Origin of the sequence: uncultured Bifidobacterium sp., assembly GCF_963540075.1 — a bacterium.
GTDB lineage: Bacteria > Actinomycetota > Actinomycetes > Actinomycetales > Bifidobacteriaceae > Bifidobacterium.
The window spans coordinates 1-47,563 of sequence record NZ_CAUTOG010000007.1 but is presented as its reverse complement, the minus strand read 5'-3'; the positions used below and the strand labels follow the sequence as shown (position 1 = coordinate 47,563).

33 protein-coding genes, 1 tRNA gene and 1 pseudogene are annotated in these 47,563 nt (G+C 67.6%); 25 read left to right on the top strand and 10 right to left on the bottom strand.

Going from position 1 to position 47,563, the window contains the following annotated elements:
- Positions 1-1,877 (top strand): LTA synthase family protein (locus tag RWX87_RS02040; protein ID WP_314686359.1); only part of this gene is annotated, 1,877 nt, incomplete at its 5' end.
- A 79-nt stretch (positions 1,878-1,956) separates the two neighbouring features.
- Here RWX87_RS02040 and purD read toward each other — a convergent pair.
- The 3 genes from purD to purF all read right to left on the bottom strand — a co-directional run bounded on the left by purD (position 1,957) and on the right by purF (position 5,938).
- Positions 1,957-3,228 carry a phosphoribosylamine--glycine ligase gene (gene purD, locus RWX87_RS02035; RefSeq protein ID WP_314686356.1) on the bottom strand — a complete coding sequence of 424 codons (1,272 nt, stop codon included), beginning with the start codon at positions 3,226-3,228 and terminating at the stop codon, positions 1,957-1,959.
- Between the two features lie 71 nt (positions 3,229-3,299).
- On the bottom strand, positions 3,300-4,334 hold the full coding sequence (gene purM, locus RWX87_RS02030; RefSeq protein ID WP_314686354.1) for a phosphoribosylformylglycinamidine cyclo-ligase: 1,035 nt from the start codon (positions 4,332-4,334) through the stop codon (positions 3,300-3,302).
- A gap of 80 nt (positions 4,335-4,414) precedes the next feature.
- On the bottom strand, positions 4,415-5,938 hold the full coding sequence (purF, locus tag RWX87_RS02025; protein WP_314686352.1) for an amidophosphoribosyltransferase: 1,524 nt from the start codon (positions 5,936-5,938) through the stop codon (positions 4,415-4,417).
- Positions 5,939-6,364: 426 nt separating this feature from the next.
- On the opposite strand from purF, the gene RWX87_RS02020 reads away from it, so the two are divergent.
- Entirely contained in the window at positions 6,365-9,112 is a 2,748-nt protein-coding gene (locus tag RWX87_RS02020; RefSeq protein WP_314686349.1) for an HAD-IC family P-type ATPase, read from the top strand.
- Here the strand turns inward: RWX87_RS02020 and RWX87_RS02015 are convergent.
- The 3 genes from RWX87_RS02015 to purT form a co-directional block, all read right to left on the bottom strand.
- Positions 9,109-12,831 carry a phosphoribosylformylglycinamidine synthase gene (locus RWX87_RS02015; RefSeq protein ID WP_314686347.1) on the bottom strand — a complete coding sequence of 1,241 codons (3,723 nt, stop codon included), beginning with the start codon at positions 12,829-12,831 and terminating at the stop codon, positions 9,109-9,111. The two genes, RWX87_RS02020 and RWX87_RS02015, sit on opposite strands and share 4 nt — an antisense overlap.
- Positions 12,832-12,975: 144 nt before the next feature.
- Positions 12,976-13,743, bottom strand: coding sequence for a phosphoribosylaminoimidazolesuccinocarboxamide synthase (gene purC / locus RWX87_RS02010; RefSeq protein ID WP_314686345.1), 768 nt, complete (start codon positions 13,741-13,743; stop codon positions 12,976-12,978).
- A gap of 144 nt (positions 13,744-13,887) precedes the next feature.
- Positions 13,888-15,204, bottom strand: coding sequence for a formate-dependent phosphoribosylglycinamide formyltransferase (purT, locus tag RWX87_RS02005; RefSeq protein ID WP_314686363.1), 1,317 nt, complete (start codon positions 15,202-15,204; stop codon positions 13,888-13,890).
- 76 nt (positions 15,205-15,280) lie between these two features.
- Here purT and RWX87_RS02000 point away from each other — a divergent pair, with 76 nt between their 5' ends.
- Positions 15,281-16,507, top strand: coding sequence for a glycosyltransferase (locus tag RWX87_RS02000; RefSeq protein WP_399552270.1), 1,227 nt, complete (start codon positions 15,281-15,283; stop codon positions 16,505-16,507).
- Positions 16,508-16,576: 69 nt separating this feature from the next.
- Here the strand turns inward: RWX87_RS02000 and RWX87_RS01995 are convergent, their stop codons facing one another.
- Both RWX87_RS01995 and RWX87_RS01990 read right to left on the bottom strand, forming a co-directional pair.
- Positions 16,577-17,602 (bottom strand): aminotransferase class I/II-fold pyridoxal phosphate-dependent enzyme, encoded by a 1,026-nt coding sequence (locus tag RWX87_RS01995; protein ID WP_314686340.1) that lies wholly within the window; start codon positions 17,600-17,602, stop codon positions 16,577-16,579.
- 125 nt (positions 17,603-17,727) lie between these two features.
- Positions 17,728-17,800, bottom strand: a tRNA-His gene (locus tag RWX87_RS01990).
- Positions 17,801-18,152: 352 nt separating this feature from the next.
- Between RWX87_RS01990 and rpsL the strand changes: the two genes are divergently transcribed.
- The 10 genes and pseudogenes from rpsL to gmk all read left to right on the top strand — a co-directional run bounded on the left by rpsL (position 18,153) and on the right by gmk (position 30,440).
- On the top strand, positions 18,153-18,524 hold the full coding sequence (gene rpsL, locus RWX87_RS01985) for a 30S ribosomal protein S12 (RefSeq protein WP_314686338.1): 372 nt from the start codon (positions 18,153-18,155) through the stop codon (positions 18,522-18,524).
- Between the two features lie 3 nt (positions 18,525-18,527).
- The gene (gene rpsG, locus RWX87_RS01980; RefSeq protein ID WP_314686336.1) at positions 18,528-18,998 is read left to right on the top strand and encodes a 30S ribosomal protein S7; all 471 of its coding nucleotides are present in this window, start codon (positions 18,528-18,530) and stop codon (positions 18,996-18,998) included.
- Between the two features lie 24 nt (positions 18,999-19,022).
- Positions 19,023-21,152: an elongation factor G gene (fusA, locus tag RWX87_RS01975; RefSeq protein ID WP_314686334.1), complete on the top strand. Its 2,130-nt coding sequence runs from the start codon at positions 19,023-19,025 to the stop codon at positions 21,150-21,152.
- 169 nt (positions 21,153-21,321) lie between these two features.
- Positions 21,322-22,521, top strand: coding sequence for an elongation factor Tu (gene tuf, locus RWX87_RS01970; protein ID WP_314686333.1), 1,200 nt, complete (start codon positions 21,322-21,324; stop codon positions 22,519-22,521).
- Between the two features lie 264 nt (positions 22,522-22,785).
- On the top strand, positions 22,786-23,349 hold the full coding sequence (gene efp / locus RWX87_RS01965) for an elongation factor P (RefSeq protein ID WP_314686330.1): 564 nt from the start codon (positions 22,786-22,788) through the stop codon (positions 23,347-23,349).
- A gap of 12 nt (positions 23,350-23,361) precedes the next feature.
- Positions 23,362-23,769 (top strand): annotated as a pseudogene (gene nusB, locus RWX87_RS06795) (transcription antitermination factor NusB); the annotation flags it as partial.
- Between the two features lie 445 nt (positions 23,770-24,214).
- The gene (gene carA, locus RWX87_RS01955; protein WP_314686326.1) at positions 24,215-25,441 is read left to right on the top strand and encodes a glutamine-hydrolyzing carbamoyl-phosphate synthase small subunit; all 1,227 of its coding nucleotides are present in this window, start codon (positions 24,215-24,217) and stop codon (positions 25,439-25,441) included.
- Complete coding sequence (gene carB, locus RWX87_RS01950) at positions 25,434-28,808, top strand: carbamoyl-phosphate synthase large subunit (RefSeq protein ID WP_314686325.1); 3,375 nt, start codon at positions 25,434-25,436, stop codon at positions 28,806-28,808. Before carA ends, carB begins: the two co-directional genes overlap by 8 nt.
- A gap of 7 nt (positions 28,809-28,815) precedes the next feature.
- On the top strand, positions 28,816-29,712 hold the full coding sequence (gene pyrF, locus RWX87_RS01945; RefSeq protein WP_314686323.1) for an orotidine-5'-phosphate decarboxylase: 897 nt from the start codon (positions 28,816-28,818) through the stop codon (positions 29,710-29,712).
- A 161-nt stretch (positions 29,713-29,873) separates the two neighbouring features.
- Complete coding sequence (gene gmk / locus RWX87_RS01940) at positions 29,874-30,440, top strand: guanylate kinase (RefSeq protein WP_314686320.1); 567 nt, start codon at positions 29,874-29,876, stop codon at positions 30,438-30,440.
- 186 nt (positions 30,441-30,626) lie between these two features.
- On the opposite strand, the gene ilvD is transcribed toward gmk, so the two are convergent.
- Complete coding sequence (ilvD, locus tag RWX87_RS01935; protein WP_314686318.1) at positions 30,627-32,486, bottom strand: dihydroxy-acid dehydratase; 1,860 nt, start codon at positions 32,484-32,486, stop codon at positions 30,627-30,629.
- Positions 32,487-32,759: 273 nt separating this feature from the next.
- Between ilvD and rpoZ the strand changes: the two genes are divergently transcribed.
- The 6 genes from rpoZ to fmt all read left to right on the top strand — a co-directional run bounded on the left by rpoZ (position 32,760) and on the right by fmt (position 39,821).
- A complete protein-coding gene (gene rpoZ / locus RWX87_RS01930; protein WP_314686316.1) occupies positions 32,760-33,047 on the top strand; it encodes a DNA-directed RNA polymerase subunit omega in 288 nt (95 codons plus the stop codon).
- Positions 33,048-33,131: 84 nt separating this feature from the next.
- Complete coding sequence (gene metK / locus RWX87_RS01925; RefSeq protein WP_314686315.1) at positions 33,132-34,346, top strand: methionine adenosyltransferase; 1,215 nt, start codon at positions 33,132-33,134, stop codon at positions 34,344-34,346.
- A gap of 47 nt (positions 34,347-34,393) precedes the next feature.
- Complete coding sequence (locus RWX87_RS01920) at positions 34,394-35,677, top strand: cyclopropane-fatty-acyl-phospholipid synthase family protein (RefSeq protein ID WP_314686313.1); 1,284 nt, start codon at positions 34,394-34,396, stop codon at positions 35,675-35,677.
- Positions 35,659-38,088, top strand: a complete 2,430-nt coding sequence (locus RWX87_RS01915) for a primosomal protein N' (RefSeq protein WP_314686311.1) — start codon at positions 35,659-35,661, stop codon at positions 38,086-38,088. Before RWX87_RS01920 ends, RWX87_RS01915 begins: the two co-directional genes overlap by 19 nt.
- Positions 38,089-38,135: 47 nt before the next feature.
- Positions 38,136-38,840, top strand: coding sequence for an HAD-IA family hydrolase (locus RWX87_RS01910; protein ID WP_314686309.1), 705 nt, complete (start codon positions 38,136-38,138; stop codon positions 38,838-38,840).
- A gap of 15 nt (positions 38,841-38,855) precedes the next feature.
- Positions 38,856-39,821 carry a methionyl-tRNA formyltransferase gene (fmt, locus tag RWX87_RS01905; RefSeq protein WP_314686306.1) on the top strand — a complete coding sequence of 322 codons (966 nt, stop codon included), beginning with the start codon at positions 38,856-38,858 and terminating at the stop codon, positions 39,819-39,821.
- Positions 39,822-39,930: 109 nt separating this feature from the next.
- On the opposite strand, the gene serB is transcribed toward fmt, so the two are convergent.
- A complete protein-coding gene (gene serB, locus RWX87_RS01900; protein ID WP_399552269.1) occupies positions 39,931-40,665 on the bottom strand; it encodes a phosphoserine phosphatase SerB in 735 nt (244 codons plus the stop codon).
- A gap of 29 nt (positions 40,666-40,694) precedes the next feature.
- On the opposite strand from serB, the gene RWX87_RS01895 reads away from it, so the two are divergent.
- The 6 genes from RWX87_RS01895 to RWX87_RS01870 all read left to right on the top strand — a co-directional run.
- Positions 40,695-41,396 carry a DedA family protein gene (locus RWX87_RS01895; RefSeq protein ID WP_314686304.1) on the top strand — a complete coding sequence of 234 codons (702 nt, stop codon included), beginning with the start codon at positions 40,695-40,697 and terminating at the stop codon, positions 41,394-41,396.
- Positions 41,397-41,400: 4 nt separating this feature from the next.
- Positions 41,401-43,044, top strand: a complete 1,644-nt coding sequence (arc, locus tag RWX87_RS01890; protein WP_399552271.1) for a proteasome ATPase — start codon at positions 41,401-41,403, stop codon at positions 43,042-43,044.
- Positions 43,041-44,654, top strand: coding sequence for a depupylase/deamidase Dop (dop, locus tag RWX87_RS01885; protein WP_314686300.1), 1,614 nt, complete (start codon positions 43,041-43,043; stop codon positions 44,652-44,654). The genes arc and dop overlap by 4 nt, the downstream gene beginning before the upstream one ends.
- 115 nt (positions 44,655-44,769) lie before the next feature.
- Positions 44,770-45,600 carry an inositol monophosphatase family protein gene (locus RWX87_RS01880; RefSeq protein WP_314686297.1) on the top strand — a complete coding sequence of 277 codons (831 nt, stop codon included), beginning with the start codon at positions 44,770-44,772 and terminating at the stop codon, positions 45,598-45,600.
- 234 nt (positions 45,601-45,834) lie between these two features.
- The gene (locus RWX87_RS01875) at positions 45,835-46,044 is read left to right on the top strand and encodes a ubiquitin-like protein Pup (RefSeq protein ID WP_314686295.1); all 210 of its coding nucleotides are present in this window, start codon (positions 45,835-45,837) and stop codon (positions 46,042-46,044) included.
- On the top strand, positions 46,044-47,563 hold a 1,520-nt coding region (locus tag RWX87_RS01870; protein ID WP_314686293.1), incomplete at its 3' end, for a proteasome accessory factor PafA2 family protein. The genes RWX87_RS01875 and RWX87_RS01870, both read left to right, overlap by 1 nt.

The following is a 47,563-nucleotide window of genomic DNA, read 5'->3' as shown; positions in this document are numbered from 1 at the left end:
AGCTGTCCAGCCCCCTGAACGGCTTCTGGACGCTGGTGTCGAAGACATGGACGGACCTCAACTTCGTCCTCCTTCTCAACATGCTGCTGGTCGGATGCGCCTATCTCGTGCTTCTGATGCTCACCAACCGTCTCTGGATCGCATCCCCGGCGCTGCTTGCCGTCGTCACGGTGATCGCCGTCATCGAGCATTTCAAGGTGGAGCTTCGCTATGAGGCCATCCAGCCGTCCGATCTGGATTTTCTTGGCTCGAACACCGGCAATCTCGTGAGCTTCGTCCCCGACGGGGCCGCGCTCGTGATCGTTCTCGCGCTGCTGGCCTTCTTTCTCGTCGTCGCGGCGTTCGTGCTGATCGGCCGTCTCGACGCCCGTCACGGTCGTCTGGTGCGGGGTCCGACGAAGGCCTTCGCCGCCGTCATCAGGCTGCTTCTCATCCTCGCCCCCTGCCTCTTCCTTGGCCTGTACGGCTCCCAGGCGGGGACCTACGGCTCCTGGGCGAGGTCGTTCTCCTCGGCCATGGGGGACATCCCCTCGATGTGGGACTCCGTCTATGACGCGCAGCGCAACGGCGTGGCCGTGGCGTTCCTCCGTCAGCTCAATCCGACGATCATGGAGGAGCCGGAGGGCTACAGCAAGGCCACGATGAAGGCCGTGGCCAAGCGCTACGCGTCCGAGGCCTCGACCATCAACTCCACTCGTTCGCAGAACCTCAAGGACAGCACCGTCGTGTTCGTCCTGTCCGAGTCCTTCTCGGACCCCTCACGGGTCCCCGGCCTGAGTCTCAACAAGGATGCCATGCCGAAGATCCGGCAGATCAAAAGCGAGACGACGAGCGGTCTTATGCTCTCCTCCGGCTATGGCGGAGGCACGGCCAACCTCGAATACATGGGGCTCACCGGGCTGAGCATGGTCAACTTCGACTCCTCGCTGACGAGCCCGTACCAGCAGCTCGTGCCGGGGGAGTCGTGGACGCCGACCTTCAACAGGCTCTGGGGCTCCACGTCGAACTCCGTCGCCTTCCATCCCTATGAGTCCTCGATGTACTCGAGGTCGACGAACTACGTGAAGTTCGGGTTCTCCCGCTTCTACACCCTGCAGAGCCCCCGGATCGCCTATCAGAAGAAGATCGACGACTCGCCCTACGTGTCCGACGAGTCGACGTACGACAGCGCTCTCAAGGAGATCTCCGGCACCTCGTCGAACCAGTTCGTGCAGATCATCACCATGCAGAACCACATGCCCTACCGTGACTGGTACGACGACAACGACTTCACGGCCACGAGCACGGACTCGTCGAAGCAGCTGGGGGATTCCGAAACCGAATCCATCGAGACCTACGCGAAGGGCGTAAACCTGACGGACGATGCCACCAAGAAGTTCCTCGACAAGCTCGACAAGCTCGACAAGCCCGTCACGGTGGTCTTCTATGGGGATCATCTGCCCGGCATCTATTCGACGGCCAGCGCGGACACCGGCAATGCGCTGGCCCTGCATCTGACCGACTACTTCATCTGGTCGAACAAGGCCTCGGCGAGCAGCGGCACCAAGGACGAGGACGCCTCGTACTCGTCGCCCAACTTCTTCATGGCCCAGGCCGCCGAGCATATGGACGCGAAGGTCTCGCCGTACCTCGCCTTCCTCACCGAACTGCATACCAAGGTCTCCGCCATGGAGCCGCCGCTGGTGAACAAGATCCAGGGGTGGGACCGGATCCCCGCGGGACAGGCCGTGTACCTCGACTCCTCGGGGAATCCCATGTCCGCCAAGGACTTCGACTCGACGACGAAGAGGCTGCTCAGGGACTACAGACTCATCCAGTACGACATCACCGCCGGCAAGGGATATCTCAAGGACCTGGGCTTCATGACGGTGAAGTAGCGGGGAGGGACCTGCGGCGCGTCCCCATGCGGGGAACCGCCGCACGCCGCATGGGGACCCGCCGCAGGCGCGGGACGGTTCAGCGCGGCGAGACGAGCGCCTTGGCGCCGATGTCGTGACGGTAGAACATTCCCGTGGTGTCCACCGAGCCGAGGATCTCATAGGCGCGCCTCTGGGCGGAGGCGATGTCGTCACCATGCGTCTGGACGAGCAGGACGCGGCCCGAGGAGGCGACGAGAGCGCCGTCGTCACCGGTGGCCACTCCCGCGTAGTAGACGTGCTCGTCGCTTCGCACGGGGATGTCGGGGACTCGCGCTCCCTTCACCACGTTCGTGGGATATCCGTCGCTTGCGAGCACCACGCCGAGAGTCGCTCCGGAATCCCTCCAGGTGAAGACGGGGTCGCGACCGTCCAGGATGGCATGGATGGCCGCCCCGAGATCGCTGGTCAGACGGGGCAGGACGACCTCGGTCTCCGGGTCTCCCAGCCGCGCGTTGAACTCGATGACCCTGGGCCCGTCCAGGGTGGCTATGAGTCCTGCGTACAGCACGCCGACGAAGGGATAGCCCTCTTCGGACATCGCCTCCACGGTCGGCCGAACGATGGTGTCGACGGCCGTCCTCACTACGTCCTCGCCAATCTGGGGGACGGGGCTGTAGGCGCCCATCCCACCCGTGTTGGGCCCTCGATCCCCGTCCAGGGCCCTTTTATGGTCCTGCGAGATGGGCATGGTCCAGAATCGCGTGCCATCGACGAAGCTCATGAGGGAGAACTCCTGACCCTCCAGATAGTCCTCGATGACCACCTTGGCCCCCGCGGTCCCGAAGCGACGGCCAAGGAAGATGTCCTCCAGGGCGCCGAGCGCGGCATCCATGTCCATCGCGACGGTGACGCCCTTGCCCGCGGCCAGCCCGTCGGCCTTGACGACGATGGGGGCGCCATGGTCGCGCACATAGCGTTCGGCCTCCTCGAACTCGTCGAAGGTCCGGTAGGAGGCCGTCGGGATGCCATGTCTTTCCATCAGCTGCTTGGCGAAGTCCTTCGACCCCTCGATCTGTGCCGCGGCCTTGGAGGGCCCGAAGGCGCGGATTCCGGCGGTGGCGAAGTCGTCGACGATGCCCTCCATCAGGGGCACCTCGGGCCCGACGAAGACCCAGTCGTAGGCGTTGTCGTGCACGAAGTCGATGAGCGCCGCGTGGTTCGAGGGGTTGAGCTGCGTGGTATGGATGCCGTCGCGCCGCATTCCGGGGTTTCCCGGGGCCACGGTGACCTCCTCCACCGAGCCGCCTTCGAGCAGGGCGGTGGCTATGGCGTGCTCCCGCGCGCCGGATCCGATGACCAGAACCTTCATTCCCGTATCCTCTCCTCGTTTCGGTGGCGGCCGCCCGCAGCGAGGGGGAGGGTCGCCATGTGCTTCGACGTCTACCGCAGCTCGACCGCGTCGTCGGACCGGTCGACGACCTCTCCTATCAGTCGTCCCCGCTCGCCGACGCCGGACAGGGCCTTCAGAGCCTCGTCGGCGCGGTCGGCGTCCACGGCGAGCACCATGCCGATGCCCATGTTGAAGACGTTGAACATCTCGTCGTGGTCGATTCCGCCGGCCCTTTCGATAACGTCGAAGACGGGCGGGACCGTCCAGGAGGAGCGGTCGACACGCGCCGCCAGGCCGTCCGGAAGCATCCGGGGCACGTTCTCGATGAAGCCGCCGCCGGTGATATGGGCGACCCCGCGCACGAGGCCGGCCGCGAACAGGGGCCTGAGGGCCTTCACGTAGATGCGCGTCGGTTCGAGAAGCACGTCGCCGAGCGTGCGACCCTCCAGCTCGGGGAGGATCGTCGACGCGTCGTATCCCGCCTGGTCGAACAGGGCGCGGCGAGCCAGCGAGAACCCGTTGGAGTGCACGCCGGAGGAGGGCAGGCCGATCAGCGCGTCCCCACGGCCGATGCCGGTGCCGTCGACGAGACGCGACCGTTCGGCGACGCCTACCGTGAATCCGGCCAGATCGTATTCGTCCGGAGCGTACATACCCGGCATCTCCGCCGTCTCGCCCCCGATCAGCGCCGCCCCCGCCTCGACGCATCCGTCGGCCACGCCGGCGACGACCTTCTCGAGCAGCGCCGGATCGTTGCGCCCGCAGGCGATGTAGTCGAGGAAGAACAGGGGTTCGGCGCCCTGGGCGGCGATGTCGTTGACGCACATGGCCACGCAGTCGATGCCGATGGTGTCGTGGCGGCCGACCATGGACGCGACCATGAGCTTGGTGCCGACGCCGTCCGTGCCCGACACGAGGACCGGGTCGTGGTATCCCAGCGAGGCGAGGTCGAACAGACCGCCGAAGCCTCCGATGCCCCCCATGACGCCGGGCCGGCCGGTGCGCTCCACATGCGACCTGATGCGTCGGACGACCTCGTATCCGGCCTCGACGCTCACTCCGGCCTTCTCATACGCCTCTGGCATGGCGGGTACCCTTCTGCTGGTTGCTGATGTGCTGATTGTGGAGATGGCGTCCGGTGCTGCCGCGGCAGGGCGCGTCCCGGTCATGAGGCCAGGGCGGCGGCGGGCTGCGGCTCGTGGACGAATTCGTTGCCGTCGTAACGGCTGGACTCCCGGGCGAAACGCGGGATGCGCACGCGGTCGTCGGGGGAGAGGGACTTCAGGAAGCCCTCCTCGTAGTCGTCGAGGGCGGTGGGATAGTCGCCGTTGAAGTAGGCGACGCACAGCCCGCCGTAGGGGGCGTCGGCATGCAGGCCGATGGAGTCGGTGAGACCGTCGAGCGACAGGAAGGCCAGGGAATCCGCCCCGATGTACTCGCGGATCTCCTCCACCGACTTCTTGGCGGCGATGAGCTCCTTGCTCGTCTGGATGTCGATGCCGTAGAAGCATGGGTACTTCAGCGGCGGCGACGAGATGCGCATATGCACCTCGCTGGCGCCGGCCTCACGCAGAAGACGGACGATGCGCCTCGAGGTCGTGCCGCGCACGATGGAGTCGTCCACGACGACCACCCTCTTGCCGCGGACGACCCCCTGCACGGCCGACAGCTTCATGCGCACGCCCTGCTCGCGGAGCTCCTGGGTGGGCTGGATGAAGGTGCGGGCCACATACTGGTTCTTGATCAGGCCCATCTCGTTGGGCAGACCGCTGGCCTCCGAATAGCCCGAGGCGGCCGAGAGCGAGGAGTTCGGCACCGCGATGACCATGTCGGCGTCGGCGGGCGCCTCTCGGGCGAGACGGGCGCCCATGCGCTTGCGGGCGGAATGCACGTTGATGCCGTAGATGCTGGAGTCCGGACGGGCGAAGTAGATGAACTCCATCGAGCAGATGGCGAGCTGGGTGCGGTCCGTGTACCGGTCGATGCGGTAGCCGTCGTCGTCGACCACGACGATTTCGCCGGGCTGGATGTCACGAACGAGCTCGGCGCCGACGATGTCCAGCGCGCAGGTCTCCGAGGCCAGCACATACGCGCCGCTGCGCAGGCGTCCGAGGGAAAGGGGGCGGAATCCGTTGGGATCCAGCGCCCCGATCATGGCCGTAGGGGTCATGAGCAGATACGCGAACCCCCCATGAACGGTGTTGAGGGCCTCCTTGAGGCGGTCCATGAACGTGTCCGCATGAGAGCGGCGGATGAGATGCATCAGCACCTCGGTGTCGGAGTTCGAATGGAAGATGGCGCCCTCGTCCTCGAGCCGTTCGCGAAGGCTGACGCAGTTGGTGAGGTTGCCGTTGTGTCCGAGTGCGACGTCGCCGTCATGGAACCGGAATATGAAGGGCTGGATGTTGTCGACCGAGCCGGATCCGGTGGTGGCGTACCGCACGTGCCCTATTGCCCTGTCGCCGGTGAGGCGTGCTATCTCGCGTTCGTCCGAGAAGACCTGCGTGAGCAGTCCGAGGCCCCGATGTCCGATGAGGCGTCCGTTGTCGTTCGAGACGATGCCGGCGCCCTCCTGTCCGCGATGCTGCAGTGCGTGCAGCCCGAAGTAGGTCAGTCTAGCGGCGTCGGGATGACCCCAGACGCCGAAGATTCCGCATTCCTCATGGATGTCCTCGAGTTCAGCCGACAAGCCCCTGCTCCTTCCACAACCGTTCGAAACCGCGGTCAAAGGGGAATCGCGCCAACGCCCCCACACTAGCAACCCGCGGCTACATCGCGGCCGGCGCATTCACCGTTCCCACCGTGAGCTCGCCGACGGCGAACCCACGGCGCGGATTCGCCTGAGCTGATAGGGTCGGAATCAGACCGATGCTCATCCGGATGCGTCGCCCGTCGCGTGTCAGGCGCCTCAGGGTCCACGACGACCGCCATGACATCACCGTCTACCCCTTGGCCGATCCGGCGTTCCTCGCCGGACATAGGCCGCCCACAGCCCGCCGGACGTAGGACGAGCCGCACGGGCCCACGACCAGAGGAGCAGACAGCCATGACGACGACTTCACGATCGCCTTCGCCGATCCCCGGAACCGCCCATGCCGACGCGCCCGATGGCGCAATGACGACGATGCCCCAGGAGATGTGGCATGAGCTGGACGCCGCGAAGGTCATCCACGCTTTGCGCACTTCCGATCGCGGACTGACGCGGCAGGAGGCCGGGCATCGTCTTGGTCTGTTCGGCGAAAACGTCCTGCGGTCGACCCCTCCGACCCCCCGGTGGCGCCGGTTTCTGTCGCAGTTCACCAGTCCGCTGATCGTCGTTCTCCTCATCTGCGGAATCGTCACCGTGGGACTGCGGCATTACGTCGACGCGGTCGCCATCCTCGTCGTTCTGCTCGTCAACGCCATTCTGGGCTTCTATCAGGAGGACAAGGCCGACAGGGCGGTCAGCGCCCTCGCCTCGTTGTCCACTCCCACGGCCCGGGTGATCCGGGACGGGGAAACGTCCTGGGTGCCGACCCCCGAACTCGTTCCCGGGGACGTCGTGGCTCTGGAAAGCGGCGACATGGTGCCCGCCGACCTGCGTCTCGTCGGCGTCACCAATCTGCGGATCAACGAATCGATGCTCACCGGCGAAAGCGACGACGCCGCGAAGATCACGGCGCCCTGTCCGCATGACGCCTCGCTCGGAGACCGCGGCTGCATCGCCTTCTCGGGCACGCTTGTCACATCCGGCCGTGGTCGCGGCGTCGTCGTGGCGACGGGGTCCGACACCGAGCTCGGCGAGATCAGCGACCTCGTCAACGGCACGCAGACAGTCCCTCCCCTTCAGCGGATCATGAACCGCACGGAGCGCGTCATCACCGTCATCGTCATCGTGGTCGCCGCCTTCGTCTTCGTGGCCGGCGCGGTCCTCAAGGGCGACCCCGCCAACGCCTTCCTTTCCGCCGTCGCCCTCGCCGTGGCCTCCATGCCCGAGGCCCTCCCCATCGTCCTCACCGTGGCCATGGCTCTGGCGGTCTCCAGGATGGCGGAGCATAACGCCATCGTCCGCACGCTCCCCGCGGTGGAGACGCTCGGCTCCACCACGATCATCGGTTCGGACAAGACGGGCACCCTGACCCAGAACCGTCTGACGGTCGAATCCTGCGCGGTGGGCGTGGGAACGCCGCGTGACTTCCCCGGCGTCGGAGACGAGGAGACTGCGGTCACCGATTCGGCGCTCGCGCGACTTCTGCGGGCCGGTTCCCTGACGAACGAGGCGACCCGAGGCGTGGATGATTCCGGACTCGTGGTCTATTCAGGCGATGCGGTCGACATGGCCATGGCGCGTGCGGCCGACCTCGCCCATGCCGTGACACGGGAGGAGCTTTCCGCGCCGATCGTCGCCGAAACCCCCTATGAGCCGGAGCTGCGGTATTCGATGACCGTGCGCAGGAACCCCGATGGAGGACTGACGCAGTACGTCAAGGGGGCTCCGGACATCGTCGGCGCCATGAGTTCGTCGATGCTGGACGATGACGGACGGCAGGTTCCGCTGGATGCGGACGCGCTCCGTGCCGCCACGGTGGATATGGGGTCACGGGGACTGCGGGTCATCGGCGTGGCGAGTCGCGGGCTGCCCCCCGACGCCGACATGGACTCGCTGGGGGACCCGGCAGGGCTGTGCCTGCTCGGTCTCGAGGGCATGCTCGACCCGCCGCGGACGGGCGTGCGGGAGGCCATCGCCGATTGCCGCCGGGCCGGCATCGAGGTGAAGATGATCACCGGCGACCATCCCGTGACCGCCCAGGCCATCGGCGAGAGGCTGGGTCTGCGCCATACGTCGGAGCCCGTCACGGGCGCCGAGATGCCGCTGATGGACGACGATGAGCTGCGCGACCGGCTCTCGCGCACCTCCATCGCGGCCCGCGTCTCCCCGCAGGACAAGCTGCGCATCGTCGAGGTGCTTCAGGAGCAGGGCGAGACCGTGGCCGTGACGGGTGACGGCGTCAACGACGCCCCGGCGCTCAAGGCGGCCTCCGTCGGCATCGCGATGGGGGAATCGGGCACGGACGTGGCCCGTCAGGCCAGCGACGTCGTCCTCACGGACGACGATTTCGTCACCATCACCCGGGCCGTGGCCCAGGGACGGGTGACCTTCAAGGCGATCCGGGGGTCGGCGTTCTTCCTGTTCTCCACCGCGGTCGCCGCCATGATCGCCGTGGGGGTGAACGTCATCTCCGAGATGCCGCTGCTGTTCATGCCCCTCCAGATGCTGTGGATCAACATCGTCACCAACGGCGTTCAGGACATCGCCCTGGCCTTCGAGCCCGGACGGGGCGACGAGCTCGACAGGCCGCCGCGCCGCCGGACGGAGGGGCTTCTCTCCAGCGCCCTGTGGGGCCGCACCGCCATGTGCGGACTGTGGATGGGCGTGGCGATCCTCGTCGTCTTCCGCCTCATGATCGACCGTGGCTATGACGTGTCCGCGGCAAGGACGATGGCTCTCACCCTGCTCGTCCTCTTCAACTTCTTCATGGCCATGTCCGCGCGCTCCGAGACGACCTCGGTGTTCCGGGTGAACCCGCTCGCCAATCCCTTCCTCCTCGTGGCGTCACTCGTCGCCCTCGCCGTGCATGCGGGCGCCATGTACGTGCCCGGTCTGGCCTCCGTGCTGGGGATGACCCCCATGTCCGGCCCCCAGTGGGCGGTCTGCTGGGGGGTCGCTCTGACGGTGCTCGTCTTCAGTGAGGGGGACAAGGCCATACGCGGTCTCCTCGCCCGACGCGGGCATGACAGCGCCCGGTCCGGGATAAAGGCCGTGGGACGTCGCGTTCACCGCAACATCGCGGGCATGATCCGCTCCGAGGAAGGTGACGCCTAGTCGGTGAAGTATCGCACGCCGGCCTCGAGAATCGGCTGGTGGATGTTCCCGGGCACGTTGAGGTACAGCCCCTCGCCGGTACGCTCCGAGTGCGCCATCTTGCCGAACACGCGCCCGTCGGGGCTGGTGACGCCCTCGACGGCGAGCAGCGATCCGTTGGGATTGACGTCGAGGTCCATGCCCGGCACGCCGTTCTCATCGACGTACTGCGTGGCGATCTGCCCGCCGTCGAGCAGCCGGTCGAGCATCTCCTGCGAGGCAACGAAACGTCCCTCCCCATGGGAGACCGGGATGGTATGCACCTCGCCGACATGGGTGAGGGACAGCCACGGGGAGAGGTCGGAGGCCACGCGCGTGCGCACAAGCCTGCTCTGATGGCGGCCTATGGTGTTGAAGGTCAGCGTCGGGCAGGTGGCGTCCATGGGCATGATGTCGCCGAAGGGCACGAGACCGAGCTTGATGAGCGCCTGGAATCCGTTGCATACGCCGAGCATGAGGCCGTCGCGGTTCCTGAGCAGGTCGCGCACCGCCTCGGTGACCTCGGGGGAGCGGAAGAAGGCCGCGATGAACTTCGCGGACCCGTCGGGCTCGTCTCCGCCGGAGAACCCGCCGGGCAGCATGACGATCTGGCTGTGGCGGATCTCCTCCGCCAGGCGCCGGGTGGACTCGGCGACGTCGTCGGGGGTGAGGTTGCGGATGACGAGGGTCGTCGCCTCCGCCCCGGCCCTCCTGAAGGCCGCTGCGGAGTCGTATTCGCAGTTCGTGCCTGGGAAGACCGGAATGACGACGCGCGGACGGGCCACGGGCGAGCCGGACCGCGTTCGAGGCGTCGCGGCGTGGAACTCGGCGGCGTCGACCTTCCTCCCCGCGGCGCGGTAGGGGAACACCGAGGCGATGCCGTTCTGCCAGGCCTCCTCGAGGGCGTCAAGATTGACGTCCTCACCGGCGGCGTGCAGCGCGTACTCAGCGGTGGTCGCGCCGATGACCCCATGCTCCACCCGGTTGGACATCGCGGGAAGCTCGGCGTCGTCCGCGAGCTCGACGAGAAAGGAGCCGTAGGCCGGGGTGAACAGGTCGTCGATGGCGATGGAGTCGTCGAGACGCAGACCGATGCGGTTGCCCACGGTCATGAGGAACAGCGAGCCGGCCGTGGCGGAGTATCCGGGCGTCGAGACGGCGAGTGCCTCACGGGCGTCGGTAAGCGATTCGATGACCTCCATAGCTTCGAGCAGGCCCTGGGCGTCCGGCGTCAGACCGTCGGGGAGCATGCGCGGGGCTATGCGCACGACGCGGTGCCCCGCGTTCTTGAACTCCGGGGACACCGCACGCGATCTGGAACCCACGGACACGGCGAACGCGATGAGGGTGGGGGGTACGTCAAGGTCCTCGAAGGTGCCGCTCATCGAGTCCTTGCCGCCGATGGCGCCGACGCCGAGGTCGATCTGCGCCGAAAGGGCACCCAGCACGGCCGCGGTCGGGTGGCCCCAGCGTTCGGGCACGTCCCGCAGCTTGCCGAAGTACTCCTGCAGGCTGAGATACGCATCCTCTCGGCGGAATCCCGTGGCGACGAGCTTCGACAGGGCTTCCACCACGGACAGATAGGCGCCCGTGTACTGGTTGCGTTCCATGATGTAGGGGTTGAAGCCCCAGGCCATCGCCGAGGCCGTCGTCGTCTCGCCCTCGACGGGGAACTCGGCGACCATGGCCTGCGTCGGGGTCAGCTGACGGCGTCCGCCGAAGGGCATCAGCACCGTTCCCGCGCCAATCGTCGAGTCGAAGCGCTCCGCCAGCCCCTTGTTCGAGGCCACGTTGAGGTCGGTGACGAGCGCGTGCATCCGCTCGCCAAGCGTGCCGGACATCCACGGCGTCGCGTAGGAGCCGCCCCGCTCGATGTGAAGGGCCTGGCTTTTCGGGGCGCCGTTGGAGGACAGGAAGTCTCGGCTGAGGTCGACGATGGCCTTTCCGTGCCAGGTCATGCGCATGCGCCTCCGGTCGGTGACGACGGCGACGACGGCGGCCTCGAGGTTCTCCTCGCGGGCGTAGGAGAGGAACTCCTCCACGTCCTTCTCGGCGACGTCCACGGCCATGCGCTCCTGGGATTCGGAGATCGCCAGCTCGGTGCCATCCAGACCCTCGTACTTGCGGGTGACCCGGTCGAGGTCGATGTCCAGTCCGTCGGCGATCTCGCCGGTGGCCACGGACACGCCGCCGGCGCCGAAGTCGTTGCAGCGCTTGATGAGCCGGCAGGCGTCGCCGCGGCGGAACAGCCGCTGCAGCTTGCGTTCGACGGGGGCGTTGCCCTTCTGCACCTCGGCGCCGCATTCCTCCAGGCTGTCGACGTCCTGGGCCTTGGAGGCCCCGGTGGCCCCTCCGATGCCGTCGCGCCCCGTGCGCCCGCCCAGCAGGATGATCCGGTCGCCGGGGGCCGGCGTCTCGCGGCGCACATGATCCGCCGGCGTGGCGCCGACCACGGCCCCCACCTCCATGCGCTTGGCGACGTAGCCCGGATGGTAGATCTCGGCCACCTGCCCGGTGGCGAGCCCGATCTGGTTGCCGTAGGAGGAGTAGCCGGCGGCCGCCGTGGTGACGATCTTGCGCTGGGGGAGCTTGCCGGGCAGCGTGGCGGCCACGGGCGCGGTGGGGTCGCCGGCGCCGGTGACGCGCATCGCCTGGTACACGTAGGAGCGGCCGGAGAGGGGATCTCGGATGCAGCCGCCGATGCAGGTGGCCGCCCCGCCGAAGGGCTCGATCTCGGTGGGATGGTTATGCGTCTCGTTCTTGAAGAGGAACAGCCAGTCCTGGTCCTCGCCGTCGACGTCCACGGTGACCCTGACGGTGCAGGCGTTGATCTCCTCGGATTCGTCGAGGTTCTTCAGCACGCCGTTCGCCTTGAGCCATTTGGCGCCGATGGTGGCCATGTCCATGAGGCAGACGGGCTTCTCGTCGCGGCCAAGCTCGTGGCGCATGCCCAGGTATCTGTCGAAGGCCTTCCGGACGGCGTCGTCGTCGATGCGCACGTCGGTGAGCCGCGTGCCGAAGGTGGTGTGGCGGCAGTGGTCGGACCAGTAGGTGTCGATGACGCGGATCTCCGTGATGGTGGGCTCCCGCCCCTCGGAACGGAAGTACCGCTGGCAGACCTGCGCATCGGCGAGGTCCATCGCCAGTCCCCGCTCGTCGACGAAGCGGCGCAGACCCTCGTCGTCGAGCTCGTCGAAGCCGGCGAGCACCTCGACGGGCTTGGGGTCGGCCATCTCCATGCGCAGCGTGTCCCGGGTGGCCAGCGAGGCCTCACGGGCCTCGACGGGATTGATGACGTAGCGCTTGATGGCCTCCACCTGGTCCCCGTCGAGGCTTCCGTACAGGGCGTAGATCCTGGCGGTGCGCACGGTGGGACGCACGCCCTGGCTGATGAGCTGGATGCATTCCCCCGCGGATTCGGCCCGCTGGTCGAACTGTCCGGGAAGGTATTCGACCGCGAACACCCGGGCGTCGCCGAAGTCCGGGAGCTCGTACGAGACGTCGTCCACCGGAGGCTCGCTGAACACGACGGGGACGGACCTCGCGAACAGGTCGCCGTCGATGCCCTCGACGTCGTAGCGGTTGACGAGTCTGACGCCCGCCAGCCCGCTGACGCCGAGCACCTCGGTGAGCTCCTGGGCGAGCTGCCCCGCCTCGACGTCGTATTCCTGCTTCTTCTCCACGTACACGCGGAAGACCACGGCTGCCCCCTGAACTATGCGGATTGGCGGATGTCCGATGGAGGACGTCCCGGAATGGAAGGAATGGATGAACGGAATGGATGAACGGAATGGATGGGACGTCGCCTGCGACGGGCGTCCTGAGGCGGCCGACGCAGAGCTCTCCTACTCGGTGACCGCCTTCTCGCCCGTCTCGACGCCTTCGGAGGCCGCAAGGGCGAGAAGACGCGAATGGATCTCCTCGTAGGCGGGGATGATGCTGCCCAGATCGCGGCGGAAGAGGTCCTTGTCGAGATGCTCGATGCGTCCGCTGCGGTCCCTGAGATCCCACAGACGGCAGGTGTCGGGGGTGATCTCGTCGGCCAGGAGGATGGTGCCGTCGCCGGTCGCGCCCTCCTCGATCTTGAAGTCGGCGAGCCTCACGTCGATGGAGGCGAAGACGTCGGTGAGGGCGTCGTTGACGGCCCGTGCCTGGCGGGAGATCTCGGCGAGCTGCCTCTCGTCGGCCAGACCCAGGGCCACGATGGCGTCGTCGTTGATGAAGGGGTCGCCCAGCTCGTCCGACTTGAGGCAGAATTCGAGGATTGGGCACCTGAGCTCCGTCCCCTCCTCGACTCCGTAGCGCTTGGCGAAGGACCCGGCGGCCACGTTGCGCATGATGATCTCCAGCGGGAACATGTCCATGCGGCGCACGAGCTGCTCGGTGTCGGAGATGCGGCGCAGGAAATGGCTGGGGACGCCACGGGCCGCGAGAAGATCGAAAAGCACCGACGTGATGCGGTTGTTCAGGCTGCCCTTGCCCGCGATCTGCGCCTTCTTCGCGCCGTTTCCGGCGGTGGCCTGGTTCATGTACTCGACCCACAGCACGTTCGGGTCGTCCGTGGCGTACATCTTCTTGGCCTTGCCTTCGTACAGCTTTTCCAGTTTCTCCATGACTCGCCTTCCTCGTGTGCCACGAGACGCTATGAGGGGATTGCCGACGGCCAACAGGGTAGCAACCGCGTGATACATGGAGGGGCGCCGCGAGGGGCTCCTCCGGGAGCGGTGGTGGCGGTTCGGCTCAGGGCACGGTGGCGGTCAGGACACGGTGACGTCAAGCGCATCCGCCACGGCCGCCGCGCGGTCGCGGGCGTCGCGGGCGCTGGCGCCGATGGCCAGGGACACCGCCATGCGTCGGTGGCCGTGGACGGAGGGCTTCGAGAAGATCCGCAGCTCGCAGTCGGGCTCGGCGAGCGCCCGTCCGGCCCCCGAGAACACGGCCTGGCCTTCGCCCTCGACGACGATCGCGTGGCTTGCGGCAACGGCTCCGGGCGCCAGGGACAGATCGGCATGACCCTCGGTGACGGGAAGACCGAGCACGGCCCGGGCATGGAGGGCGAACTCGCTGAGGCGCTGGGAGACCAGCGTCACCATGCCGGTGTCATGGGGTCTGGGGGACATCTCGTTGAACAGCACGCGTCCGTCGGTGAGAACGAACAGCTCGACCCCGAACACGCCCCAGCCGGTCTCGCCGGAGGCATGGGCGCGTTCCACCAGGCCCCCGACGGCGCGCCGGGCGATGTCCTGGGCGACGGACGTGACGGCGTCCCCCACCTCCGCGGGCTGCCAGGACTCGCGATAGTCGCCGTGGTCCTGACGCTGGCCGATCGGGCGGCAGGTGACGACGCCGGCGGAGGAGCTGACGGTGAGCACGGTGAGCTCGTCCTGCAGCGGGACGAAGGCCTCGACGATGACCCGTGACACCCCGCCGTCGTCGGCGGCCCGGCGCCCCGTCTGGGCCTCATGCCAGGCGGCGGCGATGCCGTCGGGGGATTCGACGACGGACTGGCCGTGCCCGGAGGAGCTCATCACCGGCTTGACGACGCAGGGGTAGCCGACGGCGTCCGCGCCCCGGCGCAGCTGGTCGGGGTCGTCGGCGAAGCGGTAAGGGGTGGTGGGCAGTCCGAGCTCCTCATGCGCGATGACCCGCAGGCGCTCGCGATCCATGCATATCGCGGCGATGGAGGAGCTGGGCACGACCTGGATCCCCCGGGCGGCGGCGCGGGAGAGACGCGACGTGGCGATCGCCTCGACCTCGGGGATGATGATGTCGGGACGGACCTCGTCGATGAGCGCGTCAAGACGCCTCGGATCCGCCATGTCGAGCACGCGCGCCTCATGCGCCACCTGCGCCGCGGGGGCGCCGGCGTAGCTGTCCGCCGCGCACACCCAGACGCCCAGGCGCATGAGCTCGATGGCGATCTCGCGGCCCAGCTCGCCCGAGCCGAGAAGCAGCACCCGCGTGGAGGGTCGTCCCAGAGGAGTCCCCAGAGGGCGTTCGATGACGTCGGGCGCCGGGGGGGTCGTCGACGCGAGGCCCGCGGCGGCGGCCGCGGTGGAGCGGATGGATGACATGGACGCGGATGGATCCCGGGGCGTGGTGGTCATGCCCCCATTGTGCCGTGCCATGCCGACCCCGGTCCCGTCTACCATGGGCCGAATGGACGAGAGCGAAAGGGCCGGCGGCATCGCGGCCTCGGAGGATCGGGGCGTCGATGCCCCCCTCACCATCGCGATGGTCGTGGACACCATCGGCAACAGGGGCAACGGGACGTCGAACTCCGCCCTGCAGTACGCCCGCGAGCTGATCCGACGCGGTCACCGCGTGCGGATGGTGGGGATTGGAGCCCCCGAATTCCCCGCGGAGGTCCATGGTCTTCCCGTGGTGTCCTCCATCGCGTCCTGGCACCAGGTTCAGTTCGCCCGACCGGACGCGGCGCTGTTCCGGCGGGCGTTCGAGGGGGTGGACGTGGTCCATGTCTATCTGCCCTTCTCCTTCGGGCGGTGCGCCAGGCGGGTGGCCCGAGGCATGGGCATACCGGTGACGGCGGGCTTCCACCTGCAGCCCGAGAACGTCACGTACTCCGCGGGTCCGCTGCGATGGATGCCCGGGGCGAGCGACATGCTCTACCGTCTTTTTCGGCGCTGGCTGTACGGCGGGGTCCTCCATGTGCACGCCCCGAGCGGGATGATCGCGCAACAGCTCCGCGGGCATGGGTACACGAACAGGATCCACGTCATCTCCAATGGGTATTCCCCGAGATTCACGGCTCAGGGGCCATCGGAGCCGCCCGACGATGCGCGATCCCCCCTGCGCATCGTCGCCTCCGGGAGGCTGTCGCATGAGAAGGACCACATCACCCTCATCCGCGCCGTGGCGATCTGCCGCCACCGACGGGACGTCGGTCTGACCATCTGCGGCACCGGTCCGTTGCTCGGCCGCCTGCGCGCCGAGGCGGCCCGTCTGCTGCCGCGGGGCAGCTGGTCCATCGGATTCCACGACAACGACGACATGCCCCGCCTGCTGCGAGGCTGCGACCTGCTCGTCCATCCCTCCATCGTCGACATCGAGTCGCTGAGCGTCCTCGAGGGGATGGCCAGCGGACTGGTCCCCGTCATCGCTCGCTCCGACCTCAGCGCCGCCGGACAGTTCGCCCTTACCGACCGCTCGCTGTTCCCCGTCCGTGACGCGCGCGCCCTCGCCGAGCGCATCGACTGGTGGTACGAGCATCCGGGGAGGCGCCGCGCATGGGGCGCGCGGTACGCGGAGCATACGACCCGCATGTACGCCGTGTCCTCCTGCGTCGACCGCTTCCTCGACATGGAGAGCCAGGCCATCGCCGACTTCCGCGCGGGGATCGGCCCGGAGTTCGGCTGACAAGTCCGCCGGCTCGCGGAATCGGGGTCCGACAGGGTCCCCGGAATACGGACGCTCCGGTCCGAGGGTCTACAGCAGCGCGACCAGTCGGCCGACATCGGCCGGCGTGGTGGCCCAGCTCGTGCATATCCGCATGAGGCTGCGCCCGTCTGGCTCCCTCTGCATGAAGCCGAGGACCACGTCGCGTTCGAGGCGCCGACGAATCCCGTCGTCGAGGGAGACGAAGATCTGGTTGGTCGTCGAGCGATGCGCGATGCGGTATCCCCGCGCGTCCAGGGCCGCGCGGATCTCGTCCGCCCTGTCGTCGGCGTTTCGTGAGATGTCCATGTAGAGGCCGTCGGACAGAAGCACGTCGAACTGGAGTCCGAGCAGCCAGCCCTTGGCGAGAAGCGCCCCGCGCCGCTTGATCCGGGTGGTCAGATGCGCGGGCGCCCCGTGGCGGGGGAAGACGACGGCCTCGCCGAAAAGCGCGCCCACCTTGGTCCCGCCGATGGTGAACGCGTCGGTGAGGCGGTCGAGGTCGCGCAGGGTCACGTCCGTTCCCCGTGCGGCGAGTCCGTATCCCAGCCGGGCTCCGTCGACGTACAGGGGGATGCCGTGCCGACGGCAGACGGACGAGATCGCCTCCAGCTGCACCAGCGTGTACAGCGTGCCGTATTCGGTCGGATGGGACAGATACACGGAGCCGGGAGACGCCATATGCTCGCCGTTGGGGTCGTCCTCGAGTCCGCTGCAGAGCCTGTCGAGGTCCTCGGCGTCCAGCCGTCCGTCGTGCGCGGGGAGGGTGAGCACCTTGCGCCCGGTCGCCTCGATGGCCCCCGCCTCATGCGTGGCGACGTGTCCGGACTCCGCGGCCGCCACGCCGGCATAGGGCGGCGTGAGGACGTCGAGCACGGTCTGGTTCGTCTGCGTGCCACCGACGAGGAACCAGACGTCATCATCGGGATCCCCCGTCAGATCGCGGATCCGGGTCGCCGCGGACGCGCATACCGGGTCGGTTCCGTACCCGGGCATGGACTGCCCGTTGGTTTCCGCAAGTCTTCGGAGGACGGCCGGATGGGCCCCTCGCGAATAGTCGTTCTCCATGTCCAGCATGGCTGCCTCCCCGGGCCTTGCGCCGATCGATGGTGACGTGACGGTGGGGCGTGGGCGTCGCGCATCACCGTCCGACGGATGCGGGAGGCCCCCGGATTCCTCGGAATCCGGGGGCCTCCCTGGGGGGTGGATAACGCGGTTCGAACGCGCGACCTTCTGAACCACAATCAGATGCTCTACCTGCTGAGCTATATCCACCATCGTGGGTCGGCCCGGAACCGGACCGACGCAACAGAGGGATACTATACCGGAACGCATGCGACAGGGCGAGCGGCGAGTCGCGACACGCGGAGCGCCTGAAGAGCGCTCTTCGATGACGATTGCGATATAATTGGCGTTTGTGTGTGCCGATGGCATGCCTTATGTGACAGGCATGGGCATCGGGATATCCCCGAATCCGCAGGAAGTGCGCGCAGCAATGCGGCGGCATGAGGATGACGGGCCATCGGGCCGGTGGACCGGGCTGCTTCCTTCGATTCGCGTCGGGACGGGGGAGCCGCGGTGCGGCGGCCCCACGAAACCAGCAGACCAACGAATCGGAGAACAGAACTTGCCTACCATAGAACAGCTCGTCCGCAAGGGGCGCCAGGCCAAGCCGAAGAAGTCGAAGACCCTGGCCCTCAAGGGCAGCCCGCTGCGTCGCGGCGTGTGCACCCGCGTCTACACCACCACCCCGAAGAAGCCGAACTCGGCTCTGCGGAAGGTCGCCCGCGTCCGTCTGAGCTCGGGCATCGAGGTCACCGCCTACATCCCCGGCGAGGGACACAACCTGCAGGAGCACTCCATCGTGCTCGTGCGCGGCGGACGAGTCAAGGACCTCCCCGGCGTGCGCTACCACATCGTGCGCGGCGCGCTCGACACCCAGGGAGTCAAGGACCGTAGGCAGGGACGTTCCCTCTACGGAGCGAAGAAGGCGAAGTAGAACATGTCACGCAAAGGACCCGCCAAGAAGCACCAGCTGCTGCCCGATCCCATCTACGGCTCGACCGTGGTGGCGCAGCTCATCAACAAGATCCTCCTCGATGGCAAGAAGTCCATCGCCGAGGACATCGTCTACTCCGCGCTGGATATGGTCAAGGAGAAGACCGAGCAGGAGCCCGTCACCGTCCTCAAGCGCGCGCTCGACAACATCCGTCCGAGCCTCGAGGTGCGTTCCCGCCGCGTCGGCGGCGCCACCTACCAGGTGCCCGTCGAGGTCAAGCCGGCCCGCGCCAACACGCTGTCGCTGCGCTGGCTCACCGACTACTCCCGCGCCCGCCGCGAGAAGTCGATGTCCGAGCGTCTGGCCAACGAGATCCTCGACGCCTCCAACGGTCTTGGGGCCTCTGTGAAGAAGCGCGAGGACACCCACAAGATGGCCGAGGCGAACAAGGCCTTCGCCCATTACCGCTGGTAAAGAACCGAAAGCGAAGGGATTTCCATGGCACTAGACGTGCTCACCGATCTGACGAAGATCCGCAACATCGGCATCATGGCGCATATCGACGCCGGCAAGACCACGACGACCGAACGCATCCTCTTCTACACCGGCAAGAACTACAAGATCGGCGAGACGCATGACGGCGCCTCGACGATGGACTTCATGGCCCAGGAGCAGGAGCGCGGCATCACCATCCAGTCCGCCGCGACGACCTGCTTCTGGAGCCGGCAGACCCACGATCCGGACGCGAAGTTCCAGATCAACATCATCGACACCCCCGGCCACGTCGACTTCACGGCCGAGGTCGAGCGCTCGCTGCGCGTCCTCGACGGCGCCGTGGCGGTGTTCGACGGCAAGGAGGGCGTGGAGCCCCAGTCCGAGACCGTGTGGCGGCAGGCCGACAAGTACGGCGTTCCGCGCATCTGCTTCATCAACAAGATGGACAAGCTCGGCGCCGACTTCTACTACTCCGTGGACACCATCAGGAAGAAGCTCGGGGCCACCCCGCTCGTCGTCCAGCTGCCCATCGGGGCCGAGAACGACTTCCGCGGCGTCATCGACCTCATCCGCATGAGGGCGTACGTGTGGAACGACGTCTCCGGCGACCTTGGCGCCCACTACGACACCGTCGACATCCCCGACGACCTCAGGGACAGGGCGGAGCAGTACCGCTCCGAGCTGCTCGAACAGGTGGCCGAGGCCGACGACTCCCTTCTCGAGAAGTACCTCGACTCCGGCGATCTCGCCGAGGACGAGATCCGCTCCGGGATCCGCGCCCTCACGGTCTCCCGCAAGGCCTACCCGGTCCTGTGCGGGTCGGCGTTCAAGGACAAGGGCGTGCAGCCCATGCTCGATGCCGTCGTGGACTTCCTGCCCAGCCCCGAGGACGTCCCCAGCATCGTCGGCTACAAGCCCGGCGACGAGTCCGTGGAGATCGACCGCAAGCCCACCGTGGGGGACCCCTTCGCCGCCCTGGTGTTCAAGATCTCGACCCACCCCTTCTACGGCAAGCTCGTGTTCGTGCGCGTGTACTCCGGAAGCGTCAAGCCCGGCGACAACGTCTACGACTCCACGAAGAGCAAGAAGGAGCGCGTCGGCAAGATCTTCCAGATGCACGCCGACAAGGAGAACCCCGTCGACGCGGCGGAGGCCGGCAACATCTACACGTTCGTCGGTCTGAAGAACGTGACCACGGGCGACACCCTGTGCGACGAGAAGTCGCCGATCTCCCTCGAGTCCATGACCTTCCCCGACCCCGTCATCGAGGTGGCCGTCGAGCCGAAGACCAAGGCCGACCAGGAGAAGATGAGCCTGGCCCTCGCCAAGCTCTCCGACGAGGACCCGACCTTCCGCGTCAAGACCGACGAGGAGTCCGGCCAGACGCTGATCTCCGGCATGGGCGAGCTTCAGCTGGACATCATCGTCGACCGCATGCGCCGCGAGTTCAAGGTCGAGTGCAACGTGGGCAAGCCCCAGGTCGCCTATCGCGAGACGATCCGCAAGGCCGTGATGAACCAGGAGTACACCCATAAGAAGCAGACGGGCGGCTCCGGCCAGTTCGCCAAGGTGCTCATGAACTTCGAGCCCCTTGACACGAGCTCGGGCGACACCTACGAGTTTGCCAACGAGGTCACGGGCGGCCACATCACCAGGGAGTTCATCCCCTCGGTCGACGCGGGCGTCCAGGAGGCCATGGAGTCCGGCGTCCTCGCCGGCTTCCCGGTCGTCGGAGTCAAGGCCACCCTCACGGACGGCCAGATCCACGAGGTCGACTCCTCCGAGCTCGCCTTCAAGATCGCCGGCTCGATGTGCTTCAAGACGGCGGCCCCCAAGGCCAAGCCGGTCATCCTCGAGCCGATCATGGCCGTCGAGGTCCGCACGCCCGAGGAGTACATGGGCGACGTGATGGGCGACCTCAACTCACGCCGTGGCAGCATCCAGTCGATGGGCGACGCGACCGGCGTCAAGGTCATCGACGCCAAGGTGCCGCTGAGCGAGATGTTCGGCTACATCGGCGACCTGCGTTCCAAGACGCAGGGACGCGCGATGTTCACCATGCAGATGGACTCGTACGCGGAGGTCCCCAGGGCCATCGCCGAGGAGATCATCAAGGCCCAGCGCGGCGAGTGACGCGCGCCACGGACCTTTCCCGTGTCCCCGTCGGGCGCTACCATTCATAGCGCTGACGGGGCACGGGGCCGAAGTGACAAACAACCCAGGAACCCAGTAATATGTAGCGAGTGCCCGGACCGCCGACGTACGGGCTGACTACAAAGACGTCCAGGAGGACAGAAACACCATGGCAAAGGCAAAATACGAGCGCACCAAGCCGCATGTCAACATCGGCACCATCGGCCACGTCGATCACGGCAAGACCACCCTGACGGCGGCCATCTCGAAGGTGCTGCACGATGAGTACCCGGACGTCAACCCCGAGTACGACTTCGACCAGATCGACGCCGCTCCCGAGGAGCAGCAGCGCGGCATCACCATCAACATCGCGCATATCGAGTACCAGACGCCCAAGCGTCACTACGCGCACGTCGACTGCCCCGGACACGCCGACTTCGTCAAGAACATGATCACCGGCGCCGCGCAGATGGATGGCGCGATCCTCGTCGTGGCCGCCACGGACGGCCCGATGGCGCAGACCCGCGAGCATGTCCTGCTTGCCAAGCAGGTCGGCGTTCCGAAGATCCTCGTCGCCCTCAACAAGTGCGACATGGTCGATGACGAGGAGCTCATCGAGCTCGTCGAGGAGGAGGTCCGCGACCTGCTCGAGGAGAACGGCTTCGACCGTGACTGCCCGGTCATCCGCACCTCCGCCTACGGTGCGCTGCATGACGACGCTCCCGACCACGAGAAGTGGGTCCAGACCATCAAGGACCTCATGGACGCCGTCGACGACTACATCCCGACCCCGGTCCACGACCTTGACAAGCCCTTCCTCATGCCCATCGAGGACGTCTTCACCATCTCCGGCCGCGGCACCGTCGTCACCGGACGCGTGGAGCGTGGCCGTCTGCCCGTCAACACCAACGTCGAGATCGTCGGGCTCCGGGCGACCCAGACCTCGACGGTCACCTCCATCGAGACCTTCCACAAGCAGATGGACGAGGCCCAGGCCGGAGACAACACCGGTCTGCTCCTGCGCGGCATCAACCGCGACCAGGTCGAGCGTGGCCAGGTCGTGGCGGCGCCCGGCTCGGTGACGCCTCATCACAAGTTCGAGGCCGAGGTCTACGTGCTGACCAAGGACGAGGGCGGCCGTCATTCGCCGTTCTTCTCGAACTACCGTCCGCAGTTCTACTTCCGCACCACGGACGTCACCGGCGTCATCAGCCTGCCCGAGGGCATCGAGATGGTCCAGCCCGGCGACCACGCCACCTTCACCGTCGAGCTCATCCAGCCCGTCGCGATGGAGGAGGGTCTGACCTTCGCCGTCCGCGAAGGCGGCCACACGGTCGGTTCAGGCCGTGTCACCAAGATCCTCGGCTGATCGGCAGAGCGAGGAGGGGACGGATCTGACCCGTCCCCGGTATGGAGGCATCGCCCTCCCGGCGTCCGGATCCCGTTCCGGCGTTGGGGCGCGATGCCTTTCGTATGCCCGGTATCCCGACCGGGTGGCATAATGACGTGGGCGTTTCGCCGCTTCCCGGACGGGTTCCCTGCGGGCGACCCCGCCGAAGCGGCTTCCGCGCGGACGGTGCATTCCCCGGGCGGATGGAAACGGAAAGACACACAAGAGCAAAGGCGGCCAGACGTGGCACAGACAACGAATGACATCAAGAACGGATCCGTCATGAACATCGACGGGCAGCTGTGGAGCGTGCTGAAGTTCCAGCACGTCAAGCCCGGCAAGGGGCCGGCCTTCGTCAGGACGACCATCAAGAACGTCCTGTCCGGAAAGATCGTCGACAGGACCTTCAATGCCGGCATCAAGATGGACTTCGAGACGGTCGACAACCGGAACCTCCAGTACTCCTATGAGGACGGCGACAACTACGTCTTCATGGATATGACGACGTACGACCAGATCTACATCCCCCGGGACCTCGTCGGCGAGCAGAGCAGATACCTGCTTGAGGGCACGGACTGCGTCGTGAGCTTCCACGACGGCACGCCTCTGAGCGTCGAGCTTCCGGCCTCCGTCATCCTCACCATCACCCACACCGAGCCCGGAGTCCAGGGGAACCGCTCGAACGCGGGCACCAAGCCGGCGACGGTCGAGACGGGCGCCGAGATCCAGGTGCCGCTGTTCGTGGGCGAGGGCGAGAAGGTCAAGGTCGACACCAGGGACGGATCCTACCTCGGACGCGAGAACTGACGGGTCGCATCCATGGCACGTTCCACGGCCCGCAAACGGGCGCTCAACACCCTGTACGAGGCGGACGAGAAGGGGCAGGACATCCTCTCCCTGCTGGCCGAGCGTCTTGAACGGCCGGGCGCCCAGACGCCCCTGCCGGCCTATGCGGTGGACATCGTCCGTGGAGTGGCCGGGCATGCGAGGGTGATCGATCGTCTGCTCAACGACCATTCGACAGGATGGCGGGTCCCCAGGATGGCCGCCGTCGACCGGAACATCCTTCGCATGGCCGTGTGGGAGATCGTCTACAACGACGAGGTCCCGGACGGCGTGGCCATTGACGAGGCGCTGACGCTCGCCAAGACGCTGAGCGACGACGATTCGCCCGCGTTCATCCACGGACTGCTCAACGCGGTCGCCTCCGATGACGACGCGCGGACGACCGCGCGGGAGACCGAGGCCGAGGGATCGCCATCCGCCGCCGGGGTCACCGCCGCGGCCGCGGAATCCATCCCTCAGGATTCGGCGACGAAGGCCCTGGCGGATATCCAGCCCGTCCCGATCGAGGAGATCATGGCGCCAGTGACCGCCAGGACCGAGGACTCCGCGGCCGCCGCGGATGCCGGATCAGGGGATGCCGCAGGCGCGGATTCGCCGACGACCGATCCGCAGGATCCGGGCGAGGCGGAGGCTGCTTCCGCCACGACGACCCGGGAGCCTGCGTCCGTGGATCCCACGGCGGGGGATCCCGCGTCGGAGGATTCGCCGGCATCGGACCCGAAAAGGTCCTGACCCGGATGCCCGACGGCCATAGGACCCCGTGGACGACGGCCGTCCTAACCCGTCGGTACCCTAGGTACGCGAACAACCCGACGGGAGAGATCGTATGAACATGGGCGATGTCGCAGCGAAGAATCCGACCAACCAGGAGGCGCTCCTCGTTCTGGAGGACGGCAGAACCTATCGTGGACGGGCCTATGGGCATCGAGGGGCGACGACCGGGGAGATCGTCTTCGCCACGGGGATGACCGGGTATCAGGAGACGCTGACCGATCCCAGCTACGACAGGCAGATCGTCGTCCAGACCTTCCCGCATATCGGCAACACCGGCGTCAACCATGAGGATCCGGAATCCTCCCGCATCTGGGTCGCCGGCTATGTGGTGCGTGATCCGAGTCCCGTGGTGAGCAACTGGCGTGCCGACGGATCGCTCGAGAACGACCTCGACGCGGAGGGCATCGTCGGCATCAGCGGCATCGACACGCGCGCCCTGGTGCGTCATCTGCGCTCCGCAGGGGTCATGCGCGCCGGGATCTTCTCCGGTGACGCCCTCGATGACCCGGGCACCGGTGCCGAGCGCGACATGGAATCGCTGATCGCCGACATCCGTCGCACGCCTCCCATGGCGGGGCAGAGCCTCTACGACGAGGTGAGCACCAAGGAGTCCTACGTCGTCGAACCCTGTGGGCGTTTCCAGGGCGCGGCGCCGCTTTTCACCGTGGCGGCCGTGGATCTCGGCATCAAGTCGATGACCCCGCATCGCCTCGCCGAACGCGGCTGCGAGGTGCATGTCGTCCCCTCGACCATCTCCTTCGCACGTCTCCAGGAGCTTCATCCCGACGGCGTGTTCTTCTCCAACGGACCGGGGGACCCTGAAAAGGCCGAGCCGGAGGTGGAGCTGCTGCGACGCGTGCTCGACGCCCGGTACCCGTTCTTCGGGATCTGCTTCGGCAACCAGCTGCTCGGCAGGGCCCTCGGCTTCGGCACCTACAAGCTCAAGTTCGGGCATCGCGGCATCAACCAGCCCGTCAAGGACCTCACCACCGGCAAGGTGGAGGTCACCGCGCACAACCACGGCTTCGCCGTCGATGCGCCCATCGGAGAGCCCGTCGTCTCGCCCTACGGCGACGGCCGCTACGGCAGGGTGGCGGTCTCGCACGTCGACCTCAACGACGACGTCGTCGAAGGGCTGCGCTGCCTCGACGTCCCCGCCTTCTCCGTCCAGTACCACCCCGAGGCCGCCGCTGGCCCGCATGACGCCGCCTACCTTTTCGACCGCTTCGTCGACCTCATGCGTACGTCCAAGTCCAAGGAGGACACCGTCAATGCCTAGGCGCACCGACATCACATCCGTCATGGTCATTGGCTCCGGCCCGATCGTCATCGGCCAGGCCGCGGAATTCGACTATTCGGGAACCCAGGCCTGCCGCGTGCTGCGCGAGGAGGGCATCCGCGTCATCCTCGTCAACTCGAACCCGGCCACCATCATGACCGACCCCGAGATGGCCGATGCCACCTACATCGAACCCATCGCCGTGCCCGTCCTCGAGAAGATCATCGCCAAGGAGAGGCCCGACGCCCTGCTGCCCACCCTCGGCGGGCAGACCGCCCTCAACGCGGCCGTCGCCCTGGGCAAGGCCGGCATCCTCGACAGGTACCATGTGGAGCTCATCGGCGCCTCGCTGGAGGCCATCGACCGCGGCGAGGACCGCGAGCTCTTCAAGAAGGTCGTCGAGAAGGCCGGCGCGGAGTCGGCGAAGTCCTTCATCGCGCATTCCCTGTCCGAGGTGGAGGGCATCGTCGGGAAGCTCGGCTACCCGGTCGTCATCCGCCCGAGCTTCACCATGGGCGGACTCGGCTCCGGCATCGCCCACGACAGGGACGAGCTGCGCCGCATCGGCGGCGCCGGACTGCATTACTCGCCCACCAACGAGGTTCTCGTCGAGGAGGGCATCGAGGGATGGAAGGAGTTCGAGCTCGAGCTCATGCGCGACCGCAACGACAACGTCGTGGTGGTCTGCCCCATCGAGAACGTCGACCCCGTCGGCGTGCACACCGGCGATTCCGTCACCGTGGCCCCGCTGTTCACCCTCACCGACCGCGAATACCAGCGGATGAGGGACATCGGCATCCGCATCATCCGCGGTGTGGGCGTCGACACGGGCGGCTGCAACATCCAGTTCGCCGTGAACCCCGAGAACGGGCGCATCATCGTCATCGAGATGAACCCCCGCGTCTCCCGCTCCTCCGCCCTGGCCTCCAAGGCCACGGGATTCCCCATCGCCAAGATCGCCACCAAGCTGGCCCTCGGCTACACGCTTGACGAGATCCGCAACGACATCACGCGTTCGACGCCGGCAAGCTTCGAGCCCACGATCGACTACGTCGTGACCAAGATCCCGCGCTTCGCCTTCGAGAAGTTCCCGGGGGCCGACCCCCTGCTGACGACCTCCATGAAGTCGGTCGGGGAGGCCATGGCCCTGGGGGGCAACTTCCAGGAGTCCCTCGGCAAGGCGATGCGATCCATCGACAAGCGCCATATGGCGTTCAGCTGGGACGGCCGGCGTCCCGACGGCGAGGAGACCGCCGACCTCCTCGTGCGGATGCATACCCCCACCGAGCATCGCTATCTGCAGATCCAGCGGGCGCTGTGGGGCGGTGCCACGGTCGAGCAGATCTACCAGGCCACGAAGATCGACCGCTGGTTCCTCGAGCAGATGGCCCTGGTCAACGAGACCGCTCTGAGCGTTCGATCCTCCGAGACCCTCACTCCGGATCTGCTCCGGGACGCCAAGCGCGCCGGTCTCTCCGACGTGCAGATCGCCCATCTGCGCGGCCTGGACGACGCGGGGGAGAACACCGTGCGTGAGCTGCGCTGGAACTACGGCATCCGTCCGGTGTTCAAGACGGTGGACACCTGCGCCGCCGAGTTCGACGCCGTGACTCCCTACTACTACTCCTGCTATGCCGACGAGTCGGAGCTCAGACCACGCGAGCGCGAGGCCGTCATCATCCTCGGCTCCGGACCCAACCGCATCGGCCAGGGCATCGAGTTCGACTACACCTGCGTGCATGCCGTGCAGGAGCTCGGCAAGGACTACGACACCATCATGGTGAACTGCAACCCGGAGACGGTGTCCACCGACTACGACATGTCCGACAGGCTGTACTTCGAACCCCTCACCTTCGAGGACGTCCTCGAGATCTACGAGGCCGAGAAGAGGATGGGTCCGGTCAAGGGCGTCATCGTCCAGCTCGGCGGCCAGACGCCTCTGTCGCTGGCCGCGCGTCTCAAGGCCGCCGGGGTCCCGATTCTCGGCACCTCGCCGGAGTCCATCGACCTGGCCGAGAACCGCGAGCTCTTCGGCGAGGTGCTGCGTCGCGAGCATATGAACGCCCCCCGCTACGGCACCGCCCTGAGCCTCGATGAGGCCCGCGACGCCGCGCATTCGATCGGGTATCCGGTTCTCGTTCGCCCCAGCTACGTGCTCGGCGGGCGCGGCATGGAGATCGTGTACGACGACGACCAGCTCGCCACCTACGTCAACCGCGCCCTGGCGGAGGCCAAGGCCGACACCGTCGTGTCCGGGCGCCTGCCCTCCCCGCTGCTCATCGACAAGTTCCTCCAGGACGCCATCGAAATCGACGTCGACGCCCTGTTCGACGGCGAGGAGCTGTACATCGGCGGCATCATGGAGCATGTTGAGGAGGCCGGAGTCCATTCCGGCGACGCCGCCTGCACCCTTCCCCCCAGCACGCTGTCCGACGATCAGATCAGCCGTCTGCGCGAGGGGACCCTCGCCATCGCCCGCGGCTGTGGGGTGCGTGGGCTCATCAACGTCCAGTATGCCTTCATGGCCAACACCCTCTACGTCATCGAGGCCAACCCCCGCGCCTCGCGTACCGTGCCCTTCGCGTCGAAGGCCACTGGAGTGGCTCTGGCCAAGGCCGCGGCCCGGATCATGGTGGGAGAGAGCATAGCCGACCAGCGCCGCAACGGACTGCTGCTGCCGAAGGGCGACGGCGGCATCATGCATCCGGGACAGCAGGTCGCCGTCAAGGAGTCCGTGCTGCCGTTCAAGCGCTTCCGCACCTCGGTGGGTCGGACGGTGGACGTCCTGCTCGGACCCGAGATGCGATCCACGGGCGAGGTCATGGGATTCGACCGCGACTTCCCGCACGCCTTCGCCAAAAGCCAGCTCGCCGCCTACCAGGGCGGGCTGCCCACCAGCGGCAACGTCTTCATCTCGGTCAATGACTCGGACAAGCGCCAGCTTCCGCTGATGGCCGTGCGTCTCGTCGAGCTGGGCTTCGACATCTGGGCCACCGAGGGCACGGCCTCCGTGCTGCGCCGCTATGGCATCGACTCGCATATCGTGGACAAGATCACCACGCGCCCCGACGGCAGTGGAAGCACGACCACGGCCATCGACCACGCGTCGGGGAGCGTCGGCAAGAACGTCGTCCAGCTCATCGAGGACGGCACCATCGACATGGTGCTCAACACCCCCAACTCCCGGGGGTCCCGTGCGGACGGCTACTCGATCCGCGCTGCGGCCATCGCCGCCGACCTTCCCCAGTTCACCACCATGACCGAGTTCTCCGCCGTGCTCATGGCCATCGAGGCCGTCAGGCGCAACGACTACCAGATCATGAGCATCCAGGAGCATTCGCACCAGCTGTTCGCCATGGAAAAGTGAGGATGCCATGTCTGACAGCACGGCGCCGGCGGAGGACGGGGATTTCGGCCGTCGTCTGAGTCGCTCCATGGCCTCGTATGGTCCCCTATGCGTCGGCATCGACCCGCACCGCCGCATTCTCGCCGACTGGGGGTACGGCGTCGACGCCGAAGGGGCCGAGCTGTTCTCCATGAGGATGCTGCAGGCGGCCAACGGCAGGGCCGCCGCGGTCAAGTTCCAGACCTCCATGTTCGAGCGCTACGGATCCAAGGGATACGCCGCGCTCGAGCGCGTGCTCTACGCCGCGCGGCAGATGGGCGTCATCACCATCGTCGACTGCCTGCACGGCGGGCTGCCCACGACGATCTCGGCAATCGGCGACGCGTACTTCCATCAGGATTCGCCGATGGCGGCCGACGCCATCACCCTGCTCCCGTACTACGGCGCACGCTCGCTCACCGGGCTCATCCACGACGCCCTGGGCAACGGACGCGGGGTTTTCGTCGCCTCCCTCACCTCCAACCAGGCGGGGCAGAGCCTCCAGACGGCCATACGCCAGAGCGGCGACTACGCCGGTCGGACGGTGGCCTACGGCATCGCCCGAAACGCCCAGAAATTCAACGCCGAGATGAAGGGCATGGGTTCCGTCGGGCTGATCATCGGTGCGACGATAGGCCAGTGGATGCAGGACGGCGGCGTCGACCCCTCGCAGTTCACCGGCCCGATTCTGTCGCCGGGCTACGGATGGCAGGGCGCGGAGGCCGAGGATCTCAAAACCGTGTTCAAGGGAACCAGAGGGAACGTGCTCGTCACCGTGTCGCGGTTCATCGCTGCGTACGGCCCTGCCATCTCCGAACTGTCCAGGGCCACGGAATCCATCGCGCTGGACGTCCGTCAGGCTCTGCTGGAGGCGATGGACGAATGAGCGTGTCGGAGCGTGACGTGAAGGACCGGGGCGGTGTACGGGTCTCCGCTGTGATGCGGAAGGCGGCTGCTGCGTCAGCAGCGCAAGGGGGTTCCCCGGGGGACGTTTCGGATGGCAAATCTCCGACAGACGGCTCACCGCGTGTGACGGGCGGCCGTCTCATGGTCCTCACGGGACCCACGGCCGTCGGCAAGGGCACCGTCGAGGCCGAGCTGCGTCGACGGCATCCCGAGGTGTGGGTATCCGTCTCCGCCACGACCCGCGCCCCCCGTCCCGGGGAGGTGAACGGACGCACCTACTGGTTCCTTGACGACGCCGAGTTCCTCGACAGGGAACGCCGCGGATTGTTCCTCGAAACCGCCGTCGTCCATGGCATGGCCCGGTACGGCACGCCTCTGGAGCCTGTTCGTGAGCATCTGCGGGAGGGTGTCCCCACCATTCTGGAAATCGATCTTCAGGGTGCTCGGCGGGTCAGGGAGCGGGCGAAGGAGCTGGGGCTTGACGTCGTGTACGTCTTCCTTGCGCCGCCCAGCTACGACGAGCTGGTGAGACGTCTGGTCGGTCGGGGGACCGAGAACGAGGAGCAGCGGCGTCGGCGGCTGGAGACGGCGAGGACCGAGCTCGCCTCGGAGTCGGAGTTCGATGTGACCATCGTCAACAGGGATGTGACGCAGGCCGCCAGCGAGCTGTGGGACGTGATCGCCGGGGAATACGGACTGTCCCTGTAGAGGGGCGTGACGCAGGCCGCGTATTCGGCGTGTCCGTTCCTCTGGACGCTTTCGCCCGACGAATCGTCCATAGCCGGATTCGTTTCGTGGCGCATGTCCTGATGACCGGTCGTCACCCTGCATATGCCGAAGCCCCGGACGTCCATCTCGACGTCCGGGGCTTCGGCATATGCAGGGTGAGTCGTCTCAGGCGAGTCCCGACAGCCTGTCGATGAGGTCGGGGTCGCGGGTGGCTCCCTTGTCCGCGGAGCGGGCGAAGGCCGCGTAGACCTTCAGCGCCTGCGACACCTTGCGGTCGCGGTGGGCGACGTAGCCGTCGCCGGCCTCGAGCTCGCGACGGCGTTCGGCGAACTCGTCGTCGGTGAGTTCCACGTCGATTCTGCGGTTCGGGATGTCGATGCCGATCATGTCGCCGTTTCTGATGAGGGCGATGGGCCCCTTGTTGGCGGCCTCGGGTGCGACGTGCCCGATGGCCAGTCCCGAGGATCCTCCGGAGTAGCGGCCGTCGGTGATCATGGCGACCTGACGCCCGATGCCCTTGCCCTTGACGAAGGAGGTCGGGTACAGCATCTCCTGCATGCCCGGTCCGCCCTTCGGTCCCTCGTAGCGGATGACGAGGGCCTGCCCCGGTCTGAGGGTGTCGTCAAGGATGACCTTGATGGCCTCCTCCTGCGATTCGACGACCAGCGCCGGTCCATGGAACTTCCAGATCTCCTTGGGTACGCCGGCCGTCTTGACGACGCAGCCGTCGGGTGCGAGATTGCCTCGCAGGATGGCGAGTCCGCCCTCCTCGACCTCGGGATGGTCGATGTCATGGATGGCGCCGTGCTGACGGTCGGTGTCCAGCGAGTCGAACAGCGTCTCGTGCGTCCAGGGTTCGGGGGAGGAGATATGGCCCGGGGCGGCGCGGAAGAACTGCTTCACGTCGTCGCGGCAGGTGTCGCGCATGATGTCCCAGTCGTCGAGCTTGGCCTCGAGGGAGGGATAGTCGACGGAATGCACGTCCTGATGCAGCTTGCCGGCGCGGTCGAGCTCGCCCAGGATGCCGGGGATGCCGCCGGCGCGGTGCACGTCGGAGATCTCCCAGTCGCCCGACGGGGAGGCCTTGCAGATGCAGGGGACGGTATGCGAAATGCGTTCGATGTCGTCGAGAGTGAAGTCCACGTCGGCGCTCTGCGCTGCCGCGAGGATGTGGAGCACGGTGTTCGTGGAGCCGCCCATGGCCACGTCCATGGTCATGGCGTTCTCGAAGGCGTGCTTCGTGGCGATGTTCCGCGGCAGCACCGAGTCGTCGTCCTGCTGGTAGTACCGGTTGGCGATCTCCACGACCTGTCGGCCCGCCAGTTCGAACAGCTTCCTGCGATACGCATGGGAGGCCAGCGTCGTGCCGTTGCCCGGCAGGGCCAGTCCGATGGCCTCGGTGAGGCAGTTCATGGAGTTGGCCGTGAACATCCCGGCGCAGGACCCGCAGGTCGGGCAGACGGTCTTCTCATACGCGAGGAGGTCCTCGTCCGACACGTTGTCGTCGGCGCTCGCGTACATGACGTCGATGAGGTCCGTGCTCTGCTTCGAGCCGTCGGACAGCACCGTGGTGCCGGCCTCCATCGGGCCGCCGGAGACGAAGACCGTGGGGATGTTCAGCCGCAGCGCCGCCATGAGCATGCCGGGGGTGATCTTGTCGCAGTTGGAGATGCAGATGAGGGCGTCGGCGCAGTGCGCGTTGACCGAGTACTCGACCGAGTCGGCGATGAGGTCGCGGCTCGGCAGCGAGTAGAGCATGCCCGTATGCCCCATCGCGATGCCGTCGTCGACGGCGATGGTGTTGAACTCGCGCGGGATGCCCCCGGCCTTCTTCACCGCCTCGGAGACGAGACGTCCGACCTTGTTGAGGAAGACGTGGCCCGGGACGAACTCGTCGAAGGAGTTCGCGATGGCGATGATGGGCTTGCCGAAGTCCCCGCCATCCACGCCGGCGGCACGGTAGAGGGCACGGGCGCCGGCGAACACCCGTCCGTTCATGAGTTTTGCGGATCGCATTTCAGCCATGCCCCTTATTCAAGTGCCTGAGGGCGACCGGTTCCCCCCGCGGTTCGCATCGTGGAAGGCATGGGCCCGGGGGTGACGATGGAGGGTGTCCGGACCCGCGGCTCCTCGCGACGTCGGTGCCGACCTCTGCAGGAAGTAAATCATTCGGCGGAAGGGGGAGGCTCCCTTCTCATCCGGCGAAAGGTCGAGACCCATGCACTAGAGTGGGTGGACTGAATCCCACGGCGCCCTCAGGCCTGCGGCGCCCTGACGAACGGATGATTGGAAGACGGAATGTCAGACTTCGGTACCGAACCCACGCCCACGGGACTGGCGAATCCCACCATCGACGACCTCATGAAGCGTGCCGACTCGCAGTACGCTCTCGCCATCTTCGCGGCCAAGCGCGCCCGGCAGATCAACTCCTACTTCACCCAGCTCAACGAGGGGCTGCTGCAGAACGTCGGTCCCCTCGTGGAGTACAAGAACCAGGAGAAGCCGTTGTCCATCGCCTTCCGCGAGATCGACGAGGGACTGCTGGAGGAGACGCTCGGCGAGGACGATCCCACGGAGGGCGACTGAGCGGAGCCGGTCGAAGGGCGCCGGCGAGGCGCTCGGCCGGTGTGAAGCCCGGGTCGTCGGCCCGGCGGGAAGGTGTGGTGCAACGTGGAGCGTCGTCTTATTTCCGCGGAATCGGTGACCGAAGGGCATCCCGACAAGATCTGCGACCAGATCTCGGACGCCATCCTCGACGATCTGCTGCGGCAGGACCCCCATTCGCATGTCGCGGTCGAGACCTCGGCGACCACGGGCCAGTTCTTCGTCTTCGGCGAGGTGACGAGCGAGGGCTACGCCGACGTGCAGTCGATCGTGCGTTCCGTGGTGCGGCGGATCGGGTATACGAGCTCGACGATCGGCCTTGACGCCGACTCCTGCGGCGTGCTCGTGGCCATCACCGGCCAGAGCGCGGAGATCAACCAGGGCGTGTCCCGGCTCGACCCCGCCGAGGAGTCGCGCGCCTCGCGCGAGGAGCGCTATGAGGCCCAGGGTGCCGGTGACCAGGGCGTGATGTTCGGCTACGCCTGCGATGAGACGTCGGCGCTGATGCCCCTGCCCATCCACCTGGCGCACCGTCTGGCGCACCGTCTGGCCCAGGTGCGCAAGGAGGGCATCGTCGCGCATCTGCGCCCCGATGGCAAGACCCAGGTCACCATCGAGTACGACGCCGATAACAGGCCGGTGCGCGTGGACACCGTGCTCGTCTCCACGCAGCATGACCCCGATGTCGACCATGACCAGCTTCAGAACAGGCTCGTCGAGGCCGTCATCACCCCGGTGCTCGACGAAGTGTGCGGCGATGCGGTGAGGCACGACGACTACCGCGTGCTCGTCAACCCCACGGGATCCTTCGTGCTGGGAGGTCCGGCCGCGGACGCCGGGCTCACCGGCCGCAAGATCATCGTCGACACCTACGGCGGCGCCGCGCATCACGGCGGCGGTGCGTTCTCCGGCAAGGACCCCAGCAAGGTCGACCGCTCCGCGGCCTACGCGGCGCGCTGGGTCGCCAAGAACATCGTGGCCGCGGGGCTCGCCCGACGCGTCGAAGTGCAGGTCGCCTACGCCATCGGCGTGGCCGACCCGGTGAGCGTCAACGTCGAGACCTGGGGGACCGAGTCCTCCGGCGTCACCCGCGACGACATCCAGAGGGCTGTGCGCCAGGTCTTCGACCTACGCCCGGCCGCCATCATCGACGAGCTCGACCTGTTGCGTCCCATCTATTCCCAAACGGCCGCCTACGGTCACTTCGGCCGTGACGACGCCGATTTCACCTGGGAGCGTACTGACCGCGTGGATCAGCTGAGAAAAGCGGTGGGCCGATAGGCGCCCGGATTGCCGGGGCCATGCGAAGGTCCGGAAAGGAAGGTCATATGGCGGGAATGTCAGTGGCGGATATGGCGGGGCTGTTTCTCAGGCCCGGGGCTCCGATCCGGATCGAGGCCTTCGACGGGTCCTCGTGGGGAGAATCCGACGCCCCCGTGACCCTGCGGGTGAGGAATTCCCGTGCCGTGTACTACATGGTTCAGCATCCCGGGGAGCTGGGTCTGGCGCGTGCCTATCTGCAGGGCGACGTCGACTCCCCTCAGCTCGTGCCCGGCGACCCCTACGAGGTGTTCAGACGCCTCACCGCCGTCAAGCCCTACATGCGCCGTCCGGACCCGCGCGGCCTTGCCCGGGCGCTGGCCATGGTCGCCTCCCATGGCATCCGTCTGCCCAAGCCGCCGTCCATCGAAGGGCCGAGCAGGCTGCGCCGGATCAGCGAGGGGCTGCTGCCCCACACCAAGGCCGGGGACGCCGCCACGGTGAGCTACCACTACGACCAGTCCAATGAGTTCTACGCCATGTTCCTCGGGCCGTCGATGACCTACACCTGCGCGCTTTTCGATTCGCCTCAGGAATCCCTCGAGGACGCCCAGTCGGCCAAGCTCAATCTCGTCCTCGACAAGCTCGGACTCGAGGCCGGCGATCGCCTGCTCGACATCGGCTGCGGCTGGGGGTCGATGGAGATTCTCGCGGCGAAGCGCGGCATCCATGTCCTCGGCGTCACCCTGGCGGAGGAGCAGGTCTCCTGGGGTCAGGATTGGATCCGCCGCGAGGGCCTCGACGACCTCGCCGAGATTCGCCTCATGGACTACCGGGATGTCCCGGAGGGAGGGTTCGACGGCATCTGCTCGCTGGGCATGATGGAGCACGTCGGGATCCGGCACTATCCGAAGTACTTCCGTGAGATCTTCGCCAAGCTCAAGCCCGGTGGCATGCTTCTCAACCATCAGATCACGCGCACCAACTCGTACGTCGGCAAGTCGGCGGGTCCGTTCATCGACCGCTACATCTTCCCTGACGGACAGCTCGCCTCGCCTGGCGAGATCGAGACGCGCATCCAGAACACGGGCTTCGAGGTCATCCACGAGGAGAATCTGCGCCAGCACTACGCACTCACCCTGCACCACTGGAACGCCAACCTGCAGAGCCACTGGGAGGAGGCCGTCAGGCTCGTCGGCGAGCCCAAGGCCAGGCTCTGGGGCCTGTACATGGCGGGAAGCGCGCTGAACTTCGAGCTCAACACCATCCAGATCCATCAGTACCTGTGCATCCGACCCGATGGCCGCGGCACCGACAGCTATCCTCTGAGACCATGGTGGCATTCGCGCTGAAGACGGGTCCGCATCCGTCCGGACAAGGCACCGAGGCCTCTCGGAAGGGGAACGATTCCTCCGCCGGACCATCGGGACCGCTCCGGCCCGCGGCCGAGCAGCCCGCTCTGGCGGGACTCGCGCCCAGGCGGCGCCGGCGTCGCGTCCACGCTCATGAGCCCGCCGCGACGGATCCCATCGCCCATGTCGTCCTGGACGTCCAGGCGCTTCACCTCGGGCGCGACTTCGATTATCTCGTCGACGAGAGCATATCCGATACCGCCAGGCCCGGCGCTCTCGTCCGGGTGCGGTTCGCCGGGCGTCTCGTCAACGGGGTGGTATGGGGGCGTGCGGCCTCCAGCGCCTCCCCCTCATCGTCTCTGCGATGGATCGAGCGCGTCCTGGCCCCGGGGCTTGTCCCCGACGAGCTGAGACGCGACATCGAGTCCATCGCCGACGCGTACGGCGGCACGCGGGCGAACATCCTCCGTCTCGCCATCCCTCCCCGCAGCGCGACGGTCGACCGGGACATGGGCGGAATCGTCCGTCCGGGGGACGGCGCCGGCGCCGATATGATCGAATCCGCCGGCGAACAGGCCTCGGTGGCATCATCCCGGGCCCCGGGCGACGATGGCGGAGGCGGATCGGAAGCGGGAAGCGTCTACTCCGCCTCCGCGCTGCACGCCGGGAATCCCCGGTTCTCGGATTCCGCGTCGTTCTCGGATCCTCCGGAATTCCTCGCATCCTACGGGCATGCCGAGCTGCTTCGAAGGGCGTTGGTTTCGGGGGGCTTCGCATCCTTCGTCCTCGACTGCGCCCCTGGGCCCGCCGAGGCCGAGCGCGTGCTCTCCCGGGCCGTGGCCCTGTCCCTGTCCGTGGGGCGGTCCGCCGTGGCGGTGATGCCCGATATGCGCGCAACGGGGCGTCTCGCACGGCTGCTCTCCGGATGGGGGCTGCGGGTCGGCGGACCGGATGCCGCGGGACGGGGGGTCGACGTCGTCATCCTGTCCGCCTCCATGCCTCCGGCGCAGCGCTACCGTGCCTTCAGGGCCCTGTCGCTGGGAATGGTCCGTGGGGTCATAGGCACCAGGGCCGTGATGTACGCGCCGGTGCGGGGACCGGGCCTTTTCGCGATCATGGACGATGGCGCCTATCAGCAGGCGGACGGGATGATGCCCTATGCCCAAGCGCGTGGCGTGCTGCGTCTGCGCGCCCGGCTGCATGCCGGGACCTTTCTGGCCGTGGGCGCCGCACGAAGCGCCATCGGCCAGAGGGAATGCGACGGCGGTGGAGAGGACGGCGTGTCCGGCCCCTCGACGGCGCTGCGCCCCCGTCAGGAGATTCTGGACTCCTCGAAACCGGACGTGACGTGGCTGACGCGCGACAGCCTTGAGAAGACCGGAGACCCGGCTCCCGGTGCCCGGGTCCCCAGAGGTGTGGCGAGACTGCTGTCGCAGGTCCTGCGTGAGGGCCCCGTGCTTCTGTCCGTGCCACGCGATCTTGCCGCTCCGGTTCTGGCATGCGGCCGCTGCCACCGCCGGGCGCGCTGCCGCCTGTGCACGGGTCCGCTCGTCCCGTCGTCCGCCGGGGCCCCACCCCGCTGCCGGTGGTGCGGAGCCATCGCCACGGCATGGAGCTGCCCGCACTGCTCGGGACGGCACATCGCCCCCATCCGCGTGGGGTCGACCGGAACGGCGACGGAGCTGCGTCGCATGTTCCCGGGGACGCCCTTCGTGGTCTCGGCGCCGATGGGTTCGCGCGGCTTCGTCCCGTGGGTTCCGCAGGTTCCCGCCGTCGTCGTCGCCCCTCCCGGATTCGAGCCTCTGGTGCGGGATGCGCAGGGACGCGTCGGGGCCTATCGCGCGGCCGTCATCCTTGATGCCTGGACCAGTCTGTATTCGCAGAGCCTCGATGCCAGACAGGACGTGCTCGCTGCCTGGATGCGCGTGGCCGGTCTGGCGTCGCCGGCCGACGGCACGGGACGCGTCGTGGTCGTGGGCCAGGCGGATGAGGGCGTCGTCGCCTCGCTGAAGTCGTGGGACTGCACGATTCTCGCCTCGGCGGACCTCGAGGAGAGACGGGAGGCGTGCCTCCCTCCTGCGGTGACGGCGGCCTACGTCTGGGGGCGACGATCGGCCGTGGAGGGTCTGCTGCGCCGGACCGGCGCCGTCGATGGCGATTTGGCGACGCTGGAGACGGATGCCGGTGACGTGCCGGCCGTCCTCGGCCCCAGGCCCATCCCTCCGCCCCGGACCCTGGACGAGCGCGAGCTGGAGGCCACCCGGGATCGCGTCGGTGCCGTCGTCAGGGCCCCCCATGCCCGCCGGGCCGAGCTCGTGCGGCGACTGCGTGACCAGACGGCCTGGCATGTGGCCGCCAGAGAGCCCGGGGAGCTGCGGTTCCGGGTCGATCCGAAGGATCTTCTACCATAGGGCGTGCCCCTGTCGGGGCGTCGGAAGCGATGACGAGGGGAGTGCCGATGAGCGGATGGCCCGGTGAGCCGAGGATGGATTATGACGTGCTTGTGGCCGAGGGTCCCGCGGCGCGGTCCGTTTCATCCCCCGTCACGGACGTGATATTCGACTTCGGCAACGTTCTCGTGCGCTGGGATCCGGCCGCGGCGCTGGCGTCACGCTATCGCGAGACCACCGCGCGGCGTTTCCTCGACGACTCGGTCTCGGGCTTCTACGCCGCCAACGACCTCATGGACGCCGGCGGGTCGATCCAGGACGGCGTGGAGTTCGTCGCCCGCGAGCACGGCGAGCCATGGGCGTCGATGATGCGCTTCTATCTCGAGAACTTCGAGGATTCGGTACTCGGCGTCATGCCGGGGGCCAGGGTGCTCATCGACGACCTGCGGCGGGCCGGGATCGGCGTGTGGGGGCTGTCCAACTGGCAGCGGGACCTGTATGCGGACACCGAGAGGCGCTATGATGTGCTGCGTCGCCTTGACGGCGTGGTGGTTTCGGGCGTCGTGGGCCTTCGCAAGCCCGATGCCGCGATTTTCGAGCTGGCTCTGGAACGATTCGCCATCGACCGTTCCACGGCGCTTTTCGTCGATGACAAGGCGATGAACGTTCAGGGGGCCAACCGTGCGGGGATTCGCGCGGTGCGCTTCTCGGACCCCCGACGCCTGCGCGGCCTGCTCGTCGACGCCGGCGTACCGATCGCCCCTCTTGTCTAGGGGCAAAGGAGAATCATGATCAGACTGCTTGTCGCCGGAACCCCGGATGTGGCGGTGCCGTCCCTGAAGGCCCTGGCCGCGGACGGCGAGGACTTCGAGGTCGTGGCCGTGCTCACCAGGCCGGACGCGCCGGCGGGACGCGGCAGAAGGCTCACCCCGAGCCCGGTGAAGCGGGCCGCTCTCGAGCTGGGGATCCCGGTGCTGGAATCCGATCCCGCCGAGCCCGCATTCCTGTCGGAGCTCGCCGCCACCGGTGCACAGGCCGCGGCCGTCGTCGCCTACGGCCGGATCCTCCGACAGGACGTCCTCGACGCGCTGCCCTGCGGATGGTTCAATCTCCATTTTTCCCTGCTGCCGGACTGGCGCGGAGCGGCTCCCGTTCAGCGCGCCATCTGGGCCGGGGACTCCGTGACGGGGGCCACCGTGTTCCGCATCACCGCCGGGATGGACAGCGGGCCGATCCTCGCCCAGTCCACCGTCACCATCGGCGCGCATGAGAACGCGGGGGACCTGCTCGGACGTCTCTCCCACGATGGGGCGAATCTTCTATGTGCCGCGCTCCGCGGCGTGGCGGACGGCCGGATCCGCGAGGTGGAGCAGCCTGCGGGCGCGTTCGAGAAGGCCGACAAGATCCGCGTCGAGGACGCCCATATCCGCTTCGAGGTGCCGGCGTTCGCGGTCGACCGCCAGATTCGCGCCTGCACCCCCTTCCCGGGAGCCTGGTGCCGCCTGCATGCGGCGGGGGATGAGGGCGCCGAGACGCTTCACGTCCTGCAGGCGTCGCCCGCCGCGGCCTCGGATCCGGGCATGCCCGACGGGCTGGCTCCCGGACGCATCGCCGTGGGAAAGAGGGCCGTGTGGGTCGGCACGATCACGGCGCCCCTGGAGCTGCTGCGTGTCAAGGCCGAGGGACGTCAGGCCATGTCCGCGCCAGACTGGGCGCGTGGGGCGCGGCTGTCCGACGGGGCCTTCTGCGACTGACTCCCGTCTCCCCGCCCACCCGACGGGCTTCGCCTTCAGGACGTGTGCATCAGGGCGGGCGCGTCCCGACGAACCGATGGCCTGAGCCCCCGGCTCCGGCGTTTCCCTGTCAGGACAGGTAGTCGAGGACTCGCCTCAGGTCGCGTTCGTCGATGGAATGGTGCGCGGCCTCGCGCACCGCCTTCTTCGCGCAGAATGCGATGCCGAGGCCCGCGGCGCCGATCATGGGGATGTCGTTCGCCCCGTCGCCGACCGCGACCGTCTGCTCCATGGGGATGCCGTCCTCGTCCGCCCACCGCCGCAGGGCGTCGAGCTTTACGTCCCTGGTGACGATGTCGTCCAGCACACGGCCGGTGAGACGCCCGTCAGCCACCTCGAGCCGATTGGCCAGCCAGTGGTCGAGATGCGCATCGGACGCCAGACCGTCCACGATCTCGCGGAATCCGCCCGAGACCGCCCCCACCTTCCATCCGTGACGATGGAGCTCGGTGATGAGGTCAAGCGCGCCCCGGGTGAAATGCACGGAGGCCCTCACCTCGCCGAAGACGCTTATGGGGAGTCCACGCAGCAGCTCCACGCGTTCGCGCAGCGCCTGGCGAAAGTCCATGCCGCCCTCCATCGCGCGCCTGGTGATTGCGGCGATGCCCTCGCCGACGCCGGCCGCCAGACCCAGCTGGTCGATGACCTCCTCGTCGATAAGCGTGGAATCCACGTCCATGACGAGCAGGCCGGGATGCTCGAGGACAGGGGTGGTGCGGCTCGTCACGTCGCTCCGATTGGTCGCCGGGCCGGCCGCGGAGGGAACGGAGGATGCTGATGCGGACGCGGGGGAGGAAAAGGACATGCCCCCGATTGTCGGAAAGCATGGGGACAATGGGTCCCATGCATGTTCTCGCCGCAGCCGCCATACCCCTGTGCGGGGCCGACGAGGGCCTGATCGGGGCTCTCACCAGCTGGATCGTCTCCCTGATGGGGACGATGGGAGGAGTGGGCGTCGCTCTGGCGATCCTGCTTGAATCCGTGTTCCCGCCCATCCCCAGCGAGGTCGTCCTCCCGCTGGCGGGATTCACGGCGGCGCAGGGCCGCATGGGGCTCGTCTCCGCGATCGCATGGGCGACGGTGGGGTCGCTGGCGGGTTCCTTGGTGCTGTACGGCGTCTCCCGGGCGGTCGGGCTGCATCGCATCCATCGGGCCGCCGACGCCCTGCCGGGCGTCGACCGGGAGGACGTGGAGAAGGCCAATCGCTGGTTCGCCCGCTACGGCGGGTGGTCCGTGCTTCTCGGACGTGTGGTCCCCGTCGTCCGGTCCCTGATCTCCATCCCCGCCGGGCTCGCCGCCATGCCTCTCGTCACCTTCTCGCTGTGGACTCTGGCGGGATCGGCCGTGTGGAACACGCTCCTCGTCGGGACCGGGTATCTTCTCGGCGACCAGTGGTGCTCCATCCTGGGCGTCCTCGGCGTCGTGGAGGACGTGGTGATCGTTCTGGCGGTGGTGGCGGTCGTGCTTCTCGTCGTGCGATGGGTGCTGCGCCTGAAGGATGCCCGGGGAAGGAAGAACGGCACGGATGGTCGCTGACGGCATGGCCGCGGAGGCGGATGACGGTGTGGATGACCCCGGGAAGGGGACGGATGACGGCGTGAGTCGTGCCGCGCAGCCGGGGACCGCGTCAGGCGGCGGGGACCTCGGTACGCCCGACGCGCTCGCCCTTGACAACGACAGGCTCAGGGAGAGGAACCATGTGCTCGCGCGGGCCCTGTCCCGCGCGGGCGACGAACTGCGCAAGGCGCGGGCGCGCATGGCGCAGGCCATGGAGCCGCCCCTGACTCTGGCGACCATGGTGGCCATGGACGGCGTGCGCTTCGACGAGGAGGGCGTGCGGCATGCCTCCGCGGAGGTCGTGGTGTCGGGACGACGGATGATCGTCCCCGTCTCCACCGAGGTGGAGCTCTCGAGGCTCGGCCCCGGCGACCTCGTGGTCCTCAACGATTCGATGGCCCTGGTCGGTCGTCGTGGAGCCTCCCGACTGGGCCGCGTCAGACGGGTGACGCGCGTGCTCGACGACGGACGCCTGCTCGTCTCCGACCCCTCCGGCGCGCTCGACCTTGCCGACCGTGCGGCCGCCCTGTCCGACGTCGTCGTCGCTCAAGGGGATTCGGTTGTCGTCGACCCCTCCGGACGCTTCGCCGTCGAGGTGGTCAGCGGACGCGAGGATGCGGACCTCGTGCTGGAGGAGACCCCGGATGCGAGCTTCGACGACATCGGCGGACTGGACGAGCAGATCGGGGCGATCCGCGACGCGGTCGAGCTGCCGTTCCTCCATCGCGGCCTGTTCGAGCGCTACGGGCTGCGTCCCCCCAAGGGCGTCCTGCTGTATGGCCCGCCCGGCAACGGCAAGACGCTGATCGCCAAGGCCGTGGCGCATTCCCTGGCCGGACAGGGGGCCGCCGACGGCGTGTTCCTCTCCGTCAAGGGGCCCGAGCTGCTCAACAAGTACGTGGGCGAATCGGAGCGGCTCATCCGGGTCATCTTCCGCCGTGCGCGTGAGCGTGCGGCCGCCGGCCGCCCCGTCATCGTCTTCATCGACGAGATGGACTCCCTGCTGCGCACCCGCGGCACCGGCGTGTCCAGCGATGTGGAGACCACCATCGTCCCGCAGTTCCTCTCCGAGATGGACGGCGTGGACTCCCTTGACAACGTCATGGTCATCGGCGCCTCCAACCGCGTCGACATGATCGACCCGGCCGTGCTCAGGCCCGGGCGTCTCGACGTCAAGATCCGCATAGGCAGGCCGGGCGAAGGCGAGGCGACGGCCATCCTCGGGCATTATCTGACCGAGGACCTGCCCTTCGAGCCCGGGGTGCGTCCCGACGAGCTCATCGGTCTCATGACGGCCGACATCTACGCCCGCACCGAGGACCGACGCGTCTGCGACGTGCGTGACGACCAGGGGCGGTGGGGTCCCGTGTATCTCGCCGACGTCATGTCCGGCGCCGTTCTGCGCAACATCGTCGACCGGGCCAAGACCGCCGCCGTGAAATCCTCCATCCTCCGGGGCGACGACGTGGCCATCGGCGCGGGGATGCTCGCGACCGCCGTGCGCGAGGAGTTCCGGCAGACGCGCGACGAGGTGCTGGACGCCGATCCGAGGGAGTGGTCGCGCATCAACGGCATCGCGGACGGACGCGTCACGGCCATCCGACGGGGCGCGCGGGGAGTGGCATGACCGTCCGTCGCGTCATGGGCACGGAGACCGAGTACGGAGTCTCCGTCCGGGGAGGACGCGGGTACGACCCCGTCAGGCTGTCCTTCGCCGTCGTGGCGGCGGCGGCTGATTCGGCGACCTCCCGCATCCGCTGGGACTATCGGCAGGAGGACCCCGTGCACGACGCCCGCGGCGGTCGTCTGGACAGGTCCCGCGCCCGTGCGGACATGCTCACCGACGCGCCTCAGCTGCGCATCGTCAACGTCATCGCGGCGAACGGCGGACGCATCTACGTCGACCATGCCCATCCCGAGTATTCGGCTCCGGAGACCACCGATCCCTTCCAGGCCGTTCGCTACGACCAGGCCGGCGATGTGCTGATGGCCGCCGCCTGCGGCCGTGCGGCCCGTGGGGCCGGGGAGCCCATCGAGCTGCATCGCGCCAACGTCGACGGCAAGGGGGCGACCTGGGGGACGCATGAGAGCTATCTCATGCTCCGTCGGGTCCCCTTCGAACAGGTGACGGACCTTCTTCTTGCTCATCTGACGACTCGGCAGGTCTATGCGGGGTCGGGGCGCGTCGGCATCGGGGAGACGGGGGAGCGGGAGGGCTTTCAGCTCAGCCAGAGGGCCGATTACATCCATGCCGACGTCGGTCTGCAGACCACCTTCGACCGTCCGGTCGTCAACACGCGGGACGAGTCCCATGCGCCCGACGACCGCCGCCGGCTTCATGTGATCGTCGGCGACGCCAACCGCATGCAGGTGCCGCAGGCCCTGAAGCTCGGCGTGACGAGTCTGCTGCTCTGGGCACTGGAGAACGGCCGGGATGCCGGCGTGGACATCGGCGCAGCCGTGTCCGCGCTCGCGCCGGCCGACCCGGTGGACGCCATGCATAGGGTGTCCCATGACCTGTCCCTGTCATGCACGCTTCCCACGCGAGGCGGCGAGGAGCTGACGGCATGGCAGATCCAGACGCGTCTTCTCGGCCTGGTCTACGAGGTCGCGGCGAGGATCCATGGCGTGGACTCGACGGGGGAGCCGCTGTGGCCGGATGCGGAGACGATCCGACTGGTGGGCCTGTGGAGGCGGGTGCTGACGGACGTGGCCGAGGTGCGCCACGCCGACGACGCCGCCCGCATGGACATGACGGAACAGGCGTCCCGGCTTGAATGGCTGCTCAAATGGCAGCTGCTCGAGCGGCTTCGTCGACGGCATGGCTGCGGCTGGTCCGACGCCCGCGTGCATGCGGTGGACCTCGCCTGGGGGGAGCTCGGCGTCGGATCCATCGTCGTCCGCCTCGGCAGGCGCATGGCCCGGGTCGCGGACGATGAAGGGATCGGCACGGCGGCGGTCGAACCGCCCGAAACCACCCGGGCATGGGCGCGTTCGCGCATCCTCGCTCTCATGCCCGAGCGTGTCGTGGCCGTCTCCTGGTCACGTCTGACGGTCCGTGACGACGACGGGTCCCTTATCGGTCTCGACATGTCGGACCCTCTTGCCTGGAGCCGGGCGGCTGTCGGTTCCCTTCTCGCGGAAGGGATGCGCCCGGATTCCCGGTCCCTGCATGAGCTGTTCGAGGCGCTGGGGCGCGCGGCGCGGGCGGATGGAGCCAGAGGCGGAGCAGGGTAGAATCGGAGTGAATCAGGAGGCCGCCGCCGGACGTGGACCGTCATGCGGATCGTACGGGCGCCATGACGCAGGGACGTCGACGTTGCGTCCATGCGTCGGACACGGAGATGAACAGATGGATTTGCGGGAACTCGCCCTCAGTGTGGCCCGTGTGGCGGGTGATGCCGGCAGGCATGCCCTGAGGGACCAGATGACCCCCCATAGTCTTCCCGTCTCGAGCATCCAGAGCGAGGAGGGGGGATTCACCCCCGACGTCGACAGGCGTCTCGTCCGCTTCGCCGAAAGCCGGCTGCCCGAGATCAGGCGATTCAACGGCTTCTGGCATTCGCGCCCGGCGGAATGCCATCCCTGGGAGCGCTACTGGTGCGTGGGCGGCGTCGACGGCGGCATCAACTATCTGCGGAACATGGCCGAATGGACCGTGACCATCTCGTTGTTCGAGTTCAACGAGTACTGCTCGGCGCAGCCCATCATCGGCATCGTCCATGCACCGGCGTTGGGTCTCACCTATGTGGCGGCCCGTCGCCAGGGGGCCGTCCGCATCCGCACCACGCCCATCGGCGAGAAGCGCGACAAGGTCATGCCTTCGGTGATGTCCACGCTGCAGGGTTCGGTCGTCAGCTACGGCATGTCCACCGTTCCCCAGGAGTCCCTGCGGGCCCTTGACGTGGTGGCCGCCATCGCCGGCAAACCGGCCGACATCAAGCGGGTGGGGCCGGTGTCCCTCGACCTGTGCCGCGTGGCCGACGGCACCTATGACGCCTACTTCGAGCCGCATCTGCACCGATGGGACGTTCCCGCCGTCTCGGCCGGAACCGTGGTCGTCTGGGAGGCCCAGGGCAAGGTGAGGCAGTGGAATGACGACGAGATCCACTGGAGGCAGGAGAATGACATCGTCGCATCTAATGGTCTGATCATTGATGAGCTGCGGCCCTATCTCCGGTGATCTGCCGTCCGTGATGGCGTTCCGGCTGAGCTGACGATGCTGACGCCGGGCGTGTGCCGCCTTCCCGTCGCTCGCAGGACGGCCATCGGCAATGCATCGACGGGTCCGGTGGGCTAGAACGGTGTGGGACGCCGTCCTCCATGGGCGGCGGATCGCGGAATCCATATCGCGATGGCCCTGAGACCGTCGCATCGGAGCCGGTGCCCGATCGGCGCCGGAGGAGGAGGGAACGCCATGCCGGGAATCAGGAGGCAGCGTGATCGGTTGTCACGCGAGGAGTCCGAGGACTCCTCCGGGGTGGTCGATGCTCCCGCCGCGAGGGACTCCGCCCGGGAAAGCCAGGGGACGGATGCCCTGGATGACGTCCTTGATGACATCGCCAGCACGCTGGAATCCAACGCCGAGGAGTATGTGAACGGATTCGTCCAGCAGGGCGGCGAGTGATGCCGCAGCTGCACGATAGCGGCAGCAGATCGGGTGCCCACGCGTCACGAAGCCCGTGGTACGAAGGCTTCGCCAGGATCTTCGGCATCGAAACCGAATACGGCGTGGGCGTGACGGGGACGGATGGGGATGCGGATCCGGGGTCCGTGGCTCTGGAGATGTTTCGTCCGGTCGTCACGCGCGCCCGATCGACGAACACGTATCTGTCGAATGGCGCCCGTCTGTATCTCGACGTCGGCTCGCATCCCGAGTACGCCACCGCCGAGGCGCGCGACCCCGTCACCGCCATGGAGCAGGACGCTGCCGGGGAGCGGATCATGCGCCGTCTGGCCCTGGGCGCCCAGCGGCGGCTGCGCGCGAGTCCGGGCGGCGACGCGACGACCGTCCACCTGTTCAAGAACAACGCCGACGCCGCAGGACACTCCTTCGGCTGCCATGAGAACTATCTGCTCCGTCGTTTCGTGTCTCTTGAGGCCGTGGAGCGCGAGCTGCTGCCCTTCCTCGTGACCCGCCAGCTCTTCTCCGGGGCCGGGCGGCTCACGGTCCACGGCTTCGAGCTCTCGCAGAGGGCGGACTTTCTCGACGAGGCCGTGTCCTCGGCGACGACGAGGTCCCGACCCATGGTGAACACGCGTGACGAGCCGCACGCCGACCCTGACGAGTTCCGGCGTCTTCACGTCATCATCGGCGATTCCAACCGCTCGTCGTTCGTCACCTGGCTGAAGCTCGCCAGCACCCATCTGGTGCTGTGCGTCATCGAGCAGTCGCGTCGTGAGGGGCGGTCGAGCGCTCTGGAATCCTGCGCTCTCGCCGATCCGGGGGCCGCCAACAGAGCCGTGAGCCGGTACCCGGATGGTTTCACGGCACGTCTTTCCCTCGCCGACCCGGACGCCTTCGGGGCGGAGGGGCGGGTTCTGCATGGCGAGAACGGTTCGGATGGTGGCTACGGAGACGGCCGTGACACGGTCACGGCGCTGGATGTTCAGCGCCGGTACCTGGCCGTCGTCTCCCGCTTCCTGGAATCCCATGGCGAGCAGGTGGATTCCGCGCTTCCGTCGACGACCGCCCATCGGGTCGTCGAGGAATGGACCGCCATGCTGGACGCCCTTGACGCGGGTGACGTCGATGCGGTGGCGGATCGTGTGGACTGGGCCGCCAAGAGGCGTTTGTTCGATGCCTTGCGCGTGCGTGCGGGCCTTCCCGACGGCGCGCTCCGGGCGCGACTGGAGCAGCTCGATTTCGACTACCACGACGTCGCCAACGGCGTCGTCTTCCCCTCCCTGCTGCGGCATGGCGTGGTTCGTGCCGAGACGGATGACGCTGCCATCGAAAGGATGACGACGCATCCGCCGACGGATACGCGCGCGGCCCTGCGTGGCGCCTTCGTCACGGCGGCGTCGAATTCGGGACGTCGGTGGTCCTGCGACTGGACGCGGCTGACAATCATGGGAGAGGGCCGCCAGGAGATTCAGCTTCTCGACCCCTTCGACCCGCGCCCGACTCCCGAGTATGAGGCGTT

Excerpts from the sequence above, each read along its gene's own strand:
- carB (WP_314686325.1), top strand. The coding sequence starts at position 25,434 with ATGCCTAGGCGCACCGACATCACATCCGTCATGGTCATTGGCTCCGGC.
- RWX87_RS01920 (WP_314686313.1), top strand. The coding sequence starts at position 34,394 with ATGGCGGGAATGTCAGTGGCGGATATGGCGGGGCTGTTTCTCAGGCCC.
- purC (WP_314686345.1), bottom strand. The coding sequence starts at position 13,743 with ATGGAGAAACTGGAAAAGCTGTACGAAGGCAAGGCCAAGAAGATGTAC.
- RWX87_RS01875 (WP_314686295.1), top strand. The coding sequence starts at position 45,835 with ATGCCGGGAATCAGGAGGCAGCGTGATCGGTTGTCACGCGAGGAGTCC.
- RWX87_RS02020 (WP_314686349.1), top strand. The coding sequence starts at position 6,365 with ATGACGACGATGCCCCAGGAGATGTGGCATGAGCTGGACGCCGCGAAG.
- dop (WP_314686300.1), top strand. The coding sequence starts at position 43,041 with ATGACCGTCCGTCGCGTCATGGGCACGGAGACCGAGTACGGAGTCTCC.
- carA (WP_314686326.1), top strand. The coding sequence starts at position 24,215 with ATGAACATGGGCGATGTCGCAGCGAAGAATCCGACCAACCAGGAGGCG.
- arc (WP_399552271.1), top strand. The coding sequence starts at position 41,401 with ATGGCCGCGGAGGCGGATGACGGTGTGGATGACCCCGGGAAGGGGACG.
- RWX87_RS01880 (WP_314686297.1), top strand. The coding sequence starts at position 44,770 with ATGGATTTGCGGGAACTCGCCCTCAGTGTGGCCCGTGTGGCGGGTGAT.
- RWX87_RS01910 (WP_314686309.1), top strand. The coding sequence starts at position 38,136 with ATGAGCGGATGGCCCGGTGAGCCGAGGATGGATTATGACGTGCTTGTG.
- purD (WP_314686356.1), bottom strand. The coding sequence starts at position 3,228 with ATGAAGGTTCTGGTCATCGGATCCGGCGCGCGGGAGCACGCCATAGCC.
- fmt (WP_314686306.1), top strand. The coding sequence starts at position 38,856 with ATGATCAGACTGCTTGTCGCCGGAACCCCGGATGTGGCGGTGCCGTCC.
- purM (WP_314686354.1), bottom strand. The coding sequence starts at position 4,334 with ATGCCAGAGGCGTATGAGAAGGCCGGAGTGAGCGTCGAGGCCGGATAC.
- gmk (WP_314686320.1), top strand. The coding sequence starts at position 29,874 with ATGGTCCTCACGGGACCCACGGCCGTCGGCAAGGGCACCGTCGAGGCC.
- rpoZ (WP_314686316.1), top strand. The coding sequence starts at position 32,760 with ATGTCAGACTTCGGTACCGAACCCACGCCCACGGGACTGGCGAATCCC.
- RWX87_RS01915 (WP_314686311.1), top strand. The coding sequence starts at position 35,659 with ATGGTGGCATTCGCGCTGAAGACGGGTCCGCATCCGTCCGGACAAGGC.
- rpsG (WP_314686336.1), top strand. The coding sequence starts at position 18,528 with ATGTCACGCAAAGGACCCGCCAAGAAGCACCAGCTGCTGCCCGATCCC.
- fusA (WP_314686334.1), top strand. The coding sequence starts at position 19,023 with ATGGCACTAGACGTGCTCACCGATCTGACGAAGATCCGCAACATCGGC.
- ilvD (WP_314686318.1), bottom strand. The coding sequence starts at position 32,486 with ATGGCTGAAATGCGATCCGCAAAACTCATGAACGGACGGGTGTTCGCC.
- tuf (WP_314686333.1), top strand. The coding sequence starts at position 21,322 with ATGGCAAAGGCAAAATACGAGCGCACCAAGCCGCATGTCAACATCGGC.
- RWX87_RS01995 (WP_314686340.1), bottom strand. The coding sequence starts at position 17,602 with ATGCTGGACATGGAGAACGACTATTCGCGAGGGGCCCATCCGGCCGTC.
- serB (WP_399552269.1), bottom strand. The coding sequence starts at position 40,665 with ATGTCCTTTTCCTCCCCCGCGTCCGCATCAGCATCCTCCGTTCCCTCC.
- pyrF (WP_314686323.1), top strand. The coding sequence starts at position 28,816 with ATGTCTGACAGCACGGCGCCGGCGGAGGACGGGGATTTCGGCCGTCGT.
- RWX87_RS02000 (WP_399552270.1), top strand. The coding sequence starts at position 15,281 with ATGGGCCGAATGGACGAGAGCGAAAGGGCCGGCGGCATCGCGGCCTCG.
- RWX87_RS01895 (WP_314686304.1), top strand. The coding sequence starts at position 40,695 with ATGGGTCCCATGCATGTTCTCGCCGCAGCCGCCATACCCCTGTGCGGG.
- purT (WP_314686363.1), bottom strand. The coding sequence starts at position 15,204 with ATGTCATCCATCCGCTCCACCGCGGCCGCCGCCGCGGGCCTCGCGTCG.